This window comes from Photorhabdus akhurstii (assembly GCF_019090985.1).
In the GTDB taxonomy this organism is placed as follows: Bacteria; Pseudomonadota; Gammaproteobacteria; order Enterobacterales; family Enterobacteriaceae; genus Photorhabdus; species Photorhabdus akhurstii.
Genome location: NZ_CP020335.1, coordinates 4,202,049 through 4,259,719, shown reverse-complemented (window position 1 = coordinate 4,259,719; position 57,671 = coordinate 4,202,049). Strand labels below are relative to the sequence as shown.

Here is a 57,671-nt window from a genome sequence, read left to right as displayed (position 1 = left end):
TGATTGACGAAGCGCGGACGCCATTGATTATCTCTGGCCCCGCGGAAGATAGTTCTGAACTTTATATCAAAGTCAATAAGTTGATCCCTAAATTGATTCGTCAGGAAAAAGATGATTCAGAGACTTTCCAGGGAGAAGGTCACTTTTCTGTCGACGAAAAGTCCCGTCAGGTTAACTTGACGGAACGCGGTTTGGTTTTGATTGAACAATTATTGGCGGAAGCTAAATTGATGGAAGAAGGTGAATCCCTATATTCACCAACCAATATTATGCTAATGCACCATGTTACGGCTGCGTTACGTGCCCATGCGTTGTTTACCCGCGATGTTGACTATATCGTGAAAGAGGGTGAAGTCATTATTGTTGATGAACATACTGGCCGTACCATGCAGGGGCGTCGTTGGTCTGATGGATTACATCAGGCTGTTGAAGCTAAAGAAGGTGTAGAAATTCAGAATGAGAACCAAACCCTAGCTTCTATCACTTTCCAAAACTACTTCCGGTTGTATGAAAAACTGGCGGGTATGACCGGTACAGCCGATACAGAAGCATTTGAATTTAGCTCTATTTATAAGCTCGATACCATTGTGGTGCCGACAAACCGCCCAATGATCCGTGATGATTTGCCGGATCTGGTTTATATGACCGAAGCTGAAAAAATTGAAGCTATCATTGAAGATATCCGCGAACGTACCGGTAAAGGGCAGCCTGTATTAGTGGGGACTATTTCTATTGAAAAGTCTGAACTGGTTTCTCATGAACTGACTAAAGCGGGTATCAAGCACAACGTACTTAACGCCAAGTTTCATGCAATGGAAGCGGATATTATTGCTCAGGCTGGTCAAGTGGGCGCGGTAACTATTGCGACTAACATGGCTGGTCGTGGTACGGATATTATGCTAGGCGGTAGTTGGCAGGCAGAAATTGCTAAACTGACAGAGCCAACAGAAGCTCAGATTGAAGAGATTAAAGCCGCATGGCAGGAACGCCATGATATGGTTCTGGCCGCAGGCGGTTTGCATATTATCGGTACGGAACGTCATGAATCTCGTCGTATTGATAATCAGTTACGTGGGCGTTCCGGTCGTCAAGGGGATGCGGGATCGTCCCGTTTCTATTTATCAATGGAAGATTCACTGATGCGTATTTTCGCCTCTGATCGTGTCACCGGCATGATGCGTAAACTGGGTATGAAACCCGGTGAGGCAATTGAACATCCGTGGGTAACCAAAGCCATTGCCAATGCTCAACGTAAAGTGGAGAGCCGTAACTTCGATATACGTAAGCAATTGTTAGAGTACGATGATGTTGCTAACGATCAGCGTCGTGCTATTTATGCTCAACGTAACGATTTGCTGGATGTGAGTGATGTGAGTGAAACCATTAGCAGCATTCGTGAAGATGTATTTAAAGCAACCATTGATGCTTATATTCCCCCTCAATCTCTGGAAGAGATGTGGGATGTGGAAGGTTTGCAGCAACGTTTAATGACTGATTTCGATTTAGAGCTGCCGATCAAAGAGTGGTTGGATAAAGAGCCTGAACTACATGAAGAGACGTTGCGTGAGCGTATCCTTGCACAGGCTGTTGAAGTTTATAAACGTAAAGAAGAGATTGTTGGCATTGAAATGATGCGTAACTTCGAAAAAGGTATCATGTTGCAGACTCTGGATATGTTGTGGAAAGAGCATCTGGCAGCAATGGATTACCTACGTCAGGGTATCCATTTACGTGGTTATGCTCAGAAAGATCCAAAACAGGAATATAAACGTGAATCTTTCGCTATGTTTGCAAACATGCTGGAATCGCTGAAATATGAAGTGATTAGTACATTGAGCAAAGTTCAAGTGAGATTGCCGGAAGAAGTAGAGGCATTGGAGCAACAGCGCCGGGCGGAAGCTGAACGTTTGGCAAGGCAGCAGCAATTAAGCCATGAAGTTGAAAAAGGCGCATTGATGTCTACAACAGAAGCACAGATTGCCAGTGGCGCTCGTAAAGTAGGCCGTAATGATCCTTGTCCTTGTGGATCGGGTAAAAAATATAAACATTGCCACGGGCGCTTGCAGTAATGATAAAAAGGCGGGAAACCGCCTTTTTGCTGTTAGGTTTAAGCGAATAACGTTGGATGTAGCATTTGGTTATTGGTCGTTGATCAATCAAAAGAATAATAGATGAAGAAGTAAGAGTAATATGGAAAAGAAACACCTGCATATAGCCGCTGGGATTATTAGAAATACGCAACATGAAATTTTTATTACTCAGCGTCATGCTGATGCCCATATGGGTGGTTTCTGGGAATTTCCTGGCGGGAAAGTTGAGAAAGAGGAAACGCCTGAGCAGGCTTTAGTACGTGAATTACAGGAAGAAATTGGTATTACTGTTACTCATTATGAGCTGGTAAAAACGGTTGAACATGATTTTCCTGACAGGTTGATTACCCTATATTTCTTCTTAGTGGATGGATGGGAAAATGAACCTTTCGGTAAAGAAGGGCAACTTTCTCGGTGGGTATTACAGAAAGATTTAATTGCTGATGAATTCCCGCCAGCTAATCGCAGTATTGTTGCATTACTGACTGCTTGAGTTGTTAATAGCCGCATTATAATAACGCGGCTATTTGTTATTGCTCAGGTTGTTCACTCCAATCATCGCTATCGGAATTTTCACTTTGGCTTGGTATCCGTTTCTCTTCATTTGCCCACCCGCCTAAGTCAATTAATTGACAGCGCTTACTGCAAAATGGACGATATGGGCTTATTTCTCCCCAAACTACGGTTTTACCGCATGTTGGACATTCAATCGTTAATAACTCAGACATAATAACTTTCCTAATAATTAGTTTGTCATATTAGCAACAGGCTAATTCAAATGGTAAATGGGCAGGCACGAAGCCTTTTTCATTATCCAATGGTAAAAAACGGATAGCAAACCGGGTCTTATGACCGGAAATTTGAGGAAACAGTAAAGGTTTTAATGGCAAACGTAACCTCAGTAAATCTGCGCCTTCTGCCGTATTCTGATGAAAACCGTTTTTACTGATTTCTGAACGAAAAATAGCGGATTGGCGGATGAGTTCTAAAATACTTTCTAGTGCTTGTTGGAGAGGTAGCAAACTATCAATCCAGTATGCGACCATTTTATCCCTTTCTGATTGCGGTAAATGAAGCCATAGATGTAGTGTGGGTAGATCAAAACCACAACAACCACTTGGAATACTGAGACGTTGGCGCACCATACTGATAATTTTATCTTCTTTCAGGGATTGTCCCAGCCGTGGTGCTTTACTTAATGCGGTAGCTCGCTCTTTCAGTTTTAATCTGAAACTATTGACGATATTAATATCAACATCGGGTATTTCAGCCCATTGCTTTAACTTTGCCTGTTGGCGTTCTAGTTCTTTTAGCAACTCTGAACGTACTTCCCCTCGTTCTAGCACTTCAAGTAACTCAGTCACTGTGCGGAAGAAGGCGAGGCTGCTTGCTAGTGAGTCTAAATGGCGTTGACTGGTGAGTTGTTGCAGAGAAGATTCAATTCTCAACCATGCCCGCATTTTTTCATTCAGTGGGTGTTCAAAAATGATTGTAGAAGTTGTGTCACTCATCATGATTATCCTGCCTGGCTGATCCAGCTAACCTTAAATATTGTTGATGTAGTTCGGCAACACGAGGAGCAATTGCCTGTACGTTATCATGATTTGAGATAATGTCATCGGCATAAGCCAGCCTCTCGCTACGGGATGCTTGGGCAGCCAAAATATTTTCAACCTGTTGGTTGCTAATGCCATCGCGAGTGGCTACCCGGCTGATTTGTAATTCAGGTGAAACGTCAACGACTAGAATCCGATCTGCCAGATGCTCCAAATTATTTTCGACTAATAATGGAACAACCCAAATAACATAAGGTGCAGTTATCTGTTTCAATTGCCGTTGGGTTTCTTGATGGATTAGAGGGTGAAGAAGTTGATTAACCCACTGTTTTTCTTGTTTGTTTGTGAATATTCTTTGGCGTAACAGTGCTCGGTTAAGGCTGCCATCGGGTATCAATATGTCATGACCAAAGTGTTCTGTGATGGCTTGTAGAGCAGGCGTTCCAGGAGCAACGACTTCTCTGGCAATAATATCTGCATCAACAAGAGGAACGCCAAGAGCTGCAAAAGCATTGGCGATAGTGGTTTTACCGCTGCCAATCCCACCTGTGAGTGCAATAATATAAGTCATCCTATCCCTTAATATTACTTGATACTATTTCGGGATTGTAACCGAAAGGGGGCAGATGACCTAGAGACAAAGCGATGGAATCGTTTTTACTTTAGGTGAGTATCGTACCTAGCTGAAAAATGGGTAAATACATTGCGAGCAATAGTGTACCGACAATAATTGCTATTATGACTATAAGTATTGGTTCTAATAACTGGGTCATATTATCAGAAATTTCCAATGCTTGTTGTTGGTACCAGTTAGCGAGATTTCCCAATAATAGTTCCAGATTGCCAGATTCTTCGCCAACACTGACAAACTGTTGACACAGAGCAGGAAAACAAGATTGTTGTTTCAGTGTTTCGCTCATTGGTATTCCTTGATTAATTTGAGCTCGTAAGAATCTAGTCGCTTGCAGAAATACCGGATGATTTATTGATGCAATAGCACTGTCTAACCCTGCGGTGAGTGTCAGACCCGCTTTTTGTGTCATAAATAGGATATGAAAAAGTTGCCCTAATTGCTGGCAACTAATTAATTTTGCAATAACGGGTAAACGTAACATCAGATTTTTTTCACGAGTGATCCATATTGTATGACGTTGACGTAATTGTAGGTAAAATAGAAGCAGTATAATTAGTCCAATAACACCATAGCCACCATATTGAATTAGCCAGTTGGAAGTTATTAATAAACTACGAGTGAGTAGCGGAAGTTGTGCGTCAAATGAATGATAAATATGTTCAAATTCGGGTAAAACAAAAATAAGCATCAATAAAATAATGATACTGGCAACAACGATAATAATCAGAGGGTAACGTAGAGCTTTTGCTATTTTCTTCTGTAATTTATCTTGTTGCTCCTGTTGTTTAACTAATAATTGACAGCAGACTTCTAATTGCCCGGTCAATTCGCCAACGGTAATAAGTTGACAAAATAAAGGCGGAAATAGAAATGGATAATCTTTTAATGAGGAGGAAAATGATTCTCCACGGGTAATTTTCTTGCTAATATCTAATAATACACAGTGCCATAGTGGATGATCGCATTCACGAATAAGAATATTGAGGCAATTTAGTAATGGCATTCCTGATGATAATAGTGTTGCCAATTGACGAATAAAATTCAGACGGTAAGCAACTTGTTGTTGATAATAAAATATTAATTTTTCACACTTTATATTATAAGGTTGTAATCCAGAATGAATAAGTTGCTGATATAAAGATTTTCGGTTATCACATAGTGATTTTCCTTTTGATATTTCGCCTTTGTTGTTCACTGCTTGCCAATTATAAAGATAATGAATTTTCATTATTATTCCTGACCTGTAACTTGATAAATTTCTTCTAATGTAGTGATGCCTTGTTCTACTAATAAAATACCGGATGAAAGTAAAGTATCTTTTCTTTGAGCTATAATGGTTTTTTGCCCATTTTGGGAGTTCTGTTCTGATAATATCTGTTTAATATCATCTGTTATTTCTAAAAACTCATAAATAGCTGTTCGACCGTAATAACCGGAAAAACAATGCTCACAACCAACGGCTAGCCATTGCTTAATAAATAGAGAATTGTTTTCAGTATTAATAATAGTTTCTTCTGTTTGTTGTTTGCGGCAACGAAGACATAATTTTCTGACAAGCCGTTGGGCGATAATTAATTTGATACAAGAAGCAGCCATATAACCTGAAATACCCAGATTTTGTAGGCGGGACAATGTATCTATGGTTGAATTAGTATGCAATGTAGAAAGAACCAGATGACCTGTTTGCGCCGCTTTTACTGAAATTTCGGCTGTTTCGCTATCACGTATTTCTCCCACCATAATGACATCAGGATCTTGGCGTAATAGCGCCCGTAATACTTTGGCAAAATTGAGATCAATTTTGCTGTTAGTTTGTGTCTGGTTAATACCGTTCAATGGGATCTCTACTGGGTCCTCTACACTGCAAATATTCTTTTTATTCTGATTCAGATATTGTAAACAGCTATATAAAGTCACAGTTTTTCCGCTACCTGTCGGCCCAGTGACTAAAATCATCCCTTGTGGTAACGCGAGTTTTTGTCGAAGCTGATTTAACAATGGATCAGGAATACCTAGTTGATCTAACGACAATTGTTGCATTGTATTTAATATTCTAAGTACAACTTTTTCTCCGTGTATTGTCGGCAAAGTCGCCATACGAATAGCATAGTTGTGTCGGGTGTCAGACCAATCAAATTGTCCATCCTGAGGCAGCCGTTTTTCAGCGATGTTCAATTTAGCCATTATCTTAAGGCGTGCGGCAATGCTTGCATTCATTTGAGGAGATGGCGAAGACAAGAGGTGTAGTGCGCCATCAACCCGGATACGAATACGGTAACCTTGTTGGAATGGTTCAAAATGAATATCGGATGCACGCCGTTGAATTGCAGTTAATAAAGTTTGATTAATAAGTTGAATAACGGGCGCATCATTTTCATCTTTATTGGTATCAGCGATAAGTGGTAATAACGCGGATTCTTCCTCTGGTACACGACTTAGTGAAGTATTTTGATGTAATATTGATTCTATCCTTGCCAGTGGCCAAATTTCTACATTAACGATACGTCCAGAAATAAATCGTAATGCTGATAATAAATCATCATTAGGTAATTCGTTACTGGCAATTGTTATCGCATTATCATCTTTTTTTATTACAACAGATTGGTGGCGTTGACAAATATCATGGATTTCTCTTTCCATCAATGTGTTTTCTGCCATTGAAAGTGAGTTCATTGTTCTTTCCTGTGTAAAGATGTATTAATAAGAGTAATAAATTAAAATTCAAATATTTCCTGACAACGATTTTTTAATGAATTGTTTGTCGATTCACATTTAATGTTCCATTTAATTGTACCTATTTGTGTATTTTGTGTCGGCTTTAATGTAATGCTGAGGTTTTTAAGACTTTTTTCCCCGTTAATGATAACTTCCCCATTTTTAACTGAAATGCTCTCGATATATCTACTGTTATGATCTTTTGGAATTGACATTGCTCCTGCATTGCAACCCATGAAATCTTCAGTTTCAAAACCGCAAAGTTCTATACCTGATTTATAAGGTACAATATTTTGTAGTATATCTGTTAAAGCGGCTTTCTGGATATATCCTTGATAACTAGGAATACCAATAGCACTTAAGATGGAAATGATAGCAATAGCAACCATAATCTCCATTAAAGTAAATCCTTGTTGTTGTTTCATATTTCTTCTCCGTGTTGTGGTGTTGCGATATAGAGAATGAAGGAAAGAGAAAAAAATGAAATAGGATAGATGAAGGTTATGGAATTGACTCGAAAAAGAATTTATGAATTGCAAGGTTTGCAAAAATATTTACGGTGGTGTTCGCAAATTTTCGATCTACCAATTGCTGGTTTACACCACCATCAATATTATTATTGCTAATTACTGAAAGCGCATGGAGAGATCTAATGCTCTAATATGTTTGGTGAGTGCTCCAACAGAAATAAAGTCAATGCCTGTTTCAGCATAGCTGCGCAGAGTATCCAGGGTGATATTGCCGGATACTTCTAAAGCGACTTTACCTGATGTGATTGCGACGGCTTCTTTCATCATTGGAATAGTAAAATTATCTAGCATAATAATATCAACATTAGCTTTTAGTGCCAGAATGAGTTCATCTAGCGTTTCTACTTCGACTTCAACAGGGGTATTAGGATGGGAATAACGAGCTTTATCTACTGCCTGTTTAATAGATCCATTGGCAATAATATGGTTTTCTTTGATAAGGAAAGCGTCGAATAATCCAAGGCGGTGATTATTACCACCTCCGCAAAGTACGGCATATTTTAGGGCTGTGCGTAATCCCGGTAGTGTTTTGCGCGTATCAAGTAATTGGGTTTTTAAACCGGCAAGACGATGAACATAATGACTGGTTTCCGTTGCAACGCCAGAGAGAGTCTGAATAAAGTTAAGAGCGGTGCGTTCACCGGTCAGTAATATCTGTGCTGGGCCTCGTAATATGCAAAGTTTTTGGTTGGCTGTAATCGTATCACTATCTTTAACTAACCATTCAATAGAGATTTGGTCGCCTAATTGAGTAAAAACTTCATTCAGCCATTGTTGTCCACAGAAAATACCATCTTCCCGAGTGATAATGACTGCGGTGGCTTGTTTATCTTCGGGAATTAATTGGCCGGTAATATCAGAGGTGAAATTTGTATTTCCGCCCAGATCTTCTTTTAGTGCGAGGGTTACACTGGCGGGAATGTCGTTCTGCAAATGTTCCATAAGAACAGCACGGCGCTGATCTGTATTGCAATTTTGTTTTGTCATTAAAAAGCTCCAGAGGTGATAACAATATTAATGGTCTTAACATGCTACCCTGTTGTGTAGTGAACAACTACTATCTTGGTTTTATCATCTGGATTTAAGAAGGAAAAAATGTGGTTGCATGATGAATTGAGTTAGAAAAATTTTTTCACACGATTCGTGCCCACAGGGCGAGCAACCGTTTTATTAGTTATACCCTATGGATTTCAAGATGGATCGCGACGGCAAGGGAGAGAATCCCTGGGAGCATAGCGAACTATGTGACCGGGGTAAGCAAGTACAGCCAACAAAGAGGCAACTTGAAAGATGACGGGTATATTCATCGTATTAGTTTGTCTCTAGGAAAGCTTTGTTGTACTGACACAATGACTTATAGGTAGACCCGGATATATAAAAGAGCATATCACTGGCTATAATGATGTTGTTCTGGGAAGAAAAATTGATCTGGAACTTTATTTCGATTGGACACATTACCAGCAATTGTTACAGGAGCGGAAAGAATGACTCTCTTTATACTGTTGTTAGTGTTGGCGTGGGAACGGGTTTTTAAAATGGGTGACCATTGGCAATTGGAGCACCGCCTTGAGCCATTGTTTACCGATTTGAAGTCTTTTTCGTTATGGAAAAGCCTTTTAATGACGTTAGTAGTCATGATGATTACATGGGTATTGATTGAAATATTAAATGATTTTATGTTCGGCATTTTTGAACTGGTTTTATGGGTGTTTATTTGTTTGCTGTGCATCGGAGCGGGGCGCTTACGGCATGATTATCGTGAATATTTTCGTACTGTTCATCAAGATAACAGGGAACAACAAAGAGAATATCTTACGCATTTCGCAATTATTCATGGTTTACCTTCTGATGCCAGCAAAGAGAATATGTTGCGAGAGATACAAAATGCGTTGCTGTGGATAAATTTTCGCTATTATCTGGCGCCGATTTTTTGGCTGATTGTGGCGGGTGAATTAGGGCCAGTTGCTTTAATGGGATATTGCTTCTTAAGGGCTTATCAGGGATGGTTGGCACAATATGGTACACCGGTTCAGAGAGCGCAATCTGGCGTTGATGGTTTGTTGCATTGGTTGGATTGGATCCCTGTTCGTCTGGCTGGCATTGCTTATGCTTTATTAGGGCATGGAGAGCGGGCTTTACCTGCGTGGTTTGCTTCTCTTAGTGATTTAAGAACTTCACAATATAAGGTGCTTTGTCAGCTTGCTCAGTTTTCATTAAGTCGCGAACCCCATCTTGATTCAATTCAAACGCCTATTGCTGCGGTGATACTGGCGAAAAAAGTGACTTTCTCTATCATCGTTGTCGTTGCCTTACTAACAATTTATGGGGCATTGGTTTGATGCGTTGGCTTAATGATTCTGATTGGTTCGGGTTTTATTCATCCCGTGTATGGAGTTGTTTGGCTTACCTGTAGCTATTAGAGCCGGTTTATGCAGCGCCGACTGGCGCTGCAACAATTGCAACAACTAAGAAGAGGGTTCGATGAAGTCAATATCCGACCATACTGAAATAACCGCAACAGCTTGAGCTAGCCCTCCGGCGCCGTCAGTTTTCAACAGAACTGGTACAACAGAAACTTGTGTCGATGCCGTGTAGTTATCGTTCCTTTGTTTAACGTATCTTGCGTTCTTGAGTGATAAGGGGGGGTTGGCCGCATCAGTAAACATGAAGGCGACATCCTCTATTGAAGAGGCTAAGGCATTCTGTTTCCCCGGAACAAATGGCCCATCGATCCGGTAGAGTAAGCGTGAATTTTGAAATACATCATCATCGCTGGAGCAGGTGCTGTTTATCCCTATTTGCCTCTTTGATTATCACTGTCAGGTTGCCCGCACTCCCGGTGGTATAGAGGTCGGTGAACCGAAACGGCCCCGGTGCTACGGTGGTTTGATACACGATATTGCCATTCTAGAATACCGTCACCTGTGCATTGGAGTTCGCCACACCGGTTATCTCCGGGGCAAAACCGTGCTGACTGTCGGGTAACATCGCCTCCTCCGAAGCCAGTTTCATGCCCCGAAATGGGATACTGTAAAAAATATCGCCACCGGTATAGGTTTCACCCGCCGTGAACTCACTGCGCAGTGCTGGGATGTCACGTTGCAGGTAGGTATTGTTCACCTGCCATTGGGTCTGTGTCGGCGCGGAAAAACAGGAGGCGTCCTCGTGGCGCTGATGATTGTAACTGTAGGTTTGCGGGCTGCGCAGACGCCACAGTCCCAGATTCAGCCCATTACGAAAAGAAGCAAACAGATTACGAGAACGTGATCCTTCCCAATTTCCCTGATTGTCATAATGCCTTTCCGAGCCATTGACGGTGTAGTTCATCAAAAAAGCCGGGATCTCAGGACCCCACAGTGACGGGTTAACCGTTCCAGAATAACGGGGCTGCATGGCGCTCTGAGGGACGCTGAGATCAAGACGTAAACGGACAAAATCCAATGTCGCGCGGGCGTGCGGGATCTGTTTCGTCAACTCGGTGATGGGGCTGTCATCCGCTTTACCCTGAAAAGCCGGTAACTCGCGAGTATTGACCCCATACCCTTCCAATTGTGCGACGGTTAATACCGGCTGGAGATGGCCGTTAACCAGCCTGAATTCAATCTCGCGGCTGTCCACCTTATTCTGGTTCATGTAGACATCCACCAGATAGCGCCCGGGTGCGACATATCTCGCGTTTTCATACGCCAAGAGATCGACATGACTGTGTTCACCATCAGCGCCCATTAGGAACATGGGATTAAAGTATTCCCGCGCCGAAGCGGGCAGGGTCGTTGCCGTCAGTGAACATAGCAGACATAGGTATACCGGACGGGGCCAGAAACCGCCCGGTTGACCGGGCGCGTGTTGGTTATCCGCCCGCAGTGCAGGCGGAAATGAAGTTTTTGTTGCCATAGCTCATCTCTGCTTATAATTAAGCCTATGCTGTTGATATTAAGGTCACTCTGCCTGAATACCGTCCGCCGATGCGGCGGGGTTATAACGGGACGTGGCGATCCTGACTGTCCCCACAAACGCCGGGGCGGTTTCCGCCATAATCACCATTTTTCAGGTAGCTCCCTAGCTGACCTCGCACAACCTGACAACGCTAGCGTAATAGGCTTGTTGTCCGCTGCTTCGATATGTTCTGTACTTCGTTAAGCGGTATGGGTGAAGACTCGACATGGGATGTCTGCACGTTGAGTTCACAGGTTGGCTGTTCCAGCGTTAATGCCAGCGTCAGTTCTGCCGTGTTTGAACTTGCCCCCGGGAAGAGGACGGTACAAAGCAGACCAGCGAGTGTTGTCCGTCTGATAAAGGCTCACGGTTTTAACATTACGGTATCTCCCCCTGATAGGTGGATCCTCCTCCAAGGTCATTAATCACCGTCCAACTCACTTTAGCCGGGTAATGCACCCCTTTGAGGGGTAAAAAAAGGGTCGAGAACGGTGAGACCATGTTCTCTTTCTGTTGCTTTGTCATCAGCTCTTGTCCGCCTACTTTCAGGGAGGTGAAGGTGATGTAATAGGGTGATGGATTCGTGATCGTTATTCCCTCGGCTGTCGTTTTGAAGCGCAAAGCGCCGAAGCCCTTTTCCGGTGCAACCGGCAGCCCTGACGGGCGATACATCAATTTAATTGTGTTAGCCAGAACTTGTACGCCCCCGGAGATCTGCTTACTAGAGAGATTATTGGATTCGGTGCTTAACGGGATAGCTTGCGCGGTAAACCAGAACAGGGATTCCCGGTCAGCAGGCAGCGCCTGGCCGGTTTTGATGATACGCACCTGATTCTGGCTGCCGGGTTCCATACGAAACAGGGGGGGAGTCACCAAAAATGGCGCAGTCTTGCTTCCATCAGGGATAGAACTGACCGTCACCTGCATCAGATAGACGGCCTCTTTACTGCTATTACGTAGCAAAGCGGTTGCAGCGTAGCTATCCGCCCGGTAGATAATGCGGGTGGCATCAATTCCCACCCTCTCCGCCTGTGTGGAAGTGATCGGGCAGCCTAACAGACCGGCCATCATCATCGCTGTCATCAATCTTTTCACTGAGTCACCTGAATGTGTCTGGTTTGGTGTTGCATCAGCAAGAGTTGGACTTCTCTGTCCAATTCCGCTGCTATGATGCCCTTAGCACTTGATGGCGTGTGATATTTATAAACCACTTGGAATGTTACTGGTGCTATTACTTCTTGGGCTGCTGGTACGGCGCTGGACTTGGAAACCAGCGCCATTTTGCATTTTTTCATGCCTTTTCCATCTTTTGGACTGGTTGGCTCGAATTCTGTGGTATCAGCGATAACAATAGGAGCTGCCTTAGTAACAGCGGTATTCCCGTCATACACGGCCACCTCTACGTCAGCATTAGCATTGGCGTTTAAGATCTGGTTGCTGTTAGTAAGAGTCTGTTCCAAAACCTGTATTTGAATATCTTGTGAAGGAGTGATTTAGCATTGCTTATGGTTTTTCCCATTTTGGAACTACAGTTAGCTAGTTTAACCTCTAACTCTTTTCCTGATGAATGAGCGCTATTGATGTCAGCACTAATGTCTGACGTTCTAACTGTTCCCATATCTAAAGTGTAAGCACTTTTACTACCAACAATGCCCGTACCTTCGACGTTGAGATCAGGGGTCGAGGCGCCTATGGAGGCCATCACGTTTACCGTAGCGCCATCTGAAGCGTGTGCCATACCTATCCCCATGCTTAGGAGTACTGCGGCTAATATGCTGGTCTTCATCATTTGCTTTTTCATTTCATACATTCCTTATCTACATCTACTGAATACATTTTGCCCAAAACAACACCATGACAGGTTAAACAATCGGACCGCCAGGGCGGTGCGTTTACTGGTCATTTAGAGTTATTTTGTTCAGTTATTAATTTGATGAAATATATGAATATAAATATTAAATTAATGAAATTACTTCTGGCTTATACCATTTAGTTTCAGGATTTCTGCCTTTGTCATAAGAAATCGAATATAAAATCGATCAAAAAACGATCTTGCAACAGGTCGCAATATCCGTAATGCAAGAAATAATTTCAATTTGAAATCAAAAAACTAGGTAATTTTTTACAAAAAAATACAAAAAATCTCTTTTAAGTGATGAAATTTTTCGTATACTCCCCGGCGGTTGAAGAAAACCGAACAAAATAACTCTAAATGTTCGGTTTTTTGTCCCATATCAGAAACTGATGTCATTGAAAGCCACACCACTACTTTGAGTAAGGTTTTTCCTCGTTCTTACACCTTCTTACCCTTGCGCAGAAACACGGGTTTCCAGAATTGCAGAAGTATTACATTAATTATTTTTATTAATTTCAGTGTTGAGGGGATTGGTTAAGACCTAATATCAGGTTTGTTTTGAACCATCATCTTCGATTCACTCTGTATTGAAATTGACCGGCATGGTGCTGGTTTTGAAAGGTGTCCTGAGTAAGCTGTTCTGTGTTTGTCATACAATCTTCACAACAAACTATCGCTGTAAACCATGTAATGGCGGGATGATAGAACAGTGATCAAGTAACATGTACTGTTTGCTGTTTCAGGTAAATGATGACTTTTTTCTTTTTCTATCAATAAATTAATGATGGTTTTCAATGACTATCGCTATGGTTTATTTATTACTTTGAATTGTATTCTGTCTATTTAGTGATAAAAAATTATTGTAATACGATAACTTTTGAAGTACTTTAACGAAAGTTTAGTTAAACATGTATATGGAATGACACAAAATGTGTGGTGAACAGGAGTTTGTAACTAATCCTAGAATCAAGCTACTCAGCTTTCTGGCTATTATTATTGCTTCCGTTATGACAATTGGTGATATCGGGTTCCATATTGCGTCTTGGTCATTATGGCATGATACCACTCGTCAGGCTGTTCTTCAGGCGTATAGCGATCTTATGCCTGCATTGACTGCAAAAGGATTTAAGCAATCTTTATTAAGTCAGGTGCTTTATATCTCGCTGGATACGATACCTCGAATCATATCGACCGCTTCTTATGTATTAATCGGAATTTTATTTTTCCGGTTTGCTAAAGGTGAAATATGGAGTAACCGTAATATTTCCGCTTCATTTATTATTGGTTTCCTAATGATTCTAGAGCAACTTCTTTACCCGGTGATTAATACATTACAAGGAATGGCGTTATCGGTGGATTTGGTAAAAGGACAACGGGTATTTAGTTTCTCATTTGGTGTTAATTCAGAGTCTCTGTTTATTATTATGTTTGGTGTATTCCTCCTGATATTTAGTTTAATTATGCGTGAATCTAAGAAAATAAGTGATGAGCAGCGTTATTTTATCTGAGAACCATCATGAGTATTATAATAAGATTGGATGTGATCTTAGCGAAAAGGAAAGTAAAGTCTAAAGAGTTGGCTGCTGTTATTGGTATTACTGAGCAAAATTTATCATTGCTGAAAAATGGCAAAATAAAAGGTATCCGTATCGAGACGCTGGAAAGAATTTGTAAATATTTACAGTGTCAGCCTGGAGATATATTGGAATATATGGAAGATGGAGAGGATAACCGCTAATACAATAAATAAAGTCATTATGTGTCTTTTGGTATCTTATAAGATGGAACTTTATATTAATTAGCCAATTTTAATTGCATGAAAATATTAATTATTTCATGTTTTTTATCTAGCCTGTTAATCTTCGGTGTTAATGGAACACCAGTCAAACAGGTTTTTCCTCGCGATAAGAATATATATTTTTCTTTGGGGGAATATTGTTCTGATATTCCTTGGAATGCCAGAAAGATAAAATGCATATGTAGATATTACTTACTCGATCATAAGAAATGATCTCTCTTTTTATATGGTTTTAATTTAAGTTAAATTTTTATAATATATACAGCAATTCAAGGATGTTAACAATGAATAAATTTTTTATTGCTTTATTATCAATGTTTGTGATTACAGGATGTTCTTCTATGCCGCGGCTGACTGATAGCTATATTTCAACTTGTGGTTATTTTGAATGTAATGTCACGGATATAGTTTCAGGCAGTGAAGTTAAAATAGATAATATACGTTCTATTCCTGATATTTACAGGGATATCTCAAGCCAAGACAGACAAATTATCCAGTCTGGTGGAAGACCTCCTTTTGAAGATAAGAGTTACCGTGTTGGGGGGACTTTTAAATTCTAATTTAATTTTTTTGGTTATTTCTTTATTTTTAATTAAGGTATTTTTATATGAATTTTATAAGAAAAATAGCTGTTTTCCCTTTATTTACCTTATTTACTGTATTGGCGGGTTGTACATCGTGGGAAAAACCAGGCGCAACTAAGTATGAAAGAGACAGAGATTACGCTGAATGTAAAGCATTGGGTTATTCTCAATTACCATCAGACTGGACCAGCGAAGTCGTTCATTCTTTCGAGACAAAACATTTTTCTTGTAAAGATAAAGACGAAAAAGAAGATAAATCCTGTAATCATTACGTTACTGTGCCAAAAACGGAAGTTAAGCGTTGGGATAAAAATGAATCGTCAAGGCGTTGGGTAATTTCATCCTGTATGTATAAAAAAGGGTGGAATGAAGTGACGCGCTATTGGTTTTAATGTAGTCCATTTTTACCGCCAGCAGGAGTTACGTGGAGCTGTTGCTGGTGGTTCCTCACATATTTGCCATTATTCCTTGCTAATAGCTAATTTTCGCCCTTCGGTTTTATTGATTTGAGCTACATTTATAACCTGATGGTATGCAATTGTATTTAAAATCAACGGGTGATGATTTGGTAGCTATATTTTTTTATAAAGATTCAACTATTTTATTGCTGTAACGATTCACTATACCCATTTATATGTTTAAAAAGGTTGGTTAAAATATTATCTTAGGATGTTTATTAACCTGATGGTTATCAACTTTTGCTAATTTTTAAAAAAAATTGTTAAAATTTGCAGGTTTTTATGATTTGGCACAAGGTCTTTATGGACAGTTGGTGAATACTTTGTTACTTTTATGGCCCAGTAGTTTAAATTGGTATTACCAATTGACTTCGGCAAAGACCGAAATAATGTTTATCCATATATACCCTATGGATTTCAAGATGCATCGCGACGGCAAGAGAGTGAATCCCCGGGAGCATAGCAAACTATGTGACTGGGGTGAGCGAGTGCAGCCAACAAAGAGGCAACTTGAAAGATGACGGGTATAAGTACCTGCTTTAAGTAGGCGTTACTGATACAGGCTGTTTGAACACTGCCTAGGTTCGAAACGACAAACAAAATAGCCTAATGAGATAGGTTCTAACTGGCTTGGTTCTAACTAACTTATAGTAAATATGGCTTATAGCAAAATCCGCCAACCAAAATTATCAGATGTTATTGAGCAGCGTCTTGAACATCTCATCCTTGAAGGATCTGTGCGTCCAGGGGAGAAGTTGCCGCCTGAGCGTGAGTTGGCGAAACAGTTTGATGTGTCACGCCCTTCACTGCGCGAAGCCATTCAGCGGTTAGAAGCTAAAGGTTTTCTTTTTCGCCGTCAGGGCGGGGGGACGTTTGTTCAGAGTAACCTCTGGCAAAGTTTCAGCGATCCACTGGCACAACTACTAGCTGGTCACCCAGAATCTCAATTTGACCTCCTTGAAACCCGCCATGCTTTGGAAGGTGTTGCTGCCTATTACGCGGCACTGCGTGGAACTGACGAAGATTTTGAACGCATTCGGCAATATCATCTCGTTATTCAACAAGCTCAGGAAAGTGGTGATGTCAATGCTGAATCCGAGGCTGTTTTGCAATATCAGCTCGTCGTTGCCGAAGCTGCGCATAATGTGGTTCTCCTTCATTTATTACGCTGTATGGCACCTATGCTGGAACAAAATATCCGGCAGAATTTTGAGTTTTTGTATACCCGCCGGGAAATGCTGACGGCTGTCAGCGATCATCGGGCGAAGATTTTTGAAGCGATAATGGCGAGGCAACCAGAGAAAGCCCGTGAGGCATCCCATCGCCATTTAGCTTTTATTGAAGATGTCTTATTGGATCTCAGCCGCGAGCATACTCGCCGCGAGCGATCATTACGACGTCTTCAACAGCATCAGGAATAAAATTAGCTGTGTAGATCTTGAAATTTGCTGCGTCTGCATAGCTAAGTTGAGTCCCTTTACTGAGGGCGCTAGCGGCAACAACAGTGAGGGCCTATCTTCCAGTCATGACCGGCTGAACGTCAAAGGGTATGACGGGAAGATAGGCTCCAAAACAATCATTAGAAACAGATAACAGATAAGGAATACACCATGTCAGACATTTTGAAAAATGACGTGGACCCGATCGAAACTCGCGACTGGTTACAGGCGATCGAATCGGTCATCCGTGAAGAGGGTGTTGATCGTGCCCAGTTCTTGATTGATCAGGTACTGAACGAAGCACGTAAAGGTGGCGTGAATGTTGCGGCCGGTGCTGCTAACCGCGATTATATCAATACCATTGCTGTTGAGGATGAGCCTGCTTACCCTGGCAATCTGGATTTGGAGCGCCGTATTCGCTCTGCTATTCGTTGGAATGCTGTGATGACCGTGTTGCGGGCATCCAAAAAAGATCTGGAATTGGGTGGTCACATGGCTTCATTCCAGTCTTCAGCAACCATGTATGAAGTTTGTTTCAACCATTTCTTCCGTGCCCGTAATGAAAATGACGGCGGCGACTTGGTTTATTTCCAAGGTCACATCTCTCCAGGCGTCTACGCTCGTGCTTTCCTTGAAGGCCGTTTAACTGAAGAGCAGATGAATAATTTCCGTCAGGAAATTCATGGCAATGGTCTCTCTTCTTATCCGCATCCGAAATTGATGCCTGAATTCTGGCAGTTCCCAACTGTTTCAATGGGCTTGGGGCCAATCGGTGCGATTTATCAGGCTAAATTCCTAAAATACTTGGAACATCGTGGTCTGAAAGATACCTCCAAGCAGACCGTTTATGCTTTCCTGGGCGACGGTGAAATGGATGAGCCAGAATCCAAAGGGGCGATCACTATCGCAACCCGTGAAAAACTGGATAACTTGGTGTTTGTTATCAACTGTAACCTGCAACGTCTGGATGGCCCGGTTACAGGCAATGGCAAAATCGTTAACGAGCTGGAAGGCATTTTTGATGGTGCTGGCTGGCAAGTGATTAAAGTGCTTTGGGGCGAGCGTTGGGATGAACTGCTGCGTAAAGATACCAGCGGTAAATTGATTCAAGTGATGAACGAAACTCTGGATGGTGATTACCAGACGTTCAAATCCAAAGATGGCGCTTATGTACGTCAGCATTTCTTTGGCCGTTACCCAGAGACTGCTGAATTAGTCAAAGATATGACTGATGACCAGATTTGGGCGTTGAACCGTGGTGGTCACGATCCTAAGAAAGTCTTCGCCGCTTTGAAAAAAGCGCAGGAAACTACCGGCAAACCAACGGTTATCCTAGCCCAAACTATCAAAGGTTACGGTATGGGTGATACGGCGGAAGGTAAAAACATCGCTCATCAGGTTAAGAAGATGAATATGGAAGGCGTTCGCCATTTCCGTGATCGTTTCAATGTGCCTGTGGCTGATGAGCAACTCGAAAATCTGCCGTATGTGACTTTTGATAAAGACTCAGAAGAGTATAAATATTTGCATGAGCGTCGTGCAGCGTTGGGTGGTTATTTGCCAAGCCGTCGTACTCATTTTGAAGAGAAGCTGGAACTGCCAACGCTGGAAGATTTTGGTGCGTTGCTGGAAGAACAAAACAAAGAAATTTCTACCACTATCGCTTTCGTTCGTGCTTTGAACGTGATGTTGAAGAACAAGTCAATCAAAGATCGTCTGGTTCCAATCATTGCCGATGAAGCGCGTACTTTTGGTATGGAAGGTCTGTTCCGTCAGATCGGCATCTACAGTCCTAACGGCCAGCAGTATACTCCGCAGGACCGTGAACAGGTTGCTTACTATAAAGAAGACGCTAAAGGTCAGATTCTGCAAGAAGGCATCAATGAACTGGGTGCTGCTTCATCTTGGCTGGCGGCGGCAACCTCTTACAGCACTAATAACCTGCCAATGATTCCGTTCTACATTTACTACTCTATGTTCGGGTTCCAACGTATTGGCGACATGTGCTGGGCAGCAGGTGACCAACAGGCTCGCGGCTTCCTGATTGGTGGTACTTCCGGTCGTACAACCTTGAATGGCGAAGGTCTGCAACACGAAGATGGCCATAGTCACATTCAGTCTCTGACTATCCCTAACTGCATCTCTTACGATCCGGCATTTGCTTATGAAGTTGCTGTGATTATGCATGATGGTTTGGAACGTATGTATGGTGAGAAACAAGAGAACATTTACTACTACATCACCACGCTGAACGAAAATTACCACATGCCGGCAATGCCACAAGGCGCAGAAGAAGGTATCCGTAAAGGTATCTACAAGCTGGAAAGCTTGGAAGGCAGCAAAGGTAAAGTTCAGCTATTAGGTTCTGGTTCTATTCTGCGTCATGTTCGTGAAGCGGCACAGATTCTGGCTAACGATTATGGTGTGGGTTCTGATGTTTACAGCGTGACTTCATTCACTGAACTGGCTCGTGATGGTCAGGATTGTGAACGTTGGAACATGTTGCACCCAACAGAAACGCCACGCGTACCTTATGTTGCTCAGATCATGAATGAAGCACCGGCAGTGGCTTCTACTGACTACATGAAGCTGTTCGCAGAACAAATTCGTAACTTCATCCCTGCGAGCGAATTCCGCGTATTGGGTACTGACGGTTTCGGTCGTTCCGATAGCCGTGAAAACCTGCGTCATCATTTTGAAGTTGATGCTTCTTACGTGGTAGTTGCTGCTTTGGGTGAACTGGCTAAGCGCGGCGAGATCGACGTGAGTGTTGTGGAAGAAGCAATCAAGAAATACAACATTAACCCAGAAAAAGTTAACCCGCGTCTGGCATAAGAGGTAAAGAATCAATGGCTATCGAAATTAAGGTACCGGATATCGGTGCGGATGAAGTTGAAGTCACCGAAATCATGGTGAAAGTTGGCGATACAGTGGAAGTTGACCAATCGCTGATTACCGTGGAAGGTGACAAGGCTTCTATGGAAGTTCCATCCCCTCAGGCGGGTGTTGTTAAAGCGATCATCATTGCGGTTGGCGATAAAGTTGAAACTGGCAAACCGATTATGATTTTTGATTCCGCGGACGGGGCTGTAGAAGCTGCGCCAGCGGAAGAGCCAGCAGCGATAACATTGTCTTCGCGTATGGCAGAGCCAGAACCGGTAGTTTCTGCGGCTATGAATGTTCATGTACCGAATATCGGCGGTGATGAAGTTGAAGTTACCGAAGTGATGGTGAAAGTTGGCGATGCAGTGGAAGCTGAACAATCGCTGATCACCGTAGAGGGCGATAAAGCCTCTATGGAAGTACCTGCGCCATTCGCAGGTATCGTTAAAGAAATTCAAATCAAGATCGGTGATAAAGTGAAAACCGATTCTATGATTATGGTATTTGAAGTTGCGGGGGCAGCGCCTGTTGCTCCGGTTGCGTCAGCTCCAGCACCAGCGGCTGAACCAGAGAAAGCGGCAGCGCCGGTTATTGCTAGCAGAAGCTTCGCGGAAGAAGACAAAAATGATTTCGCTGAAAATAGCGCTTATGTTCATGCAACGCCGGTGATCCGTCGTCTGGCGCGTGAATTCGGCGTTAACCTGGCTAAAGTGAAAGGTACTGGGCGTAAAGGCCGTGTTCTGCGTGAAGACGTTCAGGCTTACGTGAAAGACGCGGTTAAACGTGCTGAATCGGCTCCTGCATCCGCCGGTGGCGGTCTGCCGGGTATGTTGCCTTGGCCGAAAGTTGATTTCAGCAAATTTGGTGAAATTGAAGAAGTTGAACTGGGCCGTATTCAGAAAATCTCTGGTGCTAACCTGAGCCGTAACTGGGTGATGATCCCACATGTTACTCAGTTCGACGAAACGGATATCACTGAAGTTGAAAACTTCCGCAAACAGCAGAATCAGGAAGCGGAGAAGAAACAGCTTGGCGTGAAGATTACTCCGCTGGTATTCATCATGAAAGCGGTAGCAAAAGCGCTGGAAGAGATGCCGCGCTTTAACAGCTCTATCTCGGAAGATGGCCAGAAACTGACGCTGAAAAAATATATCAACATTGGTGTAGCGGTTGATACACCTAATGGTCTGGTGGTTCCAGTGTTCCGTGACGTTAATAATAAAGGTATTATCGAATTGTCCCGTGAGCTGACTGAAATGTCTAAGAAAGCTCGTGCCGGCAAACTGACTGCATCTGATATGCAGGGTGGATGCTTCACTATTTCAAGCCTGGGCGGTATCGGCGGCACTGCATTTACGCCAATCGTTAATGCGCCAGAAGTGGCTATCTTGGGCGTATCCCGCTCATCAATGAAGCCGGTATGGAATGGTAAAGAGTTTGTACCACGTCTGATGCTGCCTCTGTCACTCTCCTTCGATCACCGTGTGATCGATGGTGCTGATGGTGCGCGTTTCATCACATTTATTAATCATGCGATGAGCGATATCCGCCGTCTGGTGATGTAATCTCAAAGGCCGGCCATGTGCCGGCCTGATTGTTATTGCGGTGACAGAGAAACTACTTATATCTGGTGAATTTGTTGCGAGTTCTGTCACGTTAACGCGCTTTTCAGGTTATTAACAATTCTGTAAACTGCTCGCGGTGTGTAGGTCCCGGTGGAATATATCGTTTTTGGCGCCTGACCCGCCGGACAAACAATTAAGAGGTCATGATGAGTACTGAAATTAAAGCCCAAGTTGTGGTACTTGGGGCAGGTCCAGCAGGATATTCTGCTGCTTTTCGTTGCGCGGATTTAGGTTTGGAAACCGTCCTGGTGGAACGTTACTCTACCTTAGGTGGTGTTTGTCTTAACGTTGGTTGTATCCCTTCTAAGGCATTGCTGCATGTAGCAAAAGTGATTGAGGAAGCTAAAGCGCTGGCAGATCATGGCATCGTTTTTGGTGAACCGAAAACTGACATCGAAAAAGTCCGTGTTTGGAAAGAAAAAGTTATTAATCAGCTAACCGGTGGTTTGGCTGGTATGGCTAAAGGCCGTAAAGTTAAAGTGGTTAATGGTTTTGGTAAATTTACAGGGGCTAACACGCTGGTTGTTGAAGGTGAAGGTGGCGCAACAACGATTAATTTTGATAACGCCATTATTGCCGCGGGTTCTCGTCCTATCCAATTGCCGTTTATTCCTCATGATGACCCGCGTGTTTGGGATTCTACAGATGCTTTGGCGCTGACAACGGTTCCTGGCCGCTTGTTGGTGATGGGCGGCGGTATTATCGGTCTGGAAATGGGAACCGTTTACCACGCTCTGGGTTCTCAGATTGATGTTGTTGAAATGTTGGATCAGGTGATTCCTGCGGCTGATAAAGACGTGGTGAAAGTCTTTACCAAACGTATCAGCAAACAATTTAATCTGATGCTGGAAACCAAAGTTACCGTAGTAGAAGCCAAAGAAGATGGTATCTACGTCACGATGGAAGGCAAAAACGCACCGACAGAACCACAGCGTTATGACGCGGTTCTGGTTGCCATTGGTCGTGTACCTAACGGTAAAATGCTGGATGCAGGTAAAGCTGGAGTTAACGTTGATGACCGTGGCTTTATCCATGTTGATAAGCAAATGCGTACCAATGTACCGCACATCTTTGCTATTGGCGACATCGTTGGTCAGCCGATGCTGGCGCATAAAGGCGTTCACGAAGGTCACGTTGCGGCGGAAGTGATTTCCGGTAAGAAACACTACTTTGATCCAAAAGTGATTCCATCCATTGCTTACACTGAACCAGAAGTTGCATGGGTTGGTTTGACTGAAAAAGAAGCGAAAGAGAAAGGCATTAGCTATGAAACGGCAACTTTCCCGTGGGCAGCTTCTGGCCGCGCAATTGCTTCTGATTGTGCTGACGGTATGACCAAACTGATTTTCGATAAAGAAAGCAATCGTATTATCGGTGGGGCTATTGTTGGTACTAACGGTGGTGAACTGCTGGGTGAAATCGGTCTGGCAATTGAAATGGGTTGTGATGCGGAAGATATCGCGTTGACCATCCACGCTCACCCAACGTTGCATGAATCGGTAGGTCTGGCCGCTGAAGTCTTTGAAGGCAGCATTACTGATTTGCCTAATGCGAAAGCGAAGAAAAAGAAATAATTTCTTAAATCGATTAATCTAATTTACCGAAGCGGCTTTCATTTATATGGAGGCCGTTTTTTATTCTGGTATGACCTGTTTGAGAAAACACGGCATAAAAAGTATGGCTTTTGTGGGTGTTACTGGCAAAAATCAGCGGAATAATCTGTTTTAATAGCTTTGTCTGCTGTTAATTCAGAATATTACTATCAGTTAATGTTACTTTTATGTGAACGAATTAACATCGCATTCAAATTTTGGTATGCTGGACGCCCGAAGCTGGGCATAACTTGTTTGTACTTACTAAGTTATGCCGGCAATCCTCTGACCTGGCACCCGGAACCATAATTAACAACCTATCCCCGGAAGGACTATTGTTGTGAAAACACATGTTGTTACGCAAAGATAATAGCTTGGTGAGGCAGGTTCTAAGGCGGGTGCAGAGCCGGGTAGATAAAATGACAATGAGAGCGAGGAGAAAGTCGTGCTAGAAGAATACCGCAAGCACGTAGCCGAGCGTGCAGCCCAAGGCGTCGTCCCTAAACCATTGGACGCGACACAAGCGGCGGCGTTGGTTGAGTTACTGAAGAGCCCACCAAAAGGTGAAGAAGATTTCCTGTTAGATTTGCTGATTAACCGAGTTCCCCCTGGCGTTGACGAAGCGGCCTATGTAAAAGCCGGTTTTCTTGCCGCCATTGCGAAAGGCGAAACTATTTCACCACTAATCACGCCAGAAAAGGCGATTGAACTGCTTGGAACGATGCAGGGTGGTTATAATATTCATCCTTTGATTGATGCTCTGGATAATGAAAAACTGGCTCCAATTGCAGCTAAAGCGCTCTCTCATACTTTGTTGATGTTTGACAACTTCTATGATGTAGAAGAAAAAGCAAAAGCAGGTAATCCACAAGCCAAACAAATTATGCAATCTTGGGCTGATGCGCAGTGGTATCTGGAACGCCCTGAATTGGCAGAAAAAATTACAGTCACAGTATTTAAAGTGACGGGTGAAACAAACACTGACGATTTATCTCCTGCGCAGGATGCATGGTCACGCCCTGATATTCCGCTGCATGCTCTGGCAATGTTGAAAAATGCCCGCGAAGGGATTGCCCCGGATCAAGCCGGTGTTATTGGTCCAATCAAACAGATTGAAGAGCTGAATAAGAAAGGCTATCCGCTGGCTTATGTCGGTGATGTTGTGGGTACAGGTTCTTCCCGCAAATCGGCCACTAACTCAGTGCTGTGGTTTATGGGCGAAGATATTCCATTTGTGCCAAACAAACGTGGTGGCGGCGTGGTTCTGGGCGGTAAAATTGCGCCAATCTTCTTCAATACAATGGAAGATGCTGGCGCACTGCCAATAGAGATGGATGTAGCCAAATTAAATATGGGTGATGTGATTGATGTCTACCCATATAAAGGGGAAGTACGTCACCACGAAACCAATGAGTTACTGGCTGAATTTGAGCTGAAAACCGATGTATTGTTGGATGAAGTGCGTGCTGGCGGCCGTATTCCACTGATTATCGGTCGCGGTTTGACCAGTAAGGCGCGTGAGTCTCTTGGTTTACCCCCCAGTGATGTTTTCCGTCAGGCGAAAGCGGTTGAGGAAAGTAGTCGTGGTTTCTCCTTGGCTCAGAAAATGGTTGGCCGGGCATGTGGCACGGCGGGCATTCGCCCAGGTGAATACTGTGAACCTAAAATGACCTCTGTTGGTTCTCAGGATACTACCGGCCCAATGACCCGTGATGAACTGAAAGACTTGGCGTGTCTGGGCTTCTCTGCGGATCTGGTGATGCAGTCATTCTGCCATACGGCTGCTTACCCTAAGCCGGTTGACGTCACTACTCACCATACCTTGCCTGACTTCATTATGAACCGTGGCGGCGTTTCTCTGCGTCCGGGCGATGGCATCATTCACTCATGGCTGAACCGTATGTTGTTGCCTGATACGGTTGGTACCGGTGGTGATTCCCATACCCGTTTCCCAATTGGTATCTCCTTCCCGGCAGGTTCTGGTCTGGTGGCGTTTGCTGCCGCGACGGGGGTGATGCCTTTGGATATGCCAGAATCGGTGTTGGTTCGTTTTAAAGGGCAGATGCAGCCCGGTATTACTTTGCGTGATTTGGTTCATGCGATTCCTTACTATGCGATTCAGCAAGGTCTGCTGACGGTTGAAAAGAAAGGTAAGAAAAACATCTTCTCTGGCCGTATCCTCGAAATCGAAGGTTTGCCAGATCTGAAAGTTGAGCAGGCGTTTGAGCTGGCAGATGCTTCTGCGGAGCGCTCTGCGGCGGGCTGTACCATTAAATTGGATAAAGCGCCGATTATTGAATACCTGCAATCTAATATTGTGCTGCTGAAATGGATGATTGCCGAAGGTTATGGTGATCGCCGTACATTGGAACGCCGCGTAACGGGTATGGAAAACTGGCTGAAAGATCCCCAGTTGCTGGAAGCAGATGCTGATGCAGAATACGCAGCGGTTATCGAAATCGATCTAGCCGAAATTAAAGAACCTATTCTGTGCGCACCGAACGATCCAGATGATGCCCGTTTACTGTCTGATGTGGCGAACAGTAAAATCGATGAAGTTTTTATCGGTTCTTGTATGACTAACATTGGTCATTTCCGTGCCGCCGGTAAGTTATTGGATCAACATAAAGGTCAATTACCGACTCGTTTGTGGGTTGCTCCGCCAACGAAAATGGATGCGGCTCAACTCACAGAGGAAGGTTATTACAGCATCTTTGGTAAGAGTGGAGCACGGGTTGAAATTCCTGGCTGTTCCTTGTGTATGGGTAATCAGGCACGCGTTGCTGACGGTGTAACAGTGGTTTCTACTTCGACTCGTAACTTCCCGAATCGTCTGGGAACGGGTGCGAATGTTTACCTGGCATCGGCTGAACTGGCGGCTGTAGCTTCTCTGTTGGGACGTCTGCCTACACCGGAAGAGTACCAGCAATTTATGGCTAAAGTTGATGAAACCGCGGAAGACACTTACCGTTATCTCAATTTTGATCAACTGAACCAATACACCGAAAAAGCGGATGATGTGATTTTCCAAACCGCGGTGTAATTTCGATATATTGCAATATGAACGAATGGGAGGTAAAAACCTCCCATATTACATTGCTGGCTTTTAACGTTTCGCCTATCACTACTAAGTTTTTATCAATGACAAAATAAGTGTTAATAGAAGCTGTTTTTTGCTTATCAGTGTGGTTTTAAAATCTGGAAAAAAAGTAAGCGTATCGTTAAAAAGCAGATAAAAACTTTAATCATTAAAGGTAAAAAGTAGTGATTAATGGTTTTTAAAAGTGGGTGAAAAGTGCGGTGCTATAATTGACATTAAAGAGAAAGCAGCGGGGAAAACGGATTTTAAATTGATTAATCAGGAGGGTAATAGTATTAACTGTATTGATAAAATTAGTAGTGAAAAAAGAAAAAACATTTATCAACATTAAAACCTATTAAATAAATGAGCTTTGATTTTAATGTTATTAAACAAATCTGTTACTCTTCCTGGTTTTACACTGCTTAACCCGTCCGATCGTTATAATTTTTACCCTTTTTTCAATGATGTAGAAATCCTTCTCTTTCTTTAAATAGGTTTTTAAACAGCCTAAAATGGTCGGTAAAATCCGCTATTTTATTATCTCATTATCTTTTATAAATGATGCTGATTTTACAGCAAGCTATCACCAAATAGGTAAGGTTAAAAATTTTTTATGTAGTATTTAATTTTTGATTAAATATTTAAATCCCCCATGAGAATCCACGTAATTCTGTTTCTACCGATAATCGGCGCGTCTAATTATTCTTAGGCGCGCCAGTAATATTCGTAGTGTTGAACATTGATGAGTCAATAGTTATTCCCCAGAAATGAAAATTATATTTCATAATCAAAGACAATGATATCGTCGACAGAATCTGTAAGGAGATCTTTTAACTTGTCATGTGCAGGGTGAGACAAATAGTTTGAAATAGCTTTTTGATCATCAAATATCATAGTGATAGCATGTGTAAAACCTTTATTCTTATTTTCACTACTTACATTACCTCCCCACTCAACAACGGAAGAAATACCTTTGATTTGATGTGGCATCGAAATCGCGGTATCTCTTATCGTCGTTAATTGTTGTTCTTGTATTTCGGGCGCGAATTTTAACAAAAGAATATGACGTATCATAATGGCTCCTGAAAAGTATCTTTGTTTTTCCAGACAAGATAGAAAATAGCTGGTTGTATTGCAAGGCTCTTGAATATACCTCATCGATTCGTGGATGTGTGTTCGATTTTGCTGTTTCTGTTTCTCTGAGATATTATTAATTATAGTGTATTTGTTTATATTTGCACTAAGGCTGAACTCTTCTCCGATGAAAGCCATAGCAGACATAAACTTCAAGGATAGCTTGGGGTGGACATTTCGGTTATCAGGTGCAAACCATATCGTTGTGTCAGCATAGAGGCGTTAGTCTCACACTTCTTGCAGTTTGTGGGCTGATTCTGGGGCGGAATTGCTAGGAAATTTAGAACGGAAAGAAGTACCGGAGGTTAATGATGGACTACGAATTTTTGCTGGATGTCACTGGGAAGGTGACTAGCCGATTCTCAATGGATCATGAAGCTATTGGTCAGTGGCTGAATGAAGAAGTTAACGGTGATTTAACGGTAATAGATAAGGTTGCCGCAGCACTGGCTGAAATTAAAGGTAGTGAACGTCAATGGCAACTTGTGGGTCACGAATATACGCTGCTAATGGATGAGGAAGAGGTTATGGTTCGTGCTAATCAGCTTGAGTTTGAAACTGATTCGATGGAGGAGGGCATGAGCTATTACGATAATGAGAGCCTGTCTTTTTGTGGTACCAAGGATTTTCTTGATATGTTGACCGATTATCGGGACTTTATTTTAAAAAACGATTGGTAAAAAGTTGTATATAGACAAAAAGAATTTTCTGGCACGATAGATTTTTTCTTACTGTTAATGGTTGTTATGAAGGATAGTCATTGAGTAATTTTACTCAATTATAGTTGAATAGCTAAAGAATCAAGGTGGTTTTAATGGAAGATATCAATCTGTCTGGTGGCATTAATGAAGCTACAAGCTGGCTTATTAATCATCAGGATTTAATCATTCAATATCTGGTCAATACTGTTGCGGCTATTCTGATTCTTATTCTGGGATTGATGGCGGCGAAACTCATTAGTAAGGGCGTGAGAAGAGTTATGTCATTGCGCGGCATTGATGTAACGGTATCAGATTTCCTGGCTGCTATTGTTCGTTATTCGATTATTGCGTTCACTATTATTGCAGTTTTGGGCAAATTAGGCGTTCAGACGGCTTCTGTCATTGCGGTTATCGGTGCTGCTGGTTTAGCTGTTGGTTTGGCTTTACAAGGTTCTTTGTCCAACTTTGCCGCAGGGGTATTGCTGGTGGCTTTTCGTCCAATCCGTGCGGGCGAATATGTTATTCTGGGCGCGGTTGAGGGCACAGTTGTTCAGGTGCAGATTTTCTCTACTACATTGCGTACAGCGGATGACAAGATCATCGTAATCCCGAATGGGAAAATTATTGCTGATAATGTTATTAATACCAGTCGTGAACCGAATCGCCGAACTCAGATTATGGTCGGTGTTGCGTATAATGCGGATATTGATGAAGTTAAAAAAGTATTAGGGGATGTTATTGCCGCAGACAACCGTATTCAGCATGACAAAGGCGTGACGATTCGTTTGCATGAAATGGCGCCTTCTTCACTGAATTTTGTTGTGCGTGTATGGACTGCCAATGGCGATGCTTGGGAGGTCTATTGGGATTTGATGGAGAATTTTAAACGCACATTGGATAAACACAATATCAGTATTCCTTATCCACAAATGGATGTTTATTTGCATCAGAACCAAGCTATGGCGCGGAGTAAAATGGGTGATTAATTCAGAGGATATTGGATAATAACCATCTGATGGTGTGAATAGGCTGTAAATCTTTACCGGTAAATCAGCGCCGCGCTGTGGATAGCGCGGACGCTCTATTATTCTGGCTTATTTTACTGGCATAAGGTATTAAGGTTGTTTTTAATAAAATCATCGCTGATATCTTCTGTCAGTGCTATTTTCTTGTTATCAGACAAGCAAAGGATAGCAGACGAAACATCTGAAGTATGGAAATTAATATCAGCAGTGACTATCCCATCGCCTTTTTCACCCCGTATTTTAAGAACGAAACGTTCACAGCCTTTCTCACATAAGAAAGGCTGATAATTACTGAGCTCCACATCTATAATATTTGCTGTACCAATATAATATTCAATTATTTCATAGTGGTTTAATGTCTCTTCAACATCATTTCGCAGCAAATAGTAGTTTCTGACAGTAAGAGCGGCAATAATAATGATTGCTAACAGCATGAAACCCGTAATTTTTTTCAAAATAACCTCTTCCTCTTATTTTCATAGCATTGATAGATTCATTAATGCTTTTAGTGTGTATTAGCTTGATTTTCTTTGAATTAATCAAATAGTTTTCCTATAAAAACCTGCTTTTTGGTTGGTTATTAAAATTTCTTATGATCAATTAGAAGCATTTATTTCCTCTAATGAGCTATTCTTCTTAATATTCTGAACATTGAAATAGCAAAGTGAATAATTATTGAGGAGTTTTTTTATGTTATCGACATTTGTGCAGGGTTTTTTTCTTAGCGCAGCAATGATTTTGCCTCTTGGTCCACAAAATGCCTTTGTTATGCAGCAAGGTAGCAGGAGACAATTTCATTTGATGAGCGCAACTTTGTGCGCGATCAGTGATGGTTTTCTGATTGGTGTCGGTGTATTTGGTGGTAGTGCATTACTGAGTCAGTCAACTTTACTCTTGCAATTTGTCACCTGGGGGGGTGTTGCTTTTTTATTCTGGTATGGATGGGGGGCTTTACGTGTGGTTTTGTTTGCCAATATTGAACAGGTGCAGGCGAGTAGTACGGCAAAAAACCGTTGGCGGGTCATTGCGATTATCTTTGCGGTCACTTGGTTAAATCCGCATGTTTATTTAGACACCATTGTTGTTCTGGGCAGTATTGGCGGCCAGTTATCCTCAGAACTCAGGCCCTGGTTTACTTTTGGTGCCGCAAGCGCTTCTGTTAGTTGGTTTTTTTCTCTGTCATTGCTAGCCGCATGGTTTTCCCCTGTGTTAAGTAAGCCGCTTTCTCAACGGATTATTAATGGGTTTATCTGTGTCATTATGTGGTATATCGCATGGCAACTTGCTAAGCAGGGATTACTAATTTCTGATTGAGCTGGACACTTCTTTGCATGCACTCTCTGTGTTAGTGTTTTATTCATCCCATGTATATTTCGGTTTTTCCGTGGGATGAACATTTTCTGTAACAGGTTTTCTTCGGAGGTTGTGTGAAATTGAAATCATTAGGGTTGGCCGCCATGTTAAGTGCCGGGGTGCCACTTGCTGCACAGGCTGCTGATTTACCCGGAGTCCCTCATGTTATTACTTCTGGTAATGCGGTAGTGAAAGCTGAACCGGATATAGCAACATTGATGATTAACGTCAATATTTCTGCTAAAGATGCTTCTGGAGCTAAAAAGCAGGTTGATGAGCTGGTTGCTAAATATTTTGATTTTCTGAAAAAGAACGGCATTGAAAAGAAAGATATTGATGCAGCGAATCTGCGTACTCAGCCTGATTATGAGTATGACAATGTATCTGGCAAATCGGTGCTGAAAGGTTATCGTGCGATCCGTTCAGTGGAAGTGAAGGTTCGTAAGTTAGAGCAACTTAATGATCTGCTAGATGGAGCATTAAAAGCGGGTTTGAACGAAATCGTATCTGTTCAGTTTGGGGTGGACAATCCGCAAAAATATCGTGATGAAGCCCGTCAGAAAGCCATTGAGAATGCGATTGAACAAGCTGATGCACTGGCGAAAGGCTTTAATAGCAAAGTGGGTTCGATATACAGTATCAATTACCGAGCGCCAGAGATAATTGACCATATGAAGTATCGCAATTCTGATGTGATGATGGCGGGAGGTGCTGCTGCTGGAGTGGGTGAAACTTACCAGCAGGATAGCATCAATTTCAGCGATCAGGTTGATGTTGTGTTTGAACTAAAACCTTAATCCGTGTCATCTTGTCTTAACATCTGACGCCCAAGTTTCAATAGGGCGTCAGTCACCTTTTTCATGGTCCTGCTTTCCGGTGCGAAACGATGCCAATAGAGCATCCGGCGCTGACATAAACCCGGCGTCAGGTCGATCAGTTCACCATTTTTCAATTCCTGATCAATCTGTAAATGAGGGATCATACAACAGGTGGAACCCTGTTTTGCCAGTTGTACAAAGGCTTCAGATGAGTTGACGATATGACATGGAACGCTACCCGGCGACAACTCGAAGTTCTGTTGTAAAAATGCCTGATGCATATCATCCAGATGGTCGAATGCAACCGCAGGGGCTTTTAGTAACGCTGAACGGGTAACTCCATTTGGGAAATAGCGGGCAGCAAATTCTGGCGAGGCGACAAACAGATAATCCAGCGCTCCTAATTTATCGACCAGACAACTGGGTAAGGGTTGTGGTTGAATACTGACCGCGCCAACGACTTCACCTCTTCTTAACTGTTCCTGAGTCCGAGTTTCGTCTTCAACTTGAATATTGAGTCGGATAGGCAAATCAGCAAGTACCGGATGTAGTGCCGGCAACAGCCAGGTTGCTAAGCTGTCAGCATTGACTGCCAATGAAAGCAGCAATGGCGTATCTGTCCCTTGTTCATCGCCTAACCACTGTTCTTCCAACAATTCTACCTGATGTAATAGCGCCAGGAGTTTTTGTCCTTGTTCTGTGGGGCGCGGAGGAACGGTGCGTACTAGCAGAGGCTGGCCGAACAGATTTTCCAACTGTTTGATACGTTGAGAAACCGCGGATTGAGTGATACAGAGTTTGTGGGCTGCGCGTTCGAAACCACGTTCACGGACAACAGCATCCAAGGCTTGCAGTGTTCGGTAATCAGGACGTTTCATTACAGAAAGATTCTCCATTTATGTTTCCGCATAGCACTATTTATGTTTCCGTATAGCACTATTTATGTTTCCGTATAGCACTATGCCATATTTTTCTGATGGATGAGGCAATTTATCTGGTGTGTTGTAAAGCCTCACCTGCCAAAGATTACCGATGTTACATCCAATTTTGGAGAAATTTCGTTGATTGGTGGCCTTTATGGGAAGGGGGTTCCATTTTTGAAGGTTACGTTTGTTAACGTGGTTGAATAAATAATATGCTCGGGGGAACAACAACTGTGTGAAGTTGTTTTGGTTAGCTTAATAATTAGCTTTTGATTGAATTAGGGTGATTAAATTAAGGATTGTTTGCATGTTTCGTTTAAGTGTGGATTTTTCATAAAATTGTCTAAAAGACGTTACTTTTGGCTATTTAATAATAATAAAAATGTAAGTAAGGTTACTTTATTATGCTGTCACTGAAACATGTTGCACAATTAACATACAATACTTTGCAGTTATATATGGATCAGAGAGGAATAGATTTGGCGGTCGGTCCTGTCTCTGACAGCGATGCAAATATGCTAACGGGAGCATATGGTGAGCTTAACTGGGACTATTATATTACAGAGATCGGTAATCGACATGACTGTTTCAGCTTATGTATAAAATTTGTCATATCAAGGGAAAATTTTCAAATTGAATCTGCTCCCGCTGGAGTCGCTTTGTCCATATATGATTTGAGTGATAAGAGTTTTAACATCCATGTATTGGAAAATTTTGTGAAAGATATGGAAAATCATCCGTTGCATAGAAAGATGCTTTTGTATACTCTATATGCAACATTGATTTTCATGAATATGTCTGGTGGTGAAGACATCAGGATTCATGAACCTGTTAAGGATAAAATAGCTTACTATCGTTCGTTTGGTTTTGAGCTGGAGCGCTGCGGATATGTAATGTCATGTGATCTTAAAACATTAACGGCAAAGTTGGAGAGCAGGTCTAAGGAATCAGTTCTTTGACATCTCTGCGTTTAGATGTGCGTTATGGTATCCAGGTAGAACCAAATAAAATAGCTATTTTGTTTATTTAAATTTGTTGCGATGGTCATAACAGAGAGATTTTGTCGGGAATTTTTTCCTGCTATGACGAAATCAGTTCAGTAATATGAAGTTGTTTTATGAGGTGTTGCTAATGAGAATACAAAAAGAACCGATGTTCGATACCATTCAAACTTATAAGAAAGCTGGGGAGACCTTGGATTTTCTCATGAAAGTAGGTCCGGCTTTGGAAGAACATGCACAGGCACCAAGCCAAGAAAAGCAAGGTCGTCGTCGTAACAAAGAAGCTGCATAAACATCACTCTTTTTTTCGCCCGCCCTATGGCGGGTTTTGGCATCATTTAATCTTATATTTCCCGTGACTTATCCTATTCAACTTTAATTGAATTGCGGTTTCTTTGTTGCTATCAAAGTTTATACTAGTCGAGGTCTTTCCTTGTAACTGATATAGGCAATGAATTGATATGACTCAGGACGAATTGAAAAAAGCAGTGGGTTGGGCAGCACTCGAATTTGTTACACCAGGAACAATTGTGGGCGTGGGGACTGGTTCAACGGCTTCACATTTTATTGATGCCCTCGGTTCCATTAAAGATCAGATTGAAGGGGCAGTATCCAGCTCTGAGGCTTCTACTGAGAAGTTAAAAAGTTTGGGCATTCCTGTATTCGATTGTAATGAAGTGGATTCCCTGGATATCTATGTTGATGGCGCGGATGAAATCAATGGCAATATGCAGATGATTAAAGGCGGTGGCGCTGCATTAACGCGTGAAAAAATCATTGCTGCAATAGCGAAAAAATTCGTTTGTATTGTTGATGCTTCTAAAAAAGTTGATATATTAGGTAAATTTCCTCTGCCGGTCGAAGTGATTCCAATGGCTCGCGCCTATGTTGCTCGTGAGTTGGTTAAGTTGGGGGGAGTACCAAAATATCGTCAGAATGTTGTGACTGATAACGGCAATATGATCCTTGACGTGCATAATCTAGCCATACTCGATCCTGTTGAATTAGAGAATAAAATTAATCGTATCTCAGGTGTGGTGACTGTAGGATTATTTGCTAACCGTGGTGCGGATATTATATTGATGGGAACACTTGATGGAGTAAAAACCATCACTCAATAATATTATTCATAGGGGCGAAGTTCTTCGCCCTTAAAAATTTTTCACTGTTAAAATCGGAGAAGAATTTAGTGATATATTTTATATCTATGATTGTTATTTAACCTAAATCCTAATTTTGTGCTCTTTCAGATCATTTTATTCTGCATAATAACTACTTTGTTAAGACTTATGTGACGGGAATAGCAATCGTTTATATTGCTGTGTTCGTTTTTTTTGTTATGTTGAGAGAATGAATCTTAAATGTAACGAAGCGTAACAATAGGCAGGATAAATGGTTAAGGTATCTCTGGAAAAAGATAAGATTAAATTTTTGTTATTGGAAGGCGTGCATCAGAGCACGGTAGAAAATCTGCGAGCAGCCGGTTATAGCAATATCGAATATCATAAGGGAGCGTTAGATTCCAAAGAGTTAAAAGAGGCAATTCGTGATGCTCATTTTGTTGGTATCCGTTCCCGCACACAACTGACCGAAGACATTTTTCAGGCAGCCGAAAAATTGGTTGCTGTAGGTTGTTTCTGTATTGGCACCAATCAGGTTAATCTGAAAGCGGCTGCGAAACGTGGTATTCCTGTCTTTAATGCGCCATTTTCTAATACCCGTTCTGTTGCTGAAATGGTCCTTGGTGAATTGCTGCTGCTGTTGCGTCGTATCCCTTTAGCGAATGCGAAAGCTCATCGAGGCGTGTGGGATAAGCAGGCTAAGGGCTGCTATGAAGTGCGTGGGAAAAAACTGGGTATTATCGGTTACGGTCATATTGGTACTCAGCTTGGTATTCTGGCTGAAAATATCGGTATGGATGTCTACTTTTACGATATTGAAAACAAATTGCCATTAGGTAATGCTCATCAGGTACGTCATTTGTCAGAATTACTGAATATGAGTGATGTGGTGAGTTTGCATGTACCAGAAACGCCATCAACTAAAAATATGATTGGTGCAACCGAACTTACACTGATGAAACCGGGTTCTATCTTGATTAATGCTTCACGTGGAACGGTGGTGGATATCCCGGCATTATGCGATGCATTGGAAAGTGAACATCTGTCAGGGGCGGCTGTGGATGTGTTCCCCATTGAGCCGGCGACCAATAATGATCCGTTTGAGTCACTGTTGTGTAAATTTGATAATGTGTTGTTGACACCACATATTGGAGGTTCTACCCAAGAAGCGCAGGAAAATATTGGTTACGAAGTCGCCGGAAAGTTAGCGAAATACTCTGACAATGGTTCTACCTTATCGGCAGTAAACTTCCCAGAAGTGTCTCTTCCTGTTCATGCTGATGATACCAACCGGTTTCTGCATATTCATGAAAATCGGCCGGGTATATTGAACAGTATTAACCAAGTGTTTGCTGAACAGGATATCAATATTGCCGCTCAGTATCTGCGTACCAGTGGGGATATGGGTTATGTGGTTATTGATATTGTGACTGAAAATCCGGCTCAAGCTGAAATGGTATTTCAGAAACTGAAAGCATTGCCGGGTACTATCCGTTCTCGTCTGCTTTACTGATTATTTTGATATGTCACAAATGGGCGTTTTGTATAAGGCGCCTATTTTTTTACTGCCAATGCCAGATTTTTTCAGGTGTGATGATTTCTGGTAATGGAATATCCCATTCGGCTGTTGGTAGTGTATCGACTAACTGGCAGTTATGCGCCAAACCTATCGGATAGAAGTTTTTTTGTTGCCATTGCTTCAATGTACGATCGTAAAAGCCGCCCCCCATGCCAAGCCGCTGCCCTGTGCGGGCAAAAGCAACCAGCGGGATCATCATGATATCCAGCTCTGATAACGGTAAAACCTGCCTAACATCTAGCGGTGGCTCTTCTATATTGAAGCGATTTCTGACAAGCGGGGTATTGGGTTGATAGTTTAAAAACAGCAGATGGTGATGACGGAAAGGATGTAATACGGGCAGATAGATCTGCTTATTTTGCTGCCAGAGTTGGTTAATCAGTGGACGGGTATCGAGCTCGCCATCAAACGAAAGAAATAGTGCGATTTTGTTGGCTTGGCAAATTTTGGGGTGGTTGATTGCTCGCTCAGCAGCTTGTCTTGCAAACAGCGATTGTTGTTCAGAAGTGAGTTCACGACGTTGCTGGCGTATTTTCTTTCTAATGCTTTGTCTGAGTGATAACAGGGACTCTGATTGCATAGAACCTGCGATGGATAGCAGCAGCGATTAAGGTTGAGATTCTCCAAGATGCCGTTACAGGTAGTAACCCTTGAACCCTTGGTTCAAGGTGAACGCAGCGTCGCAGCTTTTAGGCTTCTCGGCCGAACCGAGCATGCACACCAGACTACGGAGCACCACATTCTATAATGTATGAAATATCGGCTCAGGGGACTTTCCCCGTTCACGAACATCTCAGAGAAATTTATTCAGTGCTTGTAAGCAACTTTGTGACACCTATTGTATGAAACTAAACACAGAAAGCAACTAATTCTCGAATGATTCACTCACTAATGTATGATTTATCAATAGAATTCATTCATTTGGTGAAATAGCGCTCTCAGTGATGCGACCTTGTTCCACCAGTGCTTGTTCTATAGTCTGTTGAAGCATCTTTATTTTCTGTTCCATATTATAGGCATAGTCACGGGTTTTCACTTTTTCTTGTGCCAATTCGTGACAGATATTCAATGCCACAATAAAAATCAGTTGTTCAGTATTGGTTACTCTGGTGCGTTCTTTCAAGTCTTCTAAACGTTGTTCAAGTTCCACAGCCGCAGCCAGTAATGCTTCTTTTTGCTCTGATGGACAATTGACACGTAGTGACCGCCCAAAAATCTGGATATCTACCGGTTGTGCAGACATGACCCCTTCCTGACTTATTGCTGCGCTCCGGTTTTAATTCTGAATTATAGAATTGAAACCGGCGCCAATCATTATAACGCGATACCGACAGACAACTAACGATTAGCTAGGTTGTTGTCTGGTATAGCGACTCCCCTTGGTGGTAGCATAGCATGAACTTACACCGTCAACGATGACCAATACACATGTCTATACAGAATTCATTACCAGATTATCAATCTTTTGACGAAATATTGCATCAACAGTCAGTGGCGCTGACGGCAGCGGAGATGCATGGGTTGATTAGCGGCCTGCTGTGCGGTGGTAACCGCGACAGTAGCTGGCAGGTCTTAGTTCATGATTTAGCGAATGATGGGCTGGCTTTTTCCCATCCATTAGCTCAACAATTGCGTGAATTACGTGAAATCACATTTGAATCATTGGATGACAATAATTTCGCATTCAATTTATTGCTGCCAGATGAAGAAGATAATGTGTTTGAACGCGCAGATGCATTAGCGGGATGGGTTAACCATTTTTTGCTGGGATTAGGTGTTGCTCAACCGAAATTCGCGGATAGAAAAGAGATCAGTGAGATTATTGGCGATTTGCGCAATATCGCTCTGCTTGGTTATGAAGAAGGTGATGATCAAGAAGAGTTGGCCCAGGCACTGGAAGAGGTCCTTGAATATGTGCGGGTGGCAGCACAGCTTTGCTATATCGCCTTTACTGAACCTAAAACCGTTTTAATCGCAAAAAATGACAAACCAACATTGCATTAATTGGTGTTTATTGAACGCAAAATAATTAACTCAGTCGCAGGAGAGGATATGATCAAACAAGAATATTTATCCCGCCGTCAGGCTTTACTGGCAAAAATGGCTCCGGCCAGCGCAGCGATTATTTTTTCTGCCCCGCCTGCGCCACGAAATTCAGATAATGAACATCCCTATCGTCAGCATAGCGATTTCCTTTATTTGACTGGGTTTAATGAACCGGAAGCGGTGCTGATATTAATTAAGAGTGATGATAAGCATAATCATAGCGTGCTCTTTAATCGAGCGCGTGACCTGACTGCGGAAATTTGGTTTGGTCGCCGTCTTGGGCAAGAAGCGGCGCCGGAAAAACTAGGTATTGATCGCGCTTTGCCTTTTGATGATATCAAGCAGGAGCTTTATCAGTTACTGAATGGTTTGGATGTGGTTTATCACGCACAGGGCGAATTTGCTTATGCCGATGAAATTGTCTTCCATGCGTTGGATATATTAAGAAAAGGCGGTCGTCGTAATCTTTCAGCGCCTTTAACGATAACCGATTGGCGCCCTTGGGTGCATGAAATGCGGTTGTTCAAATCTAAGTCAGAAATTGAAATGATGCGCCGGGCAGGTGAAATCAGTGCACAGGCCCATATGCGCGCGATGAGACTTTGCCGCTCAGGTATGTTTGAGTATCAACTGGAAGCCGAAATTCATCACGAATTTACTCATCAGGGTGCTCGCTACCCTGCTTACAACACGATTGTCGGGAGCGGTGAAAATAGCTGTATTCTGCACTACATCGAGAATGAAAGTAGGATGAAAGAGGGTGATTTAGTGTTGGTGGACGCCGGTTGTGAATATCAGGGGTATGCCGGAGATATCACCCGTACTTTCCCTGTCAATGGCAAGTTTACCCGCGCTCAGCGTGAAATTTACGATATCGTCCTGAAAACACTTAATGTCTCATTGGAGTTGTATAAGCCAGGCACCAGCATCAACAAAGTCACAGAACATGTCGTGCGGATTATGGTAGAAGAGTTGGTGAAACTAGGCATTATGCACGGTGAAGTTGAACATCTAATCGAAACTAAAGCCTATCGTCAGTTCTTTATGCATGGATTAAGCCATTGGCTAGGGTTGGATGTGCATGATGTTGGTGATTATGGTGTAGAGCGTGACCGTATTTTGCAACCGGGAATGGTATTGACTGTTGAACCGGGGCTTTATATTGCACCGGATGCTGATGTGCCGATGGAATATCGTGGTATCGGTATCCGTATTGAAGATGACATTTTGATCACTGAAACAGGTAATGAAAACCTGACAGCCAGTGTTGTTAAAGAAGCTGATGAGATTGAAGCTCTGATGGCGAAAGCAAAACAGGGTTAAGTTAAGAATGAACGTGATTATCGTTGGTGGAGGTATGACCGGCGCGACGCTTGCGCTGGCGATATCTTCCCTGAGTAAGGGGCAGATTCATGTGTCCCTGATTGAAGCAGCAGAGCCGGAGCAGAAACATCCCGGTTTTGATGCCAGAGCGATAGCACTGGCTTACGGTACTTGCCAGCGTTTACAGCAGATTGGCGTTTGGTCTGTTCTGGAAGAGTATGTGATACCGATAACTCACGTTCATGTTAGTGATCGTGGTCATGCAGGGTTTGTGAACCTTTATGCAAAAGAATATAACATTCCAGCTTTGGGCAATGTTATCGAATTGTATGATGCAGGGCAGTGTTTGTTCGGATTACTGAAAAATGCGCCTGGTGTAACGCTACATTGTCCATCCAAGGTTATGGCTGTTGAAAGAACCCTGTCATCGGTAGCTGTCACTCTGGACAGTGGTGAACGACTGCAAGGTGAATTGCTGGTAGCGGCGGATGGCAGCCATTCTGCCATTGGTCGTGCCTGTAATATTCAGTGGCAACGGCACGCTTATGAACAGGTTGCTGTAATTACTAATGTACTGACTTCGGAGCATCCGCGAGGCAGTGCATTTGAACGTTTCACAGAACATGGGCCACTTGCTTTGTTGCCAATGTCTGGGGGGCGGAGCTCGCTGGTATGGTGCCATCAATTGGCTCGGCAAAAGGAGATAGCGGGTTGGAATAATGAGCAATTTCTTCGGCAGTTACAGCAAGCATTTGGCTGGAGACTAGGGAAAATATTGGAAACCGGTCATCGTCATAGCTATCCATTGACACTATCTACTGCAAATCAACAAATTAGCCACCGATTGGCGCTGGTGGGAAATGCCGCGCAAACATTACATCCAATTGCAGGTCAGGGTTTCAATCTTGGTATGCGAGATGTGATGACATTGGCTCAGATTGTTTCTGAGGCTTTTGCTGCTGGACAGGATATTGGTACTTATCAGGTTTTGGCCAACTACCAACAACAACGAATTTTAGATCGAGAAAACACCATCGATATTACCGATGGATTGATACGGATATTTGCCAATCGTTATTTTCCATTACAAGTCGGGCGTCACTTCGGCCTGATGATGATGGAAAAATGCTCTCCTATGCGGGATATCCTGGCCCGTCAGACTCTGGGTTGGGTCGCCCAAAGATAACCGCAGATCAAGCAGACAAAGTAAGAGGACGTTATATTATGCAATCATTTGACGTGGTTATCGCTGGTGGCGGTATGGTTGGTTTGGCGCTTGCCTGTGGCTTACAAGGCAGTGGTTTGCGGGTGGCCGTGGTGGAGAACTATCCTCCTGCTCAACCCGTTATTGCTGGAGAAGAGTATGCTTTGCGGGTCTCTGCGATTAATGCAGCCAGTGAGCGCCTATTACAGCATCTTGGTGTGTGGCGACATATCTTGGATATTCGCACCAGTTCTTATCAGGAAATGGAAGTTTGGGAGCGTGATAGCTTTGGCCGTATTCAGTTCAGTGCGGCTGAACATGGGCTGGAATATCTTGGTCATATCATTGAGAATCGGGTTATTCGTGAGGCATTATGGAAAAAAGCAGACAGCTTACCTGATGTGACCATGTTGGCGCCGGCGGCTTTGCAACAGGTTGCCAGGGGTGAAAATGAAGCTTTTATGACTTTATCCGATGGTCGCATGTTAACCGCTCGTTTAGTTGTTGGCGCTGATGGCGCTCATTCATGGTTGCGTCAACATGCTGATATTCCTCTCACATTTTGGGATTATGAACATCATGCATTGGTAGCCGCTATTCGCACTGAAGAGCCGCACGGCCGGGTTGCCCGCCAGGTCTTTTATGGTGAGGGTATTTTGGCGTTTTTGCCCCTTGCCGATCCTCATTTGTGTTCTATCGTCTGGTCATTACCGGGTGAAGTTGCTGAACGGTATAAACAACTTGATCATAAGCGTTTTAACCAGCAATTGGCGGTAGATTTTGATCTGCGCCTTGGTCAATGTGAACTGATGAGTGAACGTCTGACAATTCCACTGACCGGTCGTTATGCCCGTAATTTTGCGGCTCATCGTCTGGCCCTGTTGGGCGATGCCGCTCATACCATTCATCCATTGGCAGGACAGGGAGTGAATTTGGGCTTTATGGATGTTGCTGAACTGATAGGTGAATTGCGTCGTTTGCATGGTCAGGGAAAAGACATTGGTCAGCACTTTTATTTGCGTCGCTATGAGCGTCGACGTAAACATGGCGCTGCTGTGATGCTGGCTGGCATGCAAGGTTTTCGTCAATTATTCGATGGCAATAATCCGGCGAAAAAACTTTTGCGGGATATCGGGTTATCTCTGGCAGATAATTTACCGGGAATTAAACCTAAATTACTTCGTCAGGCAATGGGGTTGAATGACTTACCGGACTGGCTCTCTTCTAAATCCTATTCGGCTGAAAAAATCTAATTTAGCCTCTGCTTATCGATAACTTTTTCTCATGTCTTGCTGAAATATGAACAGATGATTTTATTCATATTTCAGTTAGCTTGTAACAGAAAATGAGTGTTTTCTAAAGTTAATTGTTAATTTTGAGTATTATGACTCATTTTAATAGTTGAAAATTCTGCATACTCATAACACGTTTTTTGACGGTCACTGAATTGAACCCTATTTTTACTTATGGTTCATTTTGGTTTTCAGTGATAACTTTCATTTTAAGATATCGTTTGCGTCGCGTTTTTTAGCCGCTTTTTGTTCATGATTCACAGTATCTGTCGGTTAATACGCGGTATGTTTTCATGTAGGAAATGAAAAGAGGGAAATAATGGCAAAACAAACTCCATTGTATGACCAGCATCTGGCTTGTGGTGCGCGTATGGTAGATTTTCATGGCTGGATGATGCCTTTGCATTATGGTTCACAAATGGATGAGCATCATACTGTCCGCACTCATGCCGGTATGTTTGATGTTTCCCACATGACGATTGTGGATCTGCATGGTACTGGTTGCCGTGATTTCCTGCGTTATTTGCTGGCAAATGACATTGCTAAATTGACAGAAAAGGGCAAAGCCCTATACACCGGGATGCTTAATGCTTCTGGCGGTGTAATTGATGACCTGATTGTTTATTACCTCAGCAATGATTTTTATCGATTGGTGGTCAATTCTGCGACCCGTGAGAAAGATCTGGCATGGATTAATGAACATGTAGCCAGTTACCCGGTTGATGTTCAGGTTCGTGATGATCTGGCATTAATTGCGGTTCAGGGGCCTGAAGCTCAGGCAAAAGTAGAGTCTCTATTGAATGATGAACAAAAACAGACTACTGCCGGAATGAAACCTTTCTTTGGCGTTCAGGCGGGGGATCTGTTTATCGCGACAACGGGTTATACCGGTGAAGCGGGTTATGAAGTGGCGTTGCCAAAAGAGCAGGCCGTGGATTTCTGGCAAAAATTGCTGAGTGTCGGTGTTAAGCCCGCGGGATTAGGTGCGCGTGATACGCTGCGGCTTGAAGCCGGTATGAACCTCTATGGGCAGGAAATGGATGAAACCATTTCTCCCCTTGCGGCTAACATGGGCTGGACAATCGCTTGGAAACCCGAAGATCGCCAGTTTATTGGTCGTGAAGCGCTAGAAAAGCAGCGCGAAGAGGGCACTGAGCAGTTAGTTGGCTTGGTGATGAGAGAAAAGGGTGTGTTACGTGGTGGCTTAATAGTTAGTTTTACTGATGAGATGGGCGCCTTACATTCTGGCGTTATTACCAGTGGCACGTTCTCTCCAACATTAGGATTCAGTATTGCCCTTGCCCGAGTGCCGCAGGGGATTGGTGAACAGGCGGTTGTCCAAATTCGCAATCGTGAAATGCCGGTTCAGGTAGTCAAACCTAGCTTTGTACGGGCGGGTAAGCCTCTCGTATAGTCATTTTTATCGAATAATAACTTGATGAGTAAATAGCAATTTATCCTGGTAAGCATGATTGGCGCAGCAGCACAAAATAGCCTAATCGGGGTAGATTCTAGGATTGAAGGAGATGATGGTAATGAGTAATGTACCCGCAGAGTTAAGATATGCTGAATCACATGAGTGGGTTCGTGCAGAAGGCAATGGTGAATACACGGTAGGTATTACCGAGCATGCACAGGAGCTGCTAGGCGATATGGTGTTTGTTGATTTGCCGGAAATAGGTGGTGAAATCAATCTTGGCGATGATTGCGCGGTGGTTGAATCAGTAAAAGCGGCTTCTGATATCTATGCGCCACTAAGTGGTGAAATTATTGCCGTTAATGAAGCGCTAAATGACTCGCCCGAATTAGTTAACAGCGAGCCTTATAACGAAGGTTGGCTGTTCCGTATTAAAGCCTCTGATGAAAGTGAACTTTCGCGTTTGCTGGATGCCGAAGGATATCAGGCACTTCTGGACGAAGAAGAATAATATGCTTACCGTCGCCCTGTTTCACATTGTGAGCAGGGCGTTTTTATTTGTATGCCATTTCTGGCCAGCTTCAGGAATTAGTCACAAATGATCCAGACATTAAGCCAACTCGAGAATCAGGGCGAGTTTATCCGCCGTCATATTGGCTCTTCCGCCGAACAGAAAAAAGAGATGTTGGCGACAGTGGGAGCAAGTTCCCTTGATGAGTTAACACAGAAAATTGTTCCCCGTGATATCGCGTTGCCAGAGCCGCCCGATGTTGGCGGTGGTGCGACTGAACAGCAAGCGCTAGCTGAACTGAAAACGATTGCCAGCCAAAATAAGCGTTACCAATCCTATATTGGCATGGGGTATGTGCCTGCTGTACTTCCGCCGGTTATTTTGCGTAATTTATTAGAAAATCCTGGCTGGTATACCGCTTATACACCTTATCAACCAGAAGTTTCTCAGGGTCGCCTTGAATCACTGTTGAATTTCCAACAAGTGACGATCGATTTGACGGGTTTGGATATTGCCTCTGCTTCTCTACTGGACGAGGCTACCGCGGCGGCGGAAGCGATGGCGATGGCAAAACGTACCAGCAAACTAAAAAATGCTGACCGTTTCTTTGTTGCTGATGATATCCATCCTCAAACATTGGACGTTGTTCGTACCCGCGCGGAAACCTTTGGCTTTGATGTGATTGTGGATAAAGCAGAAAAAGTCTTGGAGCTGGAAGGCGTATTTGGTGTGCTGTTACAACAGGTTGGTACAACGGGTGAAGTTCATGATTATGCTGATCTGATCGCACAACTGAAACAGCGCAAAATCATTGTCAGTGTTGCCGCTGACTTGATGGCGTTGGTGCTTTTGACCGCGCCGGGTAAACAAGGGGCTGACATTGTGTTTGGTTCTGCCCAGCGTTTTGGGGTGCCAATGGGTTATGGCGGTCCCCACGCAGCATTTTTTGCCAGCCGTGATGAATTCAAACGTTCCATGCCGGGACGTATTATCGGCGTTTCCCGTGACGCGGCAGGTAATACCGCGCTGCGCATGGCAATGCAGACCCGTGAGCAACATATCCGTCGTGAGAAAGCCAATTCCAACATCTGTACGGCTCAGGTGTTGTTGGCAAATATCGCCGGGATGTATGCGGTATATCATGGTTCGAAGGGGCTGAAACGCATTGCGGGCCGTATTCATCGTCTGACTGACATTCTGGCGGCCGGGTTACAGAAAGCCGGGTTCACTCTGCGTTACAAAACTTGGTTTGATACGCTGACCGTTGAAGTCGCTGATAAAGCAGCGGTATTGGCCCGGGCAGACAAAGCTGAAATCAATTTGCGTACCGATATTTACGGCGCGGTGGGTATCACATTGAGCGAGGCTACCAGCCGTGATGATCTGGTCAAATTGTTCTCTGTGCTGACAGGCACAGATGACAAGCTAGATGTTGAAGCACTGGATCAAGAACTGATGACGGAAAGTCACTCCATTCCTGCATCCATGTTGCGCAGTGATGAAATCCTTCTGCATCCAAATTTCAATTGCTATCACAGTGAAACGGATATGATGCGCTATATGCATCGTCTTGAGCGCCGGGATTTAGCACTGAATCAGGCCATGATCCCATTGGGTTCTTGCACCATGAAACTCAATGCTGCGGCAGAAATGTTACCGATCTCTTGGCCTGAATTTAACGAACTGCATCCATTCTGCCCGCCAGAGCAAGCGCAGGGTTATCAGCAAATGATCAGCCAATTATCTCACTGGCTGGTGCAACTGACAGGTTATGATGCCGTTTGTATGCAACCAAACTCCGGTGCGCAGGGTGAATACGCGGGTCTGCTTGCTATTCGCCGTTACCATGAAAGCCGTGGAGAAGGGCATCGTCATATCTGTTTAATCCCCAGTTCTGCGCATGGCACCAACCCAGCTTCTGCTCATATGGCAGGTATGACAGTGGTGGTGGTGAGTTGTGATAAAGAGGGCAACATTGATCTGGCGGACCTGCGTGAAAAAGCGGAAAAATCCGGTGACGAACTTTCCTGCATCATGGTGACTTACCCATCAACCCACGGCGTATATGAAGAAACGATCCGTCAGGTGTGTGAAATCATTCATCAGTATGGTGGTCAGGTTTACCTTGATGGCGCGAATATGAACGCGCAGGTGGGTATCACCGCGCCAGGTTTTATCGGTGCTGATGTTTCACACCTCAACCTGCATAAAACATTCTGCATCCCACATGGCGGCGGTGGTCCAGGAATGGGGCCGATTGGCGTAAAAGCTCATTTGGCGCCGTTCTTACCGGGACACTCGGTAGTTCAAATGGATGGCATTACTGAACAGAGAGCTGTCTCAGCGGCGCCATTTGGTAGCGCTTCTATTCTGCCTATTAGCTGGATGTATATCCGTATGATGGGTTCGCAAGGGCTGAAACAGGCAAGCCAGACGGCGATTTTGAATGCTAACTATATTGCTGCTCGCTTAAAGAATGATTATGACGTGTTGTATACCGGTCATAACGGTTATGTGGCGCATGAATGTATTCTGGATATTCGGCCGTTGAAAGAAGAGTTTGGTATCAGCGAGATGGATATTGCTAAACGCTTGATTGACTACGGCTTCCATGCGCCAACCATGTCATTCCCGGTTGCCGGTACGCTAATGGTGGAACCTACAGAATCAGAAAGCAAAGTAGAAATTGATCGCTTTGTGGATGCGATGCTGGCAATTCGTGCTGAAATTGGCAAAGTGGCGAAAGGCGAGTGGTCATTAGAAGATAACCCATTGGTTAATGCGCCTCACGTACAAGCTGAACTGGTTTCTGACTGGAGCCATAGTTACAGCCGTGAAACCGCGGTTTTCCCAACCTTGGAAACCAAAGCCAATAAATATTGGCCTGCGGTTAAACGCCTTGATGATGTTTACGGTGATCGTAACCTGCATTGTTCCTGTGCGCCTGTCAGTGATTATCAATAATCACTAATATAATAGTCAACACCGGTATAATAACTGGTGTTGCTATTATTTATATTTATTGGCGAAGCTGATTAAAATATAAAATAATTTTATGTATTTAATCCCTTTTTCTCCCAAATTTCACATGCTATTTCTAATCTAACAGCATCTTTCATTATTGCTATTTTTATTTAATAAAATGTTTTTATTGATATTTTATTTAAATAGGTTTTTATGGGTAATGATATTTCATTAATATAAAATTGAAACTATTATTAATATAATAATTTATTATTATTGTATGATATTCGCAATCCTCAGAAACTGTATGAATTAAGTTTTCCTATAAGTGCCTCTTCTGTTGAAACAGAGAAACACGGCGAGTAGTACGAGAGTGTTCTACTCCGTTACCATTGAATATCTCCATCCTTTACCGCGATTTTCTGGCATTTAATATATCAGATTCTCCATTAGCAGGATTAAAAATCCGGACGCTGATCACATTTTATACTGATAATTTAGACGGATAAATTATTCATCATTAGAATAGTTTAATTATGTCACTATCAAATTATCAATATTTTCTATGGAAAGATTATCGCTTTATCACCGCAGTCTGGCAGCGCTTGTCCTGCTGGCAATATCCGAATGGACTCATGTTTCAACATCGGGTGCATTGGGATCTATTTGTCACACTATTCACCGGATTGAATTTGCAGGGACAGAAAGTTTGTCCCGGTTAGACCAAGAATACTCGATGCATCCTTATTTACCCGCAGGGTTAACTTTGCAGGATATCAACGCCAACGCACGGGTACGAAAAACCGCTAATACCTCATTGGGTAATTTATTAGTCAGCATTACTGACTTTGCCACACTTAAATTAAGAAAAGGGACAGTACGATGGATAAACGCCACAATTCGATGGCCAGGGTCACGAGTTATCTTTTAATTTACCTGACGGCAATTCAGCCATTGCACCCGGCTATGGCTGTCGGTATAACACCGGATAACAACCGCACACAGGTACAAAATCAGGGCAATGTGCCGGTGGTGAATATCGCCACGCCGAATGATGCGGGCATATCCCACAACACCTATCAAGAATTCAATGTCGCCACTCAGGGAGCCGTACTTAATAACGCGACACAAACGGCTCAATCGCAACTGGCAGGGCAACTTAACGCGAACCCTAACCTGAAAGGCAAAGCGGCGGAACTGATTATTAACGAAGTCACCGGCAGTGGCCGCTCTGACTTGCAAGGCCAGTTGGAAATTGTTGGCAATAAAGCCAACGTGATGATTGCCAACCCTAACGGCATTACCTGTGATGGTTGTGGTTTTATTAATACCACCGGCGCAACCCTGACCACCGGTAAACCCCAATTTGATCAACAGGGCGCACTAGAAGCACTGGAAGTGAAAAAAGGCCAGATTACCATTGGCGGTAAAGGGCTGGATGGCAAGACGACAGATTATGTCGATATCATCAGCCGGGCGGCGGAATTGAATGGAAAAATTCAGGCTAACACCCTGTCGCTGACTCAGGGGGCCAACCGTATTAGCTTGAAAGACGGCACGGTTAAACCTATCGCCGGAGAAGGGGCAAAACCGCAATTAGCGGTTGATACCAAAGCCTTAGGTGGCATGTATGCCAATAAAATCCGACTGGTTGCCACTGAAAAGGGGGTTGGGGTTAATCTCACCAACCTGACCACAACCCAAGACGCTATCAGTTTAACCGCTGAGGGTAAAATTATCTTGGGGGAGGTACAAGCTAAGACCGATATCAACATCAACAGTAAAGCCATTGAAACGGCAGAACAAAGCCATGTACAAGCGGGTCAACATCTGAGATTGACTACCGAGACACTGCGCAATCAAGGTCAAATCCGTGCGGGTGGCGATGTCGCGATTAAAGCGACTAAACTGGATAACGTAAACCCGACTAAGAAAAGTCACCCTATTATTACCGCGGGTAAAAACAATAGCATTACTGCTAACGAGATAAATAATGTTGGCGAGTTAAGCGCGGCGCAAAACCTCACCCTGACAGGTAAAAATTTTTCAACCAAAGCGATAAAAGACAGTCAGCAGAATATCATCGGTAAACTGAGTGCCGGTGGGGATCTGACGGCGACATTTCAAGATACATTTCGTTTTGATTTTGATAAAGAACATTTTAACGAGGGAAAGAAACCCACGGATCTGGCGTTAATCACCGGGAAAAACATTTCTCTCACTGCCCGAGATTTAGTAAATCGTGCGTCAATGAGGGCAGAACAAAACTTAACCGCTGACGCGGAAACGATCTATTTAGGCCAGGGGCATTTAAAAGCCGGGAACCATGTCATGTTGGATGGAAAGTCACACCTTGATGTGAATGGTTATGATATCTCCGGTCATGATGTGACCTTGCTTGCCAGCCGGGGAATGCTGTCTGTTGTCTCTGGGGACGACTATACCCCGGAAGGAACAAGGGTATTAACCACGCTTTCTGCTGATAACCTATTACGCATTATCGCCGATGGTCCTATTGATATTGCAGATACCCTGATTAACCGGGCGAAAAATATCTTTTTGGCAACCAATGATAAACTTGAGATTTATGCCTCGGGTGATTTAATTGATGAACAGAGTCCACTTAGTGACGGCGCTAAACAAGAATTAATTAATCAGCGTCTGCGCCAGCTTAGCCAATTGCAAGCGGATGAAAATATTGAGATCCATGCAGGAAAGATTGTCGATCTGAGAAGTATTTCTTTAACTGCGGGGAAGGATATCACTCTGACCAGTGGCGGCACGCTTGATATTAGCAAAAGAACAGCAGAGGACCCTTATGAATATTCAAATGAGCATGGAGATGACTATGAAAAACATTATGAAAATGCCGATGACGAGGAAGACGAACAGTCTTACCCACAATTTCAATTCCCGATAATAAAAAGTACCCTCACTGCCGGCAATAATTTAACCCTTAATTCCGGTGGTGACATTATTGATACTGAGGCAATTTTATTGGCAAAAGGGGTGACTGCAATTATCAAAAACAACAAAGAATTGCATTCACCTAAAGGAAAATATAATTCAGTCGAAGGGAAATATACGCCAGTCACTTCTGCGCTGATTGCACGTGCGTTAAGTCATGCTCCTCAACTGACAATGAACTTCTCAGAAGTAGAAGGAGAAGTACCGGGAATTAAACTGGCGGATAAGCAAACGCGGATCACCTCGAAAAACAATCGCCCTATTATTCATATTGCGGCGCCTAACGCCCGTGGTGTTTCACATAACCGTTATCATGAATTTAATGTTGGCACTGCGGGACTGGTATTGAATAACGCGACCCATGATACGCAGTCTCTACTGGCGGGGCAAATTGGCGCCAATCTTAACTTCAACGGTAAATCAGCCGAGCTGATTATTAATGAAGTCGTGGGGACCTTAGCCTCAAATTTGCAAGGGCTGTTGGAAGTCGCAGGGCAAAAAGCCGATATCCTCATTGCCAACCCGAACGGCATTACCTGTAATGGCTGTAGTTTTGTTAATACCCCGGCTGTCACCTTATCGACCGGTAAACCGGTGTTTGATAAAGAGGGCGCGTTAGCGGCTCTGGAAGTAAAAAAAGGCGCCATCACCTTGGGTGAAAAGGGGCTGGATGCGACGGCGCAAGATTCTATCGATATCATCAGCCGGACCACTAAGCTTGACGGTAAACTACAGGCGAAAAACCTGACATTGACACAAGGCCCCAACCGGATTGATTTCAAACGCGGGACCCTTGTCCCTATTGCAGAGGAAGGTTATACCCCTTGGAAAGCGATTGATACCGGGTTATTGGGGGGAATGTATGCCAATAAAATCCGTCTGGTGAGTACCGAGCCGGGTAAGGCTGTCAATCTGACTAACCTGACGGCAACCCAAGGCGACATCAGTCTGACGGCGGATGGCAAGGTGATTCTGGGGGATGTACAGGCTAAAACGGATATCACCGTTAACGGTAAAGACATTGAAACGGCGAAACAAGGTCATATGCAAGCCGGTCAGCATCTGATGTTGACAACCGACACATTGCAGCATTGGGGACGAATTGGCGCCGACGGTGATGTCGCGATTAAAGCGAAAACCTTGTCTTTAAATGGGGGAAATGTCACCGCCGGGAACCAGGTTCAGCTACAGGCAGAGAAAAGTCTTACGGTGCGTGGCACTGATATTTCAGGTCATGACATTACCTTAATCTCCAGCGGTGGTGGTATTTATGTTTCATCTGGAGGAGATAATCCCACTGCGGCAGGCACACAGGCGCTATCTACTATTTCTGCGGTTAATACATTACATATTCTGTCTGAACAGGGAATATCGCTTTCAAATACGCTAATTAACCGGGCGAAAAATATCTTTTTAGCAGGTAATGGTTGGGTTAATACTAATCAGCCTTTGGTAGCGGATGAGAATATTGATCTTCACGCTGGATGGGGGATAAATTTGGATGGGATTTCCCTGACCGCCGGGAAAGATATTACCCTGACCAGTGGTGGTTCGATTAATATTGGCAAGGTTACTGCCGGCAACAATTTAACCTTGATTGCCGGCAGCAATATGAAGGAGACAGCATTATCGGCAGAAGGCGCGACCACAGTCGCCCAATATAGTACCGCGTTGCGCTTAGCCGACGGGAAATATACCCCGGTGACTTCGGCGTTGATTGATCTTGCATTAGGCAATGCCCCCCAACTGACCATCAATATTCCAGAAATAGCCGGTGGAATACCCGGGATTCAACTGGCGGATAAACGAACGCGGATTGCCGTGAGAAATAACCTGCCTATTATCCATATTGCGGCGCCTAATTCTCGAGGTATTTCACATAACCGTTATCAGGAATTTAATATTGGGGCTGCCGGGCTGGTGCTCAATAACGCTACCGAAGCTACCCAATCCATACTGGCGGGACAAATTGGGGCAAACCCTCACTTTAACGGTAAATCGGCTGAGTTGATTATTAATGAAGTGGTGGGGACTTTAGCCTCAAATCTACAGGGCCTGTTGGAAGTGGTGGGGCAAAAAGCTGCTGTCTTCATCGCCAACCCGAACGGCATAACCTGTAATGGCTGTGGCTTTATCAATACCCCGGCTGTCACCTTATCAACGGGTAAGCTGGTGTTTGATAAAGAGGGCGCGTTAGCGGCTTTAGAAGTGAAAAAAGGCGCCATAACCTTTGATGAAAAGGGGCTGGATGCGACGGCGCAGGTTGATGTCGATATTATCAGCCGGACCACGATACTTAACGGCAAAGTGCAGGCGAAAAACCTGACACTGACACAAGGCCCCAACCGGATTGATTTCAAACGCGGGACCTTGGTCCCTATTGCAGGCGAGGGTGATACCTCTTGGAAAGCGATTGATACCGGATCATTGGGGGGAATGTATGCTAATAAAATCCGTCTGGTGAGTACCGAACCGGGTAAGGAAGTTAACCTGACCAACCTGACCGCAACGCAAGGCGACATCCGTTTGACTGCTGATGGAGAGGTGACGCTAGGAAATGTGCAGGCCAAAACAGACATAACCGTTAGCAGTAAAGGCATTAAAACGGCGGAACCGAGTCATGTACAGGCAGGCAAAGATATCACGCTTGCCGCGAACACGCTGAACAACACCGGTAAGATTATCGCAGAAGGTGACATGCGGTTATTTATCGACCATTTATACAATCGGAATAAGGGACTGATTCAGGCAAATAACCATCTCTGGTTGCAAAAAGACGCGAGCGGTAATTTAAGCACTGAAATTAACAACACTTCAGCGACGCTGAAAACCCATAACGGGGATATTATTATTCGCGCAAAAGCGTTAAATAATGCTTGGAATGCCAGCGTCGCTGCGGGAATGAACGCTTATATCAATGCGACAAAACTGGATAACAGCCAAAGCCAGTTTCATGCGAAGAAAAATCTCATCTTAACCGGTCACGACTTTAACAGCGGGATGGATGATAAACTCTCAGCCGATCTGAATGTGGTGGCTGATTTTATTAATCAATTCAACGGAACTGCATTCATCTCGGCGAAAAATATTCTGCTTCATGCCGGTGAAATTATCAGCATGGGATACTTCAAGGCGGACAATGATCTGTCCGTCATCGCTGAACGTGGAATAAATGCCCGCCAAAATACACTGGAGGCAAAGAGAAATCTGACCTTGATTGCGGGCAAAGATATTGAGGCATTTCAAGTCGGGTTGAAGGGAGAAAATATTGAACTGCTTACGCGCGAAGGCGACATTCGGATGTGGGGGGACGGTTCGCGTATTTCGGCCAGCAACAATTTGCGGATATTGGCGGATCACAAACTGGATCTGTATGACCTTTTGTTCGATAAATCAAACACGATAACGTTAAACGCGGGTCATGAAATTGATGCCAGCCAAGTTAAATTGGCCGCACAGAAAAATCTGACCCTCATTGCGGGCAAAGGTATCACCGCCCGTCAAACTGAACTGAAAGGGGAAAATATTGAGCTTCTCACGCGTGAAGGCAACATTCAAATGGGCGGGCATGATTCGCGTATTTCGGCCAGCAATAATGTGCAGATGTTTGCGGGACACGAACTGAATATCCAGGATCTTTTGTTCGATAAAGCCAACAATATGACATTAAACGCGGGGAGTGAAATTAATGCCGACCGGGTTAAATTAGCGGCAAATAAAAATCTGACCTTAATTGCGGGCAAAGATATCACCGCCCGTCAGGCAGAGTTAAAGGGAGAAAATGTTGAACTTCTGGTGCGGGAAGGCGACATCCAAATGGGACGGAATCGATCTCATGAGTTATTGGCCTCAATTTCGGCCGATAATCATTTGCGGATTTCAGCAGGCAACGATCTGGATCTCTCCGGTACCCGGTTGGATAAATCACAAAACCTGACATTAAGTGCGGGTCGTAACCTGAATGCCAGTCGAAGCCAATTGAACGCTGCGGGCAATATTAATCTGTTTGCGGGAAATGATTTAATGTTGCGGCAAGCTGGTATCCGGGCGGGGCAACAAGTCATGCTCAGTGCGGGCCGTGATATTGAAATCTCTCGCCCCAATACGCCAGAGAGCCTGTTTTATTTATCCGAATTAGATGGATTAGACAAATTCGCTGAATTAGGTACGCAAATTACCGCGGGTGATCACCTGCAACTCAGTGCGGGGGGCGATATCGCGGGTATCGCGAGATTAACATCGACTAAAGGAAATGTATCGGTTAGCGCTGGCCGGGATTTACTGTTCTCTGCCCGGAAATATTCGCCGATTAATGATGGCGATAAACAATACCTTTATGCTGCCAGCGCCATCAACGCGGCCCAAAATCTCACATTAGTTGCGGCAGGCAACCTGCTGACATCCGGGGCCAGCTTGACATCCGGCAATGATATGCGGCTTTCCGCGGGTGGAAATGTTCGTTTTGAATCGCGGCAAGAATTTATCCGCGAGGGGAATATTGAGCGCTTTACGCAACACGCCAGCCGGCTGAATAGTGGCGGCGCATTAACGATTCGCTCCCAAGGCAGTATTTTATTCCAGGCGACGGAATTAATCGCCAAGGGTGTAATGGATATCGCGGCAACAGGCGGTTTTCTCTATGCGCAAGCGATGGAAGAAGTTTATAAGCGGGAAGAAACAGAGAAAAGCTGTAAAGGTTTTGGCCCCATAAAGTCGTGTAAAGTGTTTGGGTCTAAAACAGAACATCGAATACAAATCAAGAAGACCAACAAAGTCACGGAATTTACGGCCGGGGGTGATATTAACCTGATGGCAAAAGATGAGGTGACATTGGAAGCGAGTCGGATAGAGACCAATAAAAACGCGAAAATCACCAGCCAGACAGGGAAAGTGAACTTCAAGGCGATGCCCAATATTGATTTTGAGCAGACCATCACGACATCAAAAGGCTTTTTTATTACACAACGCGATAAAGGTCATCGTGAAGAGACCTGGATAATCCCGTCAGTGCATGTTGGCGGTACGCTGACGGTGGATGCGGCGAAAGGTATCAATGCGGATGTGAAAGTAAAAGAGGGGCAGTTACTGGAAGACGCGTTAGGAGTACTGGGTAACACCCCCGGCACCGAATGGTTGAAAAATCTTCAAAACCGCAATGATGTCCAGTGGAATCAGGTTAAGGACGCTTACAGTAGCTGGGACAAAAAAAGCGAAAGCTTAAACCCCGTAGTGGGTGCGGTGATTGCGATTGCGGTCGCTGCGGTCACGGCGGGTTCGGGCTTGGCGGCTTGGGCGGGAAGTGGCGCCGTGGGGGCGACAGGCGCCACGGGAGCTACGGCGAGCGCGGTTTATGGGGCGGCTTATGGCGGAATGATAGGGTTGACCTCGCAGGCGGCGGTGGCCTTAGTTGAAAATAAAGGGGATCTCACCAAGACACTGGCAGCCTTAGCGAAGCGCGATTCAATCAAATCCCTTGTTACCCAAATAGCCGTGGGTGGCGCATTAGGTGGCTTAGACCACACGATGGGCTGGGGAAAATTAGTGGAAGGAAAAGGCGTTGTCGATCCGATAAAAGCGCAGCTTCCCTTATTGAGTAATAATAATTGGAGTCAGGTGGCCCAGCGTGTTGCGGCGCAATCCATCGTGAGTTCAACAATAGGGACGGCGATTAACGGCGGCAGTTTTACGGATAATCTGCAAACCGCATTGTTGAGTAATATTGGTAATCAGATTAATGCGGAAGGCGCCAAACTGATTGGGGATAATGGGGAGGTTTTAGGCCACTCAGGCAAGATATTGAGCCATTCGGTTGTGGCAGGCATCAGTGCTGAAATTGCTGGTGGGGATGCCAAAGGGGCGGCTGTAGGTGCGCTGGCGGCTGAATTAGCGGCAATCACAATGGAAAGCAGGCTATTTGAACCGGCGTATAAGAATGAAACAGAGCGACAAATCCATAAGCTTCAGGAAGCGTTGACGGGTAATGAAGTTAAGGCCCAGACCGCTAAATTTGTCGGGGCGTTGTCAGGCGCACTGATTAGCCATACCCCGGAAGGCGCTTACAGTGCGGCGAACAGCGCGGAGCTTGTCTATCGAAATAACATGACTGAGCACATGTTGTACCAGTTATCGATAGATAATCAAAAAGACATCTTAGCGGCAGGAAAAGGGGATAAAGCTGCGGAAGAGCGCGTCATTGCGCGGCGGAATGCCGCGATTGCCGTTACCGCAGTGGCGGCAGGCGGCTATGCGTTGGTTTATGGCGGTCAGATACTGATTGCGGGTTCGGCTGAAATAGCAACGGCAGGGCGTGTTGCGCTTGAAGGTTGTAAAACCAATCCGGCGCTGTGCCTGAATAACGTGGGTATTTTTGTCGCTGATGCGGTTGCGCCAGAAGCGGCGGTTGGGACCGGTGTTTTGGCTGCGGGAACGGTAAAGGTATTAGGTAACACTAAAGAAGGTGCTAGGGATTTGGCGGAAGGATTGAGTAATACCTCAAAACCGCTGTTAAGAAATGCTAAGCCTGATACTGATGCCGTAGCTAGTTTGATCGAAAATGAGAAGTTGTATGCTGGAAAGGGGACGACAACTGTTACATACCCTGATGGCATGAGTTTTCAGATTAATCAGCCGAAGCATTTAGCAACTGTAGATGGATTTACCCAAAAATCAGGAATTGCGGGCGGGCACAATGCAGAGGCTTTTTATGGTGTTGTAAAAGACAAAGGAATACAAATCGTCAGTGAAACACCTACTGGTGTTAATGGAATAATGCATATCGAATATAGAGTACCTGCTAAAGATGCTTCTGGGAATTTTACAGGAACTTACAAAGGTAATGGTTCAAAACCATTTGAAAAGACTATCTATGATCCCAAAATTTTTACTGATCAGAAAATGTTGGAGTTAGGTCAACAAGCTGCTGTAAGCGGTTATAAACAAGCTATAGCTAGAGGTCAACAAGCATATGATGCTACAGCAGATGGTGTTACATTCAGGGTATATATTGATAAGAAGACAGGTGGGATAAGTAATTTCCATCCAAAATAGGACATAATAAATGAAATTTTTATTTGAGCTACCTTATGATCATTCTAATTTCGACTGGATCATAAAAAGCTATTTTGACCTTATGTATAATGAGGAGCATTTTTTAGATGCCGTAGAAAATATTGTTCAAAAAGAATCTTTTATGTTAGATGGTGTATATTGCTTTTTCCCTGACGTGAATAGTGAAGATGAATATTTTGAAGGCGTTCAGTTTGCTGTTGGTTATCCGCCAACTGATGAAGATACAATAACAGTCAGTGAAGAAACCTGTTATCACTATGTCAGATTAGCTTGTGAAAAGTATCTAAAACCTCATCCAGAAGATACAGCTAAAGTTAATGAGCTACTGGCAAAGATACCAATATAAAATCAATATTCCCCGGTCATGTGAATTGCACCCCAAAAATTAGATGCTAATTGATTAAGGTGTAGTTCATCCAATTAAAGAGGGTAAGGAAGTCCCCTATG

45 protein-coding genes, 1 other RNA gene and 1 pseudogene (1 of these 47 only partly in view) are annotated in these 57,671 nt (G+C 43.7%); 30 read left to right on the top strand and 17 right to left on the bottom strand.

Features of this window, described 5'->3' with window-relative positions:
• On the top strand, positions 1-2,069 hold the 3' portion of the coding sequence (gene secA / locus B0X70_RS18180; protein ID WP_217470044.1) for a preprotein translocase subunit SecA. 643 nt of this gene lie to the left of the window's left edge; the window shows 2,069 of its 2,712 coding nt (coding positions 644-2,712); the start codon falls outside the window, past its left edge; its stop codon occupies positions 2,067-2,069.
• A gap of 121 nt (positions 2,070-2,190) precedes the next feature.
• Positions 2,191-2,583, top strand: coding sequence for an 8-oxo-dGTP diphosphatase MutT (mutT, locus tag B0X70_RS18175; RefSeq protein WP_046395692.1), 393 nt, complete (start codon positions 2,191-2,193; stop codon positions 2,581-2,583).
• Positions 2,584-2,620: 37 nt separating this feature from the next.
• Here the strand turns inward: mutT and yacG are convergent, their stop codons facing one another.
• From yacG to nadC, 7 genes are all read right to left on the bottom strand, one after another.
• Positions 2,621-2,818, bottom strand: a complete 198-nt coding sequence (gene yacG / locus B0X70_RS18170) for a DNA gyrase inhibitor YacG (RefSeq protein WP_036777504.1) — start codon at positions 2,816-2,818, stop codon at positions 2,621-2,623.
• Positions 2,819-2,848: 30 nt separating this feature from the next.
• Positions 2,849-3,601, bottom strand: a complete 753-nt coding sequence (gene zapD, locus B0X70_RS18165; RefSeq protein WP_217470042.1) for a cell division protein ZapD — start codon at positions 3,599-3,601, stop codon at positions 2,849-2,851.
• Positions 3,594-4,217, bottom strand: coding sequence for a dephospho-CoA kinase (gene coaE / locus B0X70_RS18160; RefSeq protein WP_217470041.1), 624 nt, complete (start codon positions 4,215-4,217; stop codon positions 3,594-3,596). The genes zapD and coaE overlap by 8 nt, the downstream gene beginning before the upstream one ends.
• A 91-nt stretch (positions 4,218-4,308) precedes the next feature.
• Entirely contained in the window at positions 4,309-5,508 is a 1,200-nt protein-coding gene (gene hofC, locus B0X70_RS18155; RefSeq protein ID WP_217470040.1) for a protein transport protein HofC, read from the bottom strand.
• 2 nt (positions 5,509-5,510) lie between these two features.
• Positions 5,511-6,953, bottom strand: coding sequence for a type II secretion system protein GspE (gene gspE / locus B0X70_RS18150; RefSeq protein WP_217470039.1), 1,443 nt, complete (start codon positions 6,951-6,953; stop codon positions 5,511-5,513).
• A 41-nt stretch (positions 6,954-6,994) separates the two neighbouring features.
• On the bottom strand, positions 6,995-7,420 hold the full coding sequence (gene ppdD, locus B0X70_RS18145) for a prepilin peptidase-dependent pilin (protein WP_217470038.1): 426 nt from the start codon (positions 7,418-7,420) through the stop codon (positions 6,995-6,997).
• 201 nt (positions 7,421-7,621) lie between these two features.
• Positions 7,622-8,512, bottom strand: coding sequence for a carboxylating nicotinate-nucleotide diphosphorylase (nadC, locus tag B0X70_RS18140; protein WP_217470036.1), 891 nt, complete (start codon positions 8,510-8,512; stop codon positions 7,622-7,624).
• Positions 8,513-9,009: 497 nt separating this feature from the next.
• Here nadC and ampE point away from each other — a divergent pair, with 497 nt between their 5' ends.
• On the top strand, positions 9,010-9,864 hold the full coding sequence (gene ampE, locus B0X70_RS18135; RefSeq protein ID WP_036777515.1) for a beta-lactamase regulator AmpE: 855 nt from the start codon (positions 9,010-9,012) through the stop codon (positions 9,862-9,864).
• Positions 9,865-10,291: 427 nt separating this feature from the next.
• Here ampE and B0X70_RS18130 read toward each other — a convergent pair.
• From B0X70_RS18130 to B0X70_RS18115, 4 genes and pseudogenes are all read right to left on the bottom strand, one after another.
• A pseudogene (locus B0X70_RS18130) lies at positions 10,292-11,260 on the bottom strand (fimbria/pilus outer membrane usher protein).
• A gap of 579 nt (positions 11,261-11,839) precedes the next feature.
• Entirely contained in the window at positions 11,840-12,556 is a 717-nt protein-coding gene (locus B0X70_RS18125; protein ID WP_217470035.1) for a fimbrial biogenesis chaperone, read from the bottom strand.
• Entirely contained in the window at positions 12,553-12,852 is a 300-nt protein-coding gene (locus B0X70_RS18120) for a hypothetical protein (protein WP_036777518.1), read from the bottom strand. Before B0X70_RS18120 ends, B0X70_RS18125 begins: the two co-directional genes overlap by 4 nt.
• 32 nt (positions 12,853-12,884) lie before the next feature.
• Positions 12,885-13,262, bottom strand: a complete 378-nt coding sequence (locus B0X70_RS18115) for a fimbrial protein (RefSeq protein WP_217470033.1) — start codon at positions 13,260-13,262, stop codon at positions 12,885-12,887.
• 983 nt (positions 13,263-14,245) lie between these two features.
• Here B0X70_RS18115 and B0X70_RS18110 point away from each other — a divergent pair.
• The 9 genes from B0X70_RS18110 to acnB all read left to right on the top strand — a co-directional run bounded on the left by B0X70_RS18110 (position 14,246) and on the right by acnB (position 26,738).
• Positions 14,246-14,824 (top strand): hypothetical protein, encoded by a 579-nt coding sequence (locus B0X70_RS18110; RefSeq protein ID WP_036810795.1) that lies wholly within the window; start codon positions 14,246-14,248, stop codon positions 14,822-14,824.
• An 8-nt stretch (positions 14,825-14,832) separates the two neighbouring features.
• The gene (locus B0X70_RS18105) at positions 14,833-15,054 is read left to right on the top strand and encodes a helix-turn-helix domain-containing protein (protein ID WP_036810792.1); all 222 of its coding nucleotides are present in this window, start codon (positions 14,833-14,835) and stop codon (positions 15,052-15,054) included.
• Between the two features lie 344 nt (positions 15,055-15,398).
• Complete coding sequence (locus B0X70_RS18100) at positions 15,399-15,674, top strand: hypothetical protein (RefSeq protein ID WP_036777525.1); 276 nt, start codon at positions 15,399-15,401, stop codon at positions 15,672-15,674.
• A gap of 47 nt (positions 15,675-15,721) precedes the next feature.
• Entirely contained in the window at positions 15,722-16,090 is a 369-nt protein-coding gene (locus B0X70_RS18095) for a hypothetical protein (RefSeq protein ID WP_082302518.1), read from the top strand.
• 722 nt (positions 16,091-16,812) lie between these two features.
• Positions 16,813-17,577: a pyruvate dehydrogenase complex transcriptional repressor PdhR gene (gene pdhR / locus B0X70_RS18090; RefSeq protein WP_036777528.1), complete on the top strand. Its 765-nt coding sequence runs from the start codon at positions 16,813-16,815 to the stop codon at positions 17,575-17,577.
• A 189-nt stretch (positions 17,578-17,766) separates the two neighbouring features.
• The gene (gene aceE, locus B0X70_RS18085) at positions 17,767-20,430 is read left to right on the top strand and encodes a pyruvate dehydrogenase (acetyl-transferring), homodimeric type (RefSeq protein WP_036810783.1); all 2,664 of its coding nucleotides are present in this window, start codon (positions 17,767-17,769) and stop codon (positions 20,428-20,430) included.
• Between the two features lie 14 nt (positions 20,431-20,444).
• Entirely contained in the window at positions 20,445-22,043 is a 1,599-nt protein-coding gene (gene aceF / locus B0X70_RS18080; RefSeq protein WP_217470032.1) for a dihydrolipoyllysine-residue acetyltransferase, read from the top strand.
• Positions 22,044-22,249: 206 nt separating this feature from the next.
• The gene (gene lpdA, locus B0X70_RS18075) at positions 22,250-23,677 is read left to right on the top strand and encodes a dihydrolipoyl dehydrogenase (protein WP_088776099.1); all 1,428 of its coding nucleotides are present in this window, start codon (positions 22,250-22,252) and stop codon (positions 23,675-23,677) included.
• 463 nt (positions 23,678-24,140) lie between these two features.
• A complete protein-coding gene (acnB, locus tag B0X70_RS18070) occupies positions 24,141-26,738 on the top strand; it encodes a bifunctional aconitate hydratase 2/2-methylisocitrate dehydratase (RefSeq protein WP_040153547.1) in 2,598 nt (865 codons plus the stop codon).
• Positions 26,739-27,551: 813 nt separating this feature from the next.
• On the opposite strand, the gene B0X70_RS18065 is transcribed toward acnB, so the two are convergent.
• Positions 27,552-27,851: a Dabb family protein gene (locus tag B0X70_RS18065; RefSeq protein ID WP_036810966.1), complete on the bottom strand. Its 300-nt coding sequence runs from the start codon at positions 27,849-27,851 to the stop codon at positions 27,552-27,554.
• Between the two features lie 371 nt (positions 27,852-28,222).
• Here B0X70_RS18065 and B0X70_RS18060 point away from each other — a divergent pair, with 371 nt between their 5' ends.
• Together B0X70_RS18060 and mscS are read left to right on the top strand one after the other, a co-directional pair.
• Positions 28,223-28,591, top strand: coding sequence for a YacL family protein (locus B0X70_RS18060; RefSeq protein WP_046396958.1), 369 nt, complete (start codon positions 28,223-28,225; stop codon positions 28,589-28,591).
• Positions 28,592-28,725: 134 nt separating this feature from the next.
• Positions 28,726-29,598, top strand: a complete 873-nt coding sequence (gene mscS / locus B0X70_RS18055) for a small-conductance mechanosensitive channel MscS (RefSeq protein ID WP_105396275.1) — start codon at positions 28,726-28,728, stop codon at positions 29,596-29,598.
• 113 nt (positions 29,599-29,711) lie between these two features.
• Here mscS and B0X70_RS18050 read toward each other — a convergent pair whose 3' ends face one another.
• Positions 29,712-30,092, bottom strand: a complete 381-nt coding sequence (locus B0X70_RS18050) for a hypothetical protein (protein WP_046396959.1) — start codon at positions 30,090-30,092, stop codon at positions 29,712-29,714.
• A 235-nt stretch (positions 30,093-30,327) separates the two neighbouring features.
• On the opposite strand from B0X70_RS18050, the gene argO reads away from it, so the two are divergent.
• Both argO and B0X70_RS18040 read left to right on the top strand, forming a co-directional pair.
• Complete coding sequence (gene argO / locus B0X70_RS18045) at positions 30,328-30,951, top strand: arginine exporter ArgO (RefSeq protein WP_036810765.1); 624 nt, start codon at positions 30,328-30,330, stop codon at positions 30,949-30,951.
• Positions 30,952-31,064: 113 nt separating this feature from the next.
• Complete coding sequence (locus B0X70_RS18040; protein WP_036781307.1) at positions 31,065-31,787, top strand: oxidative stress defense protein; 723 nt, start codon at positions 31,065-31,067, stop codon at positions 31,785-31,787.
• Here B0X70_RS18040 and B0X70_RS18035 read toward each other — a convergent pair.
• Positions 31,784-32,686, bottom strand: a complete 903-nt coding sequence (locus tag B0X70_RS18035) for a LysR family transcriptional regulator ArgP (RefSeq protein ID WP_046396970.1) — start codon at positions 32,684-32,686, stop codon at positions 31,784-31,786. The two genes, B0X70_RS18040 and B0X70_RS18035, sit on opposite strands and share 4 nt — an antisense overlap.
• Positions 32,687-33,135: 449 nt before the next feature.
• On the opposite strand from B0X70_RS18035, the gene B0X70_RS18030 reads away from it, so the two are divergent.
• The 4 genes from B0X70_RS18030 (at position 33,136) to serA (ending at position 36,366) form a co-directional block, all read left to right on the top strand.
• A complete protein-coding gene (locus B0X70_RS18030) occupies positions 33,136-33,690 on the top strand; it encodes a hypothetical protein (protein WP_046396960.1) in 555 nt (184 codons plus the stop codon).
• Between the two features lie 172 nt (positions 33,691-33,862).
• Positions 33,863-34,024 carry a hypothetical protein gene (locus B0X70_RS18025; protein ID WP_201445792.1) on the top strand — a complete coding sequence of 54 codons (162 nt, stop codon included), beginning with the start codon at positions 33,863-33,865 and terminating at the stop codon, positions 34,022-34,024.
• A 169-nt stretch (positions 34,025-34,193) separates the two neighbouring features.
• A complete protein-coding gene (rpiA, locus tag B0X70_RS18020; protein ID WP_217470031.1) occupies positions 34,194-34,853 on the top strand; it encodes a ribose-5-phosphate isomerase RpiA in 660 nt (219 codons plus the stop codon).
• A gap of 271 nt (positions 34,854-35,124) precedes the next feature.
• A complete protein-coding gene (serA, locus tag B0X70_RS18015; protein ID WP_217470030.1) occupies positions 35,125-36,366 on the top strand; it encodes a phosphoglycerate dehydrogenase in 1,242 nt (413 codons plus the stop codon).
• Between the two features lie 49 nt (positions 36,367-36,415).
• Here serA and B0X70_RS18010 read toward each other — a convergent pair whose 3' ends face one another.
• From B0X70_RS18010 to zapA, 3 genes are all read right to left on the bottom strand, one after another.
• Positions 36,416-37,012: a 5-formyltetrahydrofolate cyclo-ligase gene (locus B0X70_RS18010; protein WP_217470029.1), complete on the bottom strand. Its 597-nt coding sequence runs from the start codon at positions 37,010-37,012 to the stop codon at positions 36,416-36,418.
• 36 nt (positions 37,013-37,048) lie between these two features.
• Positions 37,049-37,235, bottom strand: a non-coding RNA gene (ssrS, locus tag B0X70_RS18005) — 6S RNA.
• Between the two features lie 110 nt (positions 37,236-37,345).
• The gene (gene zapA, locus B0X70_RS18000) at positions 37,346-37,675 is read right to left on the bottom strand and encodes a cell division protein ZapA (RefSeq protein WP_217470028.1); all 330 of its coding nucleotides are present in this window, start codon (positions 37,673-37,675) and stop codon (positions 37,346-37,348) included.
• A gap of 185 nt (positions 37,676-37,860) precedes the next feature.
• Between zapA and B0X70_RS17995 the strand changes: the two genes are divergently transcribed.
• The 10 genes from B0X70_RS17995 (at position 37,861) to cdiI (ending at position 57,570) form a co-directional block, all read left to right on the top strand.
• Positions 37,861-38,436 carry a YecA/YgfB family protein gene (locus tag B0X70_RS17995; protein WP_036810752.1) on the top strand — a complete coding sequence of 192 codons (576 nt, stop codon included), beginning with the start codon at positions 37,861-37,863 and terminating at the stop codon, positions 38,434-38,436.
• Between the two features lie 48 nt (positions 38,437-38,484).
• On the top strand, positions 38,485-39,801 hold the full coding sequence (gene pepP / locus B0X70_RS17990) for a Xaa-Pro aminopeptidase (RefSeq protein WP_217470027.1): 1,317 nt from the start codon (positions 38,485-38,487) through the stop codon (positions 39,799-39,801).
• A gap of 7 nt (positions 39,802-39,808) precedes the next feature.
• Complete coding sequence (ubiH, locus tag B0X70_RS17985; protein WP_046396963.1) at positions 39,809-40,987, top strand: 2-octaprenyl-6-methoxyphenyl hydroxylase; 1,179 nt, start codon at positions 39,809-39,811, stop codon at positions 40,985-40,987.
• Between the two features lie 38 nt (positions 40,988-41,025).
• A complete protein-coding gene (gene ubiI / locus B0X70_RS17980; protein WP_217470026.1) occupies positions 41,026-42,258 on the top strand; it encodes an FAD-dependent 2-octaprenylphenol hydroxylase in 1,233 nt (410 codons plus the stop codon).
• Positions 42,259-42,616: 358 nt separating this feature from the next.
• Positions 42,617-43,711: a glycine cleavage system aminomethyltransferase GcvT gene (gene gcvT, locus B0X70_RS17975; RefSeq protein WP_217470025.1), complete on the top strand. Its 1,095-nt coding sequence runs from the start codon at positions 42,617-42,619 to the stop codon at positions 43,709-43,711.
• A 121-nt stretch (positions 43,712-43,832) separates the two neighbouring features.
• The gene (gcvH, locus tag B0X70_RS17970) at positions 43,833-44,225 is read left to right on the top strand and encodes a glycine cleavage system protein GcvH (protein ID WP_046396966.1); all 393 of its coding nucleotides are present in this window, start codon (positions 43,833-43,835) and stop codon (positions 44,223-44,225) included.
• An 87-nt stretch (positions 44,226-44,312) separates the two neighbouring features.
• Complete coding sequence (gcvP, locus tag B0X70_RS17965; protein WP_040153530.1) at positions 44,313-47,189, top strand: aminomethyl-transferring glycine dehydrogenase; 2,877 nt, start codon at positions 44,313-44,315, stop codon at positions 47,187-47,189.
• A 565-nt stretch (positions 47,190-47,754) separates the two neighbouring features.
• On the top strand, positions 47,755-48,120 hold the full coding sequence (locus B0X70_RS17960) for a hypothetical protein (RefSeq protein WP_217470023.1): 366 nt from the start codon (positions 47,755-47,757) through the stop codon (positions 48,118-48,120).
• The gene (locus tag B0X70_RS17955) at positions 48,072-57,203 is read left to right on the top strand and encodes a two-partner secretion domain-containing protein (RefSeq protein ID WP_246593338.1); all 9,132 of its coding nucleotides are present in this window, start codon (positions 48,072-48,074) and stop codon (positions 57,201-57,203) included. Before B0X70_RS17960 ends, B0X70_RS17955 begins: the two co-directional genes overlap by 49 nt.
• Positions 57,204-57,213: 10 nt before the next feature.
• Entirely contained in the window at positions 57,214-57,570 is a 357-nt protein-coding gene (gene cdiI, locus B0X70_RS17945; protein ID WP_065821666.1) for a ribonuclease toxin immunity protein CdiI, read from the top strand.
• The last annotated feature ends 101 nt before the right edge of the window (positions 57,571-57,671 follow it).

Bases quoted from the DNA above. Each gene is read 5' to 3' on its own strand.
- pepP (WP_217470027.1), top strand. From the start codon at position 38,485: ATGATCAAACAAGAATATTTATCCCGCCGTCAGGCTTTACTGGCAAAA.
- gcvT (WP_217470025.1), top strand. From the start codon at position 42,617: ATGGCAAAACAAACTCCATTGTATGACCAGCATCTGGCTTGTGGTGCG.
- coaE (WP_217470041.1), bottom strand. From the start codon at position 4,217: ATGACTTATATTATTGCACTCACAGGTGGGATTGGCAGCGGTAAAACC.
- B0X70_RS18065 (WP_036810966.1), bottom strand. From the start codon at position 27,851: ATGATACGTCATATTCTTTTGTTAAAATTCGCGCCCGAAATACAAGAA.
- rpiA (WP_217470031.1), top strand. From the start codon at position 34,194: ATGACTCAGGACGAATTGAAAAAAGCAGTGGGTTGGGCAGCACTCGAA.
- B0X70_RS18105 (WP_036810792.1), top strand. From the start codon at position 14,833: ATGAGTATTATAATAAGATTGGATGTGATCTTAGCGAAAAGGAAAGTA.
- ampE (WP_036777515.1), top strand. From the start codon at position 9,010: ATGACTCTCTTTATACTGTTGTTAGTGTTGGCGTGGGAACGGGTTTTT.
- ubiH (WP_046396963.1), top strand. From the start codon at position 39,809: ATGAACGTGATTATCGTTGGTGGAGGTATGACCGGCGCGACGCTTGCG.
- B0X70_RS18115 (WP_217470033.1), bottom strand. From the start codon at position 13,262: ATGAAAAAGCAAATGATGAAGACCAGCATATTAGCCGCAGTACTCCTA.
- B0X70_RS18100 (WP_036777525.1), top strand. From the start codon at position 15,399: ATGAATAAATTTTTTATTGCTTTATTATCAATGTTTGTGATTACAGGA.
- B0X70_RS18030 (WP_046396960.1), top strand. From the start codon at position 33,136: ATGCTGTCACTGAAACATGTTGCACAATTAACATACAATACTTTGCAG.
- serA (WP_217470030.1), top strand. From the start codon at position 35,125: ATGGTTAAGGTATCTCTGGAAAAAGATAAGATTAAATTTTTGTTATTG.
- B0X70_RS18095 (WP_082302518.1), top strand. From the start codon at position 15,722: ATGAATTTTATAAGAAAAATAGCTGTTTTCCCTTTATTTACCTTATTT.
- gcvP (WP_040153530.1), top strand. From the start codon at position 44,313: ATGATCCAGACATTAAGCCAACTCGAGAATCAGGGCGAGTTTATCCGC.
- B0X70_RS17960 (WP_217470023.1), top strand. From the start codon at position 47,755: ATGGAAAGATTATCGCTTTATCACCGCAGTCTGGCAGCGCTTGTCCTG.
- lpdA (WP_088776099.1), top strand. From the start codon at position 22,250: ATGAGTACTGAAATTAAAGCCCAAGTTGTGGTACTTGGGGCAGGTCCA.
- B0X70_RS18025 (WP_201445792.1), top strand. From the start codon at position 33,863: ATGAGAATACAAAAAGAACCGATGTTCGATACCATTCAAACTTATAAG.
- mutT (WP_046395692.1), top strand. From the start codon at position 2,191: ATGGAAAAGAAACACCTGCATATAGCCGCTGGGATTATTAGAAATACG.
- B0X70_RS17995 (WP_036810752.1), top strand. From the start codon at position 37,861: ATGTCTATACAGAATTCATTACCAGATTATCAATCTTTTGACGAAATA.
- ppdD (WP_217470038.1), bottom strand. From the start codon at position 7,420: ATGAAACAACAACAAGGATTTACTTTAATGGAGATTATGGTTGCTATT.
- B0X70_RS18010 (WP_217470029.1), bottom strand. From the start codon at position 37,012: ATGCAATCAGAGTCCCTGTTATCACTCAGACAAAGCATTAGAAAGAAA.
- aceF (WP_217470032.1), top strand. From the start codon at position 20,445: ATGGCTATCGAAATTAAGGTACCGGATATCGGTGCGGATGAAGTTGAA.
- zapA (WP_217470028.1), bottom strand. From the start codon at position 37,675: ATGTCTGCACAACCGGTAGATATCCAGATTTTTGGGCGGTCACTACGT.
- gcvH (WP_046396966.1), top strand. From the start codon at position 43,833: ATGAGTAATGTACCCGCAGAGTTAAGATATGCTGAATCACATGAGTGG.
- ubiI (WP_217470026.1), top strand. From the start codon at position 41,026: ATGCAATCATTTGACGTGGTTATCGCTGGTGGCGGTATGGTTGGTTTG.
- zapD (WP_217470042.1), bottom strand. From the start codon at position 3,601: ATGAGTGACACAACTTCTACAATCATTTTTGAACACCCACTGAATGAA.
- gspE (WP_217470039.1), bottom strand. From the start codon at position 6,953: ATGAACTCACTTTCAATGGCAGAAAACACATTGATGGAAAGAGAAATC.
- mscS (WP_105396275.1), top strand. From the start codon at position 28,726: ATGGAAGATATCAATCTGTCTGGTGGCATTAATGAAGCTACAAGCTGG.
- hofC (WP_217470040.1), bottom strand. From the start codon at position 5,508: ATGAAAATTCATTATCTTTATAATTGGCAAGCAGTGAACAACAAAGGC.
- B0X70_RS18035 (WP_046396970.1), bottom strand. From the start codon at position 32,686: ATGAAACGTCCTGATTACCGAACACTGCAAGCCTTGGATGCTGTTGTC.
- pdhR (WP_036777528.1), top strand. From the start codon at position 16,813: ATGGCTTATAGCAAAATCCGCCAACCAAAATTATCAGATGTTATTGAG.
- argO (WP_036810765.1), top strand. From the start codon at position 30,328: ATGTTATCGACATTTGTGCAGGGTTTTTTTCTTAGCGCAGCAATGATT.
- B0X70_RS18060 (WP_046396958.1), top strand. From the start codon at position 28,223: ATGGACTACGAATTTTTGCTGGATGTCACTGGGAAGGTGACTAGCCGA.
- aceE (WP_036810783.1), top strand. From the start codon at position 17,767: ATGTCAGACATTTTGAAAAATGACGTGGACCCGATCGAAACTCGCGAC.
- cdiI (WP_065821666.1), top strand. From the start codon at position 57,214: ATGAAATTTTTATTTGAGCTACCTTATGATCATTCTAATTTCGACTGG.
- yacG (WP_036777504.1), bottom strand. From the start codon at position 2,818: ATGTCTGAGTTATTAACGATTGAATGTCCAACATGCGGTAAAACCGTA.
- B0X70_RS18110 (WP_036810795.1), top strand. From the start codon at position 14,246: ATGTGTGGTGAACAGGAGTTTGTAACTAATCCTAGAATCAAGCTACTC.
- nadC (WP_217470036.1), bottom strand. From the start codon at position 8,512: ATGACAAAACAAAATTGCAATACAGATCAGCGCCGTGCTGTTCTTATG.
- B0X70_RS17955 (WP_246593338.1), top strand. From the start codon at position 48,072: ATGGATAAACGCCACAATTCGATGGCCAGGGTCACGAGTTATCTTTTA.